Raw genomic sequence first — 56753 nt, 5'->3', positions numbered from 1 at the left:
CGGGCTTCACGAGTTACATGTCAAAGCCGGTTGAACCCACGGCGCTGGTGGCCGCAGTTGCCAGCCTGAATCAAAGGATGGTTAGATCCGGCAAGTGAAGATAGGCAAATATGCAGCCGGCAAACAAATTGAGCCACGCAGCAGCCTGCAACTTGACCTGCTGCAACGGGTATTGAGACCTGACAACTTCGAACGTATTACTGCCACGATCTATCGAACTCGCTGACCTGATGGCAAGTCGAATCTGACTTGAAATATAACGCATGCGTGCTTTTTAGATGGAATCCATACAAGCGTTTGATGTCAGCATAGCCGAACATGCCGCCGATTCCGTCTTCATTACGGATACGTCGGCGCGCGTCATTTACCAGAATCCCGAGGCAAGAAGGGTATTCCTTTTTTCCGATGAGGAAGTATTCGGACATACCCTTCTTGACACCCTGCATCAACGCTATCCCGACGGCCGCCCAGTGACGCTTGAACAATGCAAGGTATACCGCGCCGCAGTCCTGGGCGAGTCCGCGCGCGATTTCGTCTGGCAATTCACCGGCAAGGATGGCCGTTGCGTGTATGCCTCCTGCACCGTTTCCCCCTTCTTTCACAGGGGGGAGCGCATCGGAGCCATCCTCTTTGCAGCCGATATCACCGCACGCCGCAAAGCCGAGCAGGAAGCTGCGCGCAGTGCCGAGAAGCTGCAGCTGGCGATGGAAGCGGCGGAGATCGGCATGTTCGATCATTTCGTCGGCGAGCGGCGGCTCGCCTGGTCACCGAAACTCAAGGAAATGTTCGGCTTGCGGGCTGATGCCGACATGACGCTCGACATGTTCTACGAATGCGTTCACCCGGAAGATCTGGAGGAAGTACGGCGGGTTGTCCTCGAATCGTCGAAGCCCGGCACTGATGGGCGCTTCCACTACGAGTTTCGCGCCCTCGACCGGAACGACGGCAAGGAACGGTGGATTTCCACGCGCGGAAGAACGCATTTCGACGAGCATGGACAAGCTGTGCGACGCGTCGGCGTGGCTGTCGACATCACCGAGCGCCGCGAGGCGGAGCGGCGTGTACAGGAAGCTGCGCAGCACGACAGCCTCACCGGCCTGCCAAACCGTGCATTGCTCTATGAATACTGCATGCACCTGTTCGCTCAGGCCGACCGCCTGCACGCCGACTGTGCCGTGCTGTTCATCGATCTCGATCGCTTCAAACCCATCAACGATCTCTACGGCCATGACGTAGGCGACAAGGTGCTGCAGGAAGTGGCGCGTCGCCTGCTGCAATGCACGCGCAAGGAGGATATCGTCAGCCGGCTGGGAGGTGACGAATTCATCGTCATTCTGCCGCGGGTGCTGGGCAAGGAAGACTCGGAAACCGTGGCGCAGCACATTCTCGAAAGCATTCGCAAGACCATTCAGCTCAACGGGCTGCAGATCAGCGTCTCCCCTTCGATCGGCATCAGCCTCTACCGCAAGGATGGCTCGTCGATCTCGGAACTGATCCGCTACGCGGACTTGGCGATGTATGCCGCCAAGCGCGCCGGGCGGGATACTTTCAGGCATTTCATTCCGGAATATCTGCATCTGGCGGAAGACCGCGTCGAACTAGAGCAGCGCCTCAAGGAAGCACTGCGTTCCGGCACCCTGCAGCTGCTCTACCAGCCCGTCATCGACATCAGCACCGGCAAGCCGGTCGGCGCCGAAGCCTTCATCCGGCTGCCGGATAACAACGGCAGCCTGCTGAGTCCGGACCGGTTCATTCCCATCGCGGAATCGGCCGGGCTCATCGACGAGGTCGGCTTCTGGGTGGTGCGCGAAGCCTGCCGGCAGCAGCAGCGATGGCAGGACAGCGGGCTCGGTGTGCCGAGCATGTCGATCAATGTCTCCGCCTCGCAGTTCAGGCACCCCGAATTTGCGCCGCGGTTCATCGCCGCCATCGACGAGTACGGCATCGAACCCGGCAGACTGGAAATCGAACTCACGGAAAGCGCGCTCATGGAAAACATCCCGGACGCGGTCAGCAAGCTCGACCAATTGAAATCACGCGGCGTGCGCATCGCGCTCGACGATTTCGGCACCGGCTATTCGAATTTGGGGCATCTGACCAGCCTTCCTCTGGACAAGCTCAAGATCGACCGTTCCTTCACCGACAATCTCGAATCCAATGAAAACGGCAAATCGATCGCCGACACCATCCTCGGCATAGGACGCGCGCTGAACCTGGAAGTCGTCGGTGAAGGCATCGAATCCGAGGAAGTCATGCGCTATCTGCGCGACCATGGATGCGACCAGGTGCAGGGACATCTGTTCAGCAAGCCGCTAGCGGCGCCGGAGTTCGAATCCTGGTATCGCTCCCAGCTCGGCCTTTACCATTGACGGCAGGCATCGCCCCGCGAACGCCGCATTTTTCTGAACAGATTCCTATTGCATGAAGTGAAGAGACAGCGCCACCAATCGAAACGGCCCATTTCAAATCGCCATCGACATACTGGCGCGGCAAGCAAGGAACAGCACACATACCAACAGTTGGTCGACATCTCGACCGATGTTCTCATCGCCGCCGATGCGCAGGGAAAGATTCGCCGCATCGGCAAGGCTTGCCTGCAGAGCTGGGGCTATTCCCCTGAAGATCTGCATCATCGGCGGCTTGCGGACCTGGTGCACGAGCACGACCGCGAGGACCTCGATCAGTCGCTGACGAAGCAGCGCGGCGCGGAGCGGGAGCTCACCCTGCAGACGCGATTTTTACACAAGGACGGCCGCGCCGTTCCGACCGCGCTGCGGGCAAAATGGTCCGCCGCCGACAACGCGTATTACTGCGTTGCTCAGGTGTTGCCGCATGCGGCACCGCACTTGGCGGAATCAGGCAGCACCGATGCGAGCCGGCGGCTTCAGTCCCTGTTTGAACATCATCCTGACGGCGTGTTCGCCTTCGATCTCGATGGCGCCCTGATCGAAGCCAATCCCGCATTCTCCGGCTTGACCGGATATGCGCATGAGGATCTGCTGTCCATGCGCTACCAGACCCTGATCGCTCCCGAGCACCGCAGAATGGTCACGGAGCGCTTCGTCGCCGCCAGCCGGGGCATCGCTTCGTGTTTCGAAAGCGTGGGCGTGCGCAAGGACGGCACGCGGTTCGAGGCCGCGGTGACAGCCATACCGATGACGGCGGACCACCGCATCGTGGGCGTGCACGGCATCGCGCGCGACATCACGCAGCTGAAAAACCGTGAACGCCACATCGAACGCCTTGCCACCCACGACAGCCTGACCGGCCTGCCCAACCGGAACCTGCTCGATGACCGGCTCAGGCATGCGGTGGTGCAGGCGGAGCGGTCGGGGCGGCGGGTGGCCGTTCTCTTCATCGACCTGAACCGATTCAAGGTCGTCAATGACAGCCTCGGCCATGACAAGGGCGACATCCTGTTATGCATCATCGCCGATCGTCTCAGGCAGTGCATGCGGGAGGCCGACACCGTGGCGCGCATCGGCGGTGACGAATTTGCCATCGTGCTGGAGGAAGTCTCCATGCCGGAAAGCGTCATCACGGTCGCAAGGAACGTCCTCTCCGCCATTGAACGCCCGGTCAGGCTGGAAGGGCATCAGCTGGCCGTTTCGGGCAGCGTAGGCTGCAGCCTTTTCCCGAAGGACGGCACGGAAGCGGCAACCCTGCTGCGCAATGCCGACCTCGCCATGTACGAGGCCAAGGCGGCCGGAGGCGGCGCCCTGCGCCTCTACAAGGCTGACATGGACGAACGGGCGAAGGCCCGGCTGACGCATGAGCATGACCTGCGCCGCGCGCTGGAGCGCGATGAACTCGTCGTGTACTACCAGCCCCGCGTCGACATCAACAGCCAGGCCATTGTCGGCGCGGAGGCGCTGGTCCGCTGGAATCATCCGGAACGCGGCCTTGTGCCGCCCAATGAATTCATTCCGCTGGCCGAAGAAATCGGCCTGATCAGCCAGCTGGGCGAATGGGTGCTGATGCAGGCCTGCATGCAAAACCGCATCTGGCAGAATGCGGGGCTGCCTCCCCTCAAGGTGTCGGTGAACCTGTCGCCGATGCAGCTGGACCCGGACTCCGCCATCATTGATGCGGTGAAGCATGCGCTTCGCAGCACCGGGCTGGAGCCGAGATGGCTGGAACTGGAAATCACGGAATCGAGCCTGATGCAGAACGTGGAATCCACGCTGATCAAGCTCGAGGAAATACGCAATGCCGGCGTGTCGATCTCCATCGACGATTTCGGGACCGGTTATTCATCCCTCAGCTATCTGAGGCGGCTGCCGGTCAGCGGTCTGAAGATCGATCAATCCTTCATCCGGGATATCACCGCCAGCCGCGACGACGAAGCCATCGTCGCGGCCACCATCGCACTGGCGCATACCATGAACCTGACGGTGGTGGCGGAGGGCGTCACGACGGAAGAGCAGATCCGCTTTCTGCACGCAAATGAATGTGATGAAGTGCAGGGCTTTCTTTTCGGCGCCGCCGTTCCGCCGGAAGAGCTGGCGCAGCTGCTGCGGCATGCGCCGCGAAGCCGGCGCATAGCAATCCATTAGAGCGCTTTCTCGGAAGGGGCTTCTCAGGCTTTCCCGTTTCCCTCCTTCGGCGTGTCATCCGCTTTCCTCAGGACCAGTACGTAATCATCGAGCAGGTCCATGCCCTGAGCTTGTTCAGCCGGTTCGGGTTCGGCGACTTTCTTCTGAACGGAGAAGGAAAGGTCGGCCATGTCGTATTTGCCGGTAAGGCCGGGTCCGAGTATCTGCTTGAGTTCTTTATTCGATCTCACGTTCATTCACCTTGTGTGGGCAGACGGGAGCTGTCTATGCATCAGTATCTGCCTCGGCCGATGAGAGCCCAAGCGATATCACGCGTTTGATTGACGGAAGTAAATGGTTGTCGGCAATTCGCCAATGAGGTTGAGAAACGTCAAGAATTTCCGTGGAGTCATCTTGAAAGTGAACGTGAATGCCGGAATACGCAAGCGTGCCCTGAATTACCCTTGAAGCTAAAATAGCAAGCATGCCAGCCACCTACATTCCGGCCGCCGCATCGCAGCTGCGGCGGTATTTCAACGTAACGCCACCCGATTTCGACATCGGCAACGAAGTCGCGCCCGGCGACATGGCGCCGATGATCCGCATGCCGCAGCCCGGCGACCGTGCCTGCGAGCAGGCGATATTCGGCATCGTGCCCCATTGGGCCGAAATGAAGATCACCAGCCAGACCTTCAGCCTGCGCAGCGAGGTACCGGAAGGCAAGCCGGTATTTCGCAATGCCTACAAGCGGGGCCGCTTCTGCCTCATACCGGCGGAATGCTTCTTCGAAGCGTCGTATGAACACGGCACGCGCAAGGTGCGTTACGAAATCGCCCATGCGGACGGCAGTCCGCTGGCAATGGCCGGGCTCTGGGAATTCCGGCCGGCTACGGATGTAGCCGGCGCACTGCTGTCCATGTCCATGTTCACCATCAATGCCGACGAGCATCCGCTGATGCGGCGTTTCGGGCGCCCGGAGGACGAGAAGCGCATGCCGGTGCTGGTGGACGCTTCCCGTTACGACGACTGGCTGCAATGCCCGGCAGAAGAGGCGCCGGCATTCTTCCGCCAGTATCCGGCGGACCGCCTGATCGCGCGGCCAAGTCCGAAGGCGAAACGCAAGCAGGGACAACCTTCGCTTCCGTTCATCTAAACCGAAGGAAAAGGACCGTTTCGCTCCTGGACCTTCAACCCGGCATGCGCGGTTTCAATAGCCGGCCCGGGCAACTTGTCTCGGCGATAACAAACTGCCATGTTATCTGCCTCTTTTTGTGCATGCGCTATGCCGTGCCGGGTCAATACCTGCTACCCTGAGAGCCTCTGTTACCCGATTTCTCAACCCCGATCCCCGCAGTATGTCTTATCTTCCGCTGATTCTTCCGCTGCTCTTTATCATCGCGCTTGCCCTGATGCTGAAACATTTCCTTGCCTCGCTGGCATGGGCGGCTCTGCTTGCGGTGATCACCTGGCCGCTGCATGAAGCGCTGCAGCGCCGCGGCTGGACGCGCGCGGCCAGCGCCAGCGCGCTGCTGGGGGGCCTCATCCTGCTGTTCGCCGGTCCCTCGCTGTTCGTTCTCAATGCGCTCAGCGGAGAACTGGCGGCGGTCGAACGCTTCATCGGAAGGCAGAACATCGCGGGCATTCCCGTGCCGGGATGGATCTCGCAACTGCCGGTCATCGGCGGGCATGCGGTGGAATGGTGGAGCAAGCATCTCGAAGCGCCGGGCAGCCTGGAAGCACTGATCCGTTCCACCGTAGGCGGCATGGTGCCGCAGCTGTCGGCGGCGGCAAGCGCGGTCGGCTCGACCCTGCTGGCCAATGCGCTCTACATGTTCCTGGCCCTGCTGACCCTGTTCATCCTTTATCTGCACGGCAATGCGGTGCGCCACTATGTCGACAGTGCCGGCATGCGCCTGCTGCCGGCGCATTACCCGGTACTGGCAAGACTGTTTCCGCTATCGGTGCGCGGTACGGCGCTCGGTCTGTGCTCGGTAGCCTTGCTTGAAGGCGTGGTGCTCGGCGTGGCCTATTACATTGCGGGGGCGCCGTTTCCGGCCCTGCTGGGCGTCATTACCGGCTATATGGCGCTGATTCCCGGCGGCGCGCCGCTGTCGTTCACGCTGGTGTCGCTGCTCCTGCTCGGCAAGGGGCAGGCAACGGCTGCGCTCGGCCTGTTCTGCTGGGGCGCGTTCGAACTCTTCCTGGTGGATAAATTCGTACGGCCGAAACTGATCGGCAGCCGTGTGGAGCTGCCCTTCCTCGCCGTACTGTTCGGCCTTCTCGGCGGCGTTTCCACGCTCGGCGTGCTCGGCCTGTTCATCGGCCCCTTCATGATGGCCGTACTATTCTGGTGGCTGCGCAATCTGCCCAGCACGCCGGTGCTCAAGCATTCCGCCGGCGAACAGGGCAAGACGGACGATCACCGCGAAGCGGCATAGGAAAGCCGCTTCGCAATCCCATAGGCATCAAGGCAGCAGAGGCTCGTTCCTCGCGCGCTTCTGCTCGATGGTGGAGACCAGGCGCGGAATCGCCTGCTGCCGTTCACGGAAGCCGGGATGCAGCACCGCATAGCTGTTGACCGGCAGTTCCGCGACAGGCACGGTAGAAGCAGCCTGCGCCACCCGCTCCCAGAACGGCGCGTAGGCGCGGATGTCGTAGCCGCTGCGGGCGAGCATGTACAGCGCCAGGCGGTCGGCCTGGATATCGGCTGCAGCAGCATAAGGCCTGATCTGAACCGGAGCGGCACTAGAAGGCGTGCCGGTTTTCAGGAAGCGGTACTGGTCGATCAGTGCGGCGGCGGCAGTGCGGTCGCCTGCGGCCAGCAGGTTGCGTGCAAATTCCCCGGCCATCACATAGGCGAGTTCGGTTTCCGACCTGACGAAGCCCAGCATGCCGCGGGTCACCATGACCCGATAGCCGTCGGCATAGCTGCCGATCTCTTCCGAATCACCGAGTTCGATGCCGAACGCGCAAGCGTCGGTCAGCGGCACGTCGAGCGTCACCGGCTGGCCCTGGCGGTCGACCGTGAGTTTCACCTGCTGCTTGCCGCGGGTTTCCGAAATGATCAGCACGGACGCCTCGCGCTCGGCCTGAGGACCGGAAGGCACGGGCTGGCCGTTGAAATCGAGAAGAATGTCGCCGCGCCGAAGGCCTGTATTCTGCGCGCCGCTGCCGGGCAGCACGTGGATCACCTGCAGGCGCTCATCCAGGCCGAGCGCCGCGGCTGCCGTATCGGCGAACTGGCTGGTATAGGAGAACCGGTTCTTGGCGGTAAATCCGAGGATGCGGCGCGCATTGTTTGGGCAAAGTTCGACGTTGCGGATCATCAGCGTGCCGGCCACGTCGTACAAACGGTTATGATCCGCAACCCAGGCGCGCAGCCGGTCGATGTCCTGCTGGGATACCACCGGCGCATCGGGCAGCGGCCTGACGCCGTCATCGCGCGCGCCGCCGAGGTCGACCGAATACGTTACCGGTTCTTCCTTCTGCACCGGCGCCGGCGCGGGCAGTGGTGCCGGCGCAGTCACGGTCCTGACCGGCGGCACCGGCGTATCCAGCGGTACGCGGGTTGCGCATCCGGCAAGCCCTGCTCCAAGGCAAAGGGCCAGTGCCAAATTACCGGTGCGACGCGAAGCTTGCATGCCGGTTTGATTCGCAGGTTTCATCGATATCGCCTTTCATTTCTTATTTGTTTGATTGCCGACGAAGGTCGGGGTCGCCATTGCGGATCTTGCAATTTGTCGCAATGATAGCCCGAGTTTGCAAATACTTATCTGATGCAACCGGGTAGGAAACGCCCTGCGCTACGTGATATCACTTAAAAACTATTCCGCAGGCGCCGGAGTCTACAGGTTGACCATGGACCGCCCCGGCGATGCCGCCTGGGCAAATCTCACGCGCGGCGAGCCGCATAGGCACAATTACAACGAGACATGAAGCGTTCATCCCAGCCTGAAACCCTGCCGGGCAGCTCGCCCCAACCGTCCTTCCTTCGTTTTCCTTCGCTTGCGAGAATCAGACCGCGGGCAAGATGGGCGATCGCCTTTGTTCTGGTTCTCATGCTGCTGCCGACGCTGCGCTCCCTGCCCTTTTACCTGCAGGCAGCCGTCGGGCATCTGAGCATTCTTGCGGCGGCCAAGCCGATCGATGCATTGCTGCTCGACCCGCGCACCCCGGACGACCTGAAACAGAAACTGGTGAAAGTGACGCAGATACGGGAATTCGCCGTGCGCGAGCTTGGCTTGCCGGACAACGGCAGCTATCGGGAGTATGTCGACATCGGCAGGCCTGCCGTCGCGTGGAACGTCGTCGCCACCTCCGAGTTTTCACTGGAACCGGTCGAGTGGTGCTTCCCGGTCGCCGGCTGCGTCAACTACCGCGGTTACTTCAACAAGGATGATGCAATCGCCTATGCGAAGGTCCTGCAAAACGAGGGATACGACGTGCATGTGTCCGAAGTATCGGCCTATTCGACCTTGGGCTGGTTCGGCGATCCGGTGCTGTCGAGTTTCATCCATACCTCCGAACTCAACCTGGTACGCCTGATTTCTCATGAACTCGCACATCAAGCTGTCTATGCCAGGGGCGACACCCAGTTCAACGAGTCCTTCGCCGTCGCCGTGGAGACCGAAGGTGTTGCGCGCTGGCTGGCGCGCCATGGAAGCGAAACCATGCGCAAAACCTATTTCGCCTATCAGTCGAGGAAAAAAGACTATCTCGACCTGCTCACGCGCTACCGGAACCGGCTCGAAGCCTTGTACGCCAGCGGCGAAAACGCAACCGCCATGCGCAGCGACAAGGCGAGGATATTCCGCGAACTGAAGAATGAGTTCGGCATGATCAAGGTCGGCTGGGGCGGTTATACCGGCTACGACAACTGGTTCAACCAGCGCCTGACCAATGCGCACCTTGCCTCCATCGCCGCCTATCACAGCCTGGCGCCGGGATTCCGGGCATTGATGGATCAGCAGCCGGACATGCCGGCATTCTTCGCGGCGGCGAAGGAACTGGCAGCGCTGCCCAAGCTTCAGCGCGAACAAAGGCTGCTCGCACTGGAGGCCGGCACGGCAGGAGCAGCCCCGCTTCCCGTGAACAAGCCGCAGCCCGCTCGCCCGGTGCGGGCAGCCAGGCAGACGGTCGGCTGATGATCGGCTGGATAGCCTGATAACAGCCTGCGGCCGCTTCAGCCCGTCCTGGCGGAGTTGAGCAACGTCTGCAATTCGCCGCTGGCGATCAGCTTCTGCAGTTCGCCTGCCCCGCCGATCAGCATGCCCTTGACGAAGACCATCGGAAAGGTCGGCCAGCCGGTCCACATCTTGAGCGCATTGCGGCGGCGCCAGCCGCTCAGGTAGCTGCCGTATTCGAGATAGGCATGCTGCAGGCCGGCGCTTTTCAGCAGGGCGCGTGCCTTGCGCGGAAACGGATTCTGCGCCATGCCGACTACCACGATATCGTTGCGGGCGATGGCGGCTTTGACTTCGCCAACGATATCGGCGTGATTGGCGGCGATGACTGTGCGGATGGATGGATGAATATGCGTTTCGTCAAGGATGCTGCGGCTCATGCTGGCTCCCCAAGGGCTGGAAATGCGTAGGATGATAGCCCGCTTTGCCGTACGTTGAACGGTGTCCTGCCTTGTCTCATGCGGCATTGCACCGCATGGAAGGCCCTCCGGCTGCATTCTTGCCGATCCTCACTATCAGGCCATCCTTATAACCGGTATTGGCTGTTGGCTAAATCGCCATGCCGGCAGCGGGCTACCATCCTCCAAAAAAATCTGCAGCGAATCCACACTGGCCCTCAAGGGCACCGATCAACAAGCAGCAATGCGGGCATTTGACCCATGCATTGGAGGAGATATTCATGTCAGCAAAACCCGCGGCCGACCACAACCAGGTCGGCCAGCTCGATCTCGTCGAGCAGAAATTCCCCCTGTTCCAGCTCGGAACGCTGGGCTTCCAGCACGTGCTGGTCATGTATGCCGGCACCGTCGCCGTGCCGCTCATCGTCGGCGGCGCGCTCGGCCTGTCCAAGGCGGACATCGCCTTCCTCATCAATGCCGACCTGCTCGCAGCCGGCATCGCAACGCTGATCCAGGCGCTGGGCAGCCGCTACTTCGGCATCCGCATGCCGGTGATGATGGGCGTGACCTTCGCCTCCGTCGGTCCGATGATCGCCATCGGCACCGATCCGACCATGGGCTTGCAAGCCATCTTTGGAGCCACCATCGCGGCGGGGCTCTTCGGCATCCTGGTCGCGCCGCTGATGGGCAGGCTGCTCGGCGTGTTTCCGCCGCTGGTGACCGGCACCGTCATCCTGCTGATCGGCGTGTCGCTGATGGGCGTGGCCATCAACTGGGCCGCCAACGGCCAGCCTTTCGTCAGTCAAACGATAGACGGCGTGGCGATGCAGGCGCCCAATCCGGCCTATGCCGATCCTGCCGCTCTGGCCATCGCCGCGCTGGTGCTCGGCGTGGTGCTGTGCCTGAGCCGCTTCGGCAAGGGGCTGATCGCCAACATCGCCGTCCTGCTCGGTATCGTGGTCGGCGCCCTGGTTTCGCTGGCGCTGGGCAAGATGCATTTCGACGGCGTCGAGGAAGCCGGCTGGTTCGCCGTCAGCACGCCCTTCCATTTCGGCATGCCGACCTTCCACCTCGGCGCCATTGCGACCATGTGCATCGTCATGCTGATCACGCTGGTGGAATCGACAGGCATGTTCCTCGCGCTGGCCAACATCACCGGCAAGAAGATCACACCGGAAAACCTGAGCGCGGGCCTGCGCGCCGACGGTCTCGGCACGGTGATCGGCGGCGTATTCAACGTCTTCCCCTATACCTCGTTCTCCCAGAACGTCGGCCTGGTCAACATCACCGGCGTGCGCTCGCGTTACGTGGCGGTGGCCGGCGGCGTCATCCTGATCGTGCTGGCCCTCTTCCCGAAGATTGCGCATGTAGTGGCCTCGGTGCCGCAGTTCGTGCTCGGCGGCGCCGGCATCGTGATGTTCGGCATGGTGGCCGCTGCCGGCATCCGCATCCTCGGCACCATCGATTTCGAGAAGAACCGGCATGCCCTGTTCGTGATCGCGGTATCGGTCGGCATGGGCCTGATCCCGACGCTGTCACCCTCATTCTTCCAACACCTGCCGGCCTGGGCCCATGCGGTGACCGACAGCGGCATCGTGCTCGGCACGTTGACGGCAGTGGTGCTCAACCTGTTCTACCACGGCGTGGTGTCCGCCGACCGTGCTTTCGAACTGGCTGCCGCGACGACCCATGGGACGGAATGACTTTATCGACTACATGTAGACAATGTAGAAATTTCTCAAAAATGTTGACGTAAGTCATCTATCGGTCATCAGGGGCCGGTATGATGCCGTCATCTGCTTCACATGCAACCGATATGCATGGCGGCAGGCGCAACGCCCTATCGAGCGGATCAGGTCGGCAGTCCGGAGGCACAAGCCTCGGACGGACCGGGATCACGGATGGGGCGTTACTTTTTTGGGCGGTACATTTGTGAGTATGCCGCCTAGAGCGGTTTCGTCTTGACGGCTTATACCAATCCCAAGTCATGACATGCCGATTGAGATCGATGGATTTTTTCGATTGGCAAGGCGCGGGAGGAGTCCATAGCGGGGCTATGGATGACGAGCGCAACGCGGCCAGGTGGAAAAAGACGCGCTCTCATGGCATGGAATGATTTGGGATTGGTATTAGTCGAGGCCGAGACGGATCGGCTTTGAGACAAGGCGTGGCGCCGCGACATGGCGGTGCCATGGCAAGGAGCCACAACGCGGTACCAGAGCTAATCGGTCCGGGATCGACCGTACAGACAAGTCGAAAGCGCTCTGCTACCACTTGAAAGGCATGCCATGGCATGAGATCGCATCTTTTTCCGTCTGGCCGCGTTGCGCTCATCGTCCATAGCCCTGCTATCTATTCCGGATCTGCAGTCTCGGCCTTGCAAGTTGAATGATTCCATCGATCTCATTCGGTACGGCATGACTTGAGATTGGCATAAGTGGTGCATCAATCACATGTCAGGCGCCGCCGCACGCCTACAGCAGCGTATCAGCCCAGATGTTCCGCGCCCAGACACCTGCATACACACCCTCCAGTTCGCTGGCCGCGCCTGACACCCCGCCCGCTCCCTGCACGGCGATCAGGGTCTTCTTGTCCGTGTCATAGGCGTGCACCGAGGTCACGTGAATCACGTCCTTGTCGGAGACGTAGCTGTAGCAGGTATTGGTCAGCATCGGCTTCTGCTCGGGCGCGCGGCCGGCGAAGATGTCGATGATGGCGGCGGCGCAGATCTTTGCATGCTGGTTCGCCATGTGTGCCGATTTCGGCATCAGCGGTGCGGTCTGGATCGCGTCCCCAAGCACGTGAATGTTCTTTTCCTGCGTCGATTCGAAGCTGAGGAAGTCGACCGCGCACCAGCGCCGGTTGCTGTTGGCCAGACCGGTCTGCACCGCAATGGTTGCTGCCGACTGCGGCGGAATCACGTTCAATACCGCGCCCTGCACTTCGTCGCCGAGTTCCGAGATGACGGTATTGGTCTTTGCATCCACATCCGCGGCGCGGAAGCTCGGACGGTAATCGATGATGTCCTTGTAGCGCTCGGCCCAGATGCGCTTGAACAGTGCGCCCTTGGACACCACATCCTCGTTCCCGTCAAGTACGATGACCTTCGATTTCGGCTTGGCGCGGCTGAAATAATGGGCGACCTGGCAGGCGCGCTCGTAGGGCCCGGGCGGGCAGCGGTAAGGCGCCGGCGGAATCGACATCACGAAGCTGCCGCCATCTTCCATCGCCTCCAGCCGGCGGCGCAATGCCACGGTCTGCGGACCGGCTTTCCATGCATGCAGCACCGTGTCCTGCGCATCGGGCGCGTTCAAACCCGGCAAGCTGTCGAGCAGAAAATCGACGCCGGGCGACAGCACCAGCCTGTCGTAGGCGAGCTGCCTGCCGCCTGCCAGCCTGACGATGCGCCTGGCGGCATCGATGCGCTCGGCCCGGTCGCGCACCAGCTGGATGCCATGGCGCCGGGTCAGTGCGTCATAGCCGAGCGTAAGATCGTCCAGCCGCTTCGATCCGCCGAGCACGAGATTGGACAAGGGACAGGAGATGAAGGCGGCATTCGGCTCGACCAGGGTGACGTCGATGCCGCCATTGCTCCACAACCGGAGATAGCGGGCTGCCGTCGCGCCGCCGTAGCCTGCGCCGACGACCACGACCTTCGGCCTCGATGGAGCAGCGGACACGGAAATGGACGGAAGCGTCGCAGCGGCCCCGGTGAGACTCGCGGCACCAATCGTCTTGATGAATTCACGCCGCTTCATCGTGCCTCCTGTTTTTTCTGGTTCGCGAGAAATCCTGCGATGAGCGCGATCTGTTCGTCTGTGTAGCCCTTGGCGATCTGGTGCATGATCGTCGCCTGGCGCTCGCCGGCCTTGAATGCCTGCATGCTTGCGATCAGCTGCTGTTTGGGTTGTCCCGCCAGCGGCGGCAGGCTGCCTTCGCCGGCATTGCCCGCAGGCCTGCCGTCGGTGCCGTGGCAGGCAGCGCAGTTGGCATACAGCCTGCGCCCCGCCAAGTCCTGATCCGCCGCCATGGCGGTCAACGCAAGCGTGGCGGCACCTCCCATCCAGATCGATACAGCAAGCATCCGCAAGCTCAGCATGTTCCGCTTCTCCTTGTTCAAGTTCACGGCCTCACGCCCGGCGCTTCCAGCGGCATGCCCCTGGCGCGCTCGGCGAGATACAGTTCCAGCTCCACCATTTCCTGCGCGCCGAATGCATAAGGCTGTGCCCTGACGCCGTTCATGCAGTTGCGCAACCGCCGCTGCAGCGAGCCCATCGCCTGCCATTCCAGGCGGTAGATCGGATAGCCGCCGGGATGGGCTTGCGGAATCGGGCTGCTGCCAAGGCGCTTGCCCCAGTTGTCGTCGTGGCACTGGGCGCAAGACATGTTGAGCTGGCCGATGCGCTGCAGCCACCGCTGCCGGCCCTGCTCGACATGCGGTCGCAGGGCCGCATCCTGCGGCGGCGAAATCGGCATGCCGCGCGACTGCAATGCGATATAGCTTTCCAGGCTCAGCAGGGGTTCGCTCTCTGCGGCGAAGGGTTCAGCCTGCTGGTGCTGGTGGCGGCACTGGTTGATGCGCTGACCGAGATTAATTGGCCGCCGCGTTTGTGCATCCATTGCCGGATAGCGCGCCGCCACGCCCCGCATCGCAGACTTTGCCTCGCCATGGCAGCTTGCGCAGGAGCGCTCGCTGCGGCCTGCATTGCGGTTCCACAGCGCCTCGCCTTCCTGCACCCACAGCATCGCGGGATTCTGGCTGTCGTCACGCTGCATTTCCTGCGTGGAGGGGCTCATGAAGGCCGAGCCGGGCAGGCGCCCTTCGGCACCTTGCTGTCCCCTGGTCTGCCCCTGCGCCGAGGCTTCAACAAAAGTGCCGATCATGCAGGCCAGCAGCAGTAGCAGTCGCAGCGGCGCGCCTTGCATGCTATGCGGTAACCGTGATGCCGACCGATTCGGTCTGGTTGAAACCCTGGTCGCCTTCCCAAGTGAAGGACAACGTGCCGCTTTCGGTAGCGACCGTATGGAACACGATATTGGGATTGGCGGCGATCGCCGGATGAAGTTCGGCGCTGAATACGACCTCGCCGTTGTAGCGGCAGAAAAAGCGCCGGATGATATTGCGCGGCACGACCTTGCCGTCCGCGCCGGGACGATAGCCGGTTTCCATCGGATGGCTGATCAGCGTGCGGATCTCGATGACTTCACCGCGCTTTGCCGTCGGCGGGACCTTGATCAGTGCGCGCGCCATCTCAGCTCTCCCCTTCGATGCAGGCCGCCAATGTGACCACCACATCGACGGTGTGCGACCAGTAGCTGCCGTCGCTGAGTTTCGCCACCGCCATCAGCTTCTGCGACGTCGCCAGCCGCATCCGCGTAGAGACTGACGCCTTGCCGGCGCGCGGCCCGAGCGTGAAGCGCGCGACATCCGGCAGCGGGTTGCGCTCGTTGAAGATGGCGATCGCGGCCACATGCTCCGCGGCCGTCATCGGGCTGTCGACACTGACCGTGACCGGCACGGCGTTGCCGTTGTCGACCAGCGTGGCAACATCCAGCCTGACCTTCCCGGGACTGATCTTCGCGCCGCCGGTGAAGGAACGGACTGCCGCTTCCATTTCCGCCGGCGTAGCAGCGGCAGGACGAACGGCCAGCCACAGCATCATGCCGGCGCCTGCGGCCAGCATGCGTCGGCGCGAGGCGTCAGGCAATCCATGCAGGCCTGGTTCGGAATCGGCATTATCTTGTTCAGCCATCACTTCGCCTTGTCTTTTCCTTCCGCTGCTTCGTTGCGCAGCGTAAGCAGATACGCCACCACATCCTCGATCTGCTGCGCGTCCAGTATCGGTTTGCCCTGCAAGGCCGGGCTGACGCGAACCAGTCCATCCTTGCGATAGTAAGACGGCATGATAGTCTCAGGATTCAGACGACCCGCATCCACGATGCGCAGCCGCAGCTGCCCTTCGCTCCAGCGCGAGCCCGCGCCGGACAGATCCGGCGCGAGGTTGCCTTGGAAGCGCTCCTCCGGAACCGGCCCGGTATGGCACAGCAGGCACAATCCCACCTGCCGGTTGGCGACGATGGCGCGGCCTTGGGCCGCGTCACCGCGCTTGCCTTCCAGCGGCGAGCGGATTTCATCGCCCTCGATGCTCACTGCAGGCAAGGCGCCGGCCGCATCTGCGGTTGCGATGCATACCAGCAGCATCAGTGCCCTTGCCCGCACGCCGCCTCAGGCCCGCTTCAGGCTGTGGTTCTTCAGCGGCAGGTCGCGGATGCGCTTGCCTGTGGCGGCGAACACCGCATTGAGCACCGCCGGCGCGGCCACCGCAATCGTCGGTTCGCCGACACCGCCCCAGAAGCCGCCGGAAGGCACGATCACAGTCTCCACCGCAGGCATCTCATCCATCTTCAGCACCGGATAGGTGCTGAAGTTGTCCTGCTCGATGCGGCCGTCCTTGAGCGTGCATTCGCCATACAGCGCCGCCGACAGGCCGTACACGAAGGAGCCTTCGACCTGCGCCTCGATCTGCTGCGGATTCAATGCATAACCCGGGTCGGTGGCGGCCACGATGCGATGGATCTTCAGCACGCCGTCGTCGCTGACCGAGACTTCCGCCACCGCCGCCACATAGCTGCCGAAGCCCATGGTCTGCGCGATGCCGCGATAGACGCCCTTCTTCAGCGGCTTGCCCCACCCTGCGCGCTCGGCAGCGGCATTCAATACCGCCAGATGCTTGGGATGATTGGCCATCAGCTTGCGGCGCAGGGCCAGCGGATCCTGTTTCGTCGCATGCGCGACTTCGTCGAGGAAGCATTCGAGGTAGATCGTATTCTGGTTCAGATTGACGCCGCGCCAGAAGCCCGGCGGCACCGGCGGGTTGCGCATCGCATGGTCGACCAGCAGGTTGGGAAAGCCGTAGCCGATCGAGGCTTCCGGCCCCGGCGCATTGAGTCCCTGGAACACCACCGGATCCTTGCCGTCCTTGATGTTCTGCGGGAACACGCCGGCAAGAATCGACTGCCCCGAAATCCGCATGTGCAGCGCGGTGACATTGCCGTTCTTGTCGAGACCGGCGCTCAGCTTGCACTGCGTGATCGGATGATAGCGGCCGTGCGTCATGTCTTCCTCGCGCGACCAGATCAGCTTGATCGGCGTGCCGGGCATTTCCCTGGCAATGGCGACCGCCTGGCGTACCCAATCATGCACTGCACCGCGCCGTCCGAAGCCGCCGCCCAGGTGCAGCTTGTAGACCTCGCACTTCGATGCCGGCAGTTCGGCGGCCTCGGAAGCGGCTGCGAGCGCGGCTTCGCCGTTCTGCGTCGGCGTCCAGACCTCGCAGCGCTCCGGTGTCCACTTCGCTGTGGCGTTCATGGTTTCCATGGTCGCATGGTTCTGGTGCGGATACGAATAGACCGCATCGATCCGCCGCGCCGCCGAGGCCAGCGCGGCGCGCACGTCGCCGTTCTGGTTGCCGACCACCGCGTCGTTCGCCTCGAGGCCGGCCTTGAGCATCTGCGCCACCTCGGCGCTGGACGCCTTGGCATTCGGGCCTTCATCCCATTCAATGGTGAGCGCATCGAGCGCGGTCTTCGCATGCCACCAGGTGTCGGCCACCACGGCCACCGCGCTGTCGCCCACCTGCACCACCTTTTTGACACCCGGCTTGTTCTGGATCTGGGCGGCGTCGAAGCGCCTGACCTTGCCGCCGAACACCGGGCAATCCTTGATCGCCGCATTCAGCATGCCGGGCAGCTTCAGGTCCATGCCGTAGATCTGCGCGCCGGTGGTCTTGTCGACCGTGTCCAGGCGTGCAAGCCGCTTGCCGGCGATCTTCCAGTCCTTCGGGTCCTTGAGCGCAACATCCGTCGGGGGCGTGAGCTTCGCCGCAGCCTCGGCCACCTTGCCATAGGTGGTGCTGCGGTTCGAGGGGCCATGGGTAATGACGCTGTTGGCAGCGCGGCATTCGGCCGCCGGCACCTGCCATTCATTGGCCGCCGCCTGCACCAGCATCATGCGCGCCGCCGCGCCGCCCTTGCGGACGTAATCATGCGATTCGCGGATGCCTCGGCTGCCGCCGGTGGAGAAATTGCCCCAGGCCCGGTTGCGCGCCAGGTTCTGGCCGGGCGTCGGATATTCGGTCGTGACCTTGGCCCAGTTGCAGTCCAACTCTTCAGCGACCAGCTGGGCCAGACCGGTCAGCGAGCCCTGGCCCATCTCGGATCGGGCGATGCGGATCACCACGGTATCATCCGGCTTGACCACCACCCAGGCATTGATCTCGGGAGGCGTGCTGCCCTGCGCCGCGGCGGTGCCGGCAAACGGAATGTGGAAGCCCACCATCAGGCCGCCGAATGCGGCGGCGGAAGTGCCGAGGAAACGGCGGCGGGAAGGATTGACCACGTCCCTGGCCGGCTTGGCGGGCGTATCGATGTCGGCGCGGTTCATGTCGTGCTCCCGTCGGCATGCTGGATGGCGAGGCCGGCGCTGCGGGTGTTGCCGCCCTGGGCTACGACCTTGATTGCGGCACGCACCCGGTTATAGGTGCCGCAGCGGCAGATATTGGTGATCGACTGGTTGATGTCGGCATCGGTGGGATTGGGCTTTTCCTTGAGCAGCGCAGCGACCGCCATGATCATGCCGCTCTGGCAGAAGCCGCACTGCGGCACGTCGAGTGCGGCCCAGGCTTTCTGCACCGGGTGCGAACCGTCTTTCGACAGGCCTTCGATGGTGACGATCTTCTGCTCGGCGGTCACGGTGGACACCGGGCGCACGCAGCTGCGCGTGGGTTCGCCGTCGATATGCACGGTGCAGGCGCCGCACTGGGCGATACCGCAGCCGTACTTGGTGCCGGTCAGTCCCAGTTGCTCCCGCAGCACCCAGAGCAGCGGCGTATCCTCCTCCGCCTCGAACTCTCGTACCGCGCCATTGACGTTCAGTTTTGCCATGTCTCAACTCCTTGTTGTTATCGGGCGAATCAGCAAATCAGGAGGGTGCTGCGAGCCGACGCGCCTGGCGGCGCTTTGATGCGGCCCGGATATATTACGATGTCTTTTTCCTCTTTGCTTGCCCTGGCTTCGGAACGAGGTTTCCGCTCGCTCCAACGGTTCGCTGATGAAGACGGCAAGGAATTCACTCCGATAGGCTTCCAAAAAAGCGGACCGACAAGATTGAATCTTCATGCACCGCCATGGTCTGGACTCACGAATGCACACCCGTTAATCCCTTCCTTGCAAAGAACCATGGACGCTTCTCCCGACTTTGATTTCTTTCCTCCCATCGAACCGCGCCGCACCGGCATGCTGCCTATCGATGACCTTCATACGATGTACTGGGAAGAATGCGGCAATCCCGACGGCATCCCGGTGGTGTATGTGCACGGCGGCCCGGGCGGCGGCTCGTCGCCGGAAAAGCGCTGCTGGTACGACCCCGATACCTACCGCATCATCCTGTTCGACCAGCGCGGCGCCTTCCGCTCCACTCCGCTTGCCGAAGTCGAGCGCAACACCACCCAGCTTCTGGTGGAAGACATGGAAGCGCTGCGCAAGATGCTGGGCATCGACAAGTGGCTGGTGACCGGCGGTTCATGGGGCACCACGCTGTCGCTGGCGTATGGACAGACCTATCCGGATGCCTGTCTCGGCTTCGTTTTGCGCGGCATCTTCCTCGGCAGTCCCGACGAGATCGACTGGTTCCTGCACGGCATGCGGCGCTTCTTTCCGAAGGCGCATGACGACTTCATCAGCTGGATTCCGCAGCAGGAAAAGCACGACATTCTCACTGCCTACGAGAAACGCCTGTTTGGAAAGGACGCGGATGCGCGCATGGACGCCGCGCGCCGCTGGTTCAAGTACACCGAAGCCTGCTCGCTGCTGCGCCAGGATCCGGCGTTGATAGAGGAAGCGGTAAAGAACGACCCTGTAGTCTACGGCACCGGCAGGCTCGATGCCTTCTACTTCAGGAACAGCATGTTTCTGGAACCGGGAAGCCTGCTCAGGGATATCGGCCGCATCTCGCACCTGCCTGTGATGATCATCCAAGGCGGTCATGACGTGATTGCGCCGCCGGCCGCCGCTTACAGCATTCATCGCGCCTGGCCGGGGTCGGTGCTGCATATCGCGCCAGATGCCGGGCATTCACCGGCGGAACCCGGCATCCGCAGCAAGGTCATTCAGGCAATCGAGTATTTCAAGCGAAACAAGCGTTTCGATGCAGCCGCGCTGCAGGCATCGGGCCCGGTTTGACTCCAATTTCCATTCCTTCATTTTTATTTTTTCTTTGAAAAGGGTAATCCATGGCAACTATTCGCCTCAACACCAAGGAAGTCCAGGTCGACGACACTGTCTACGTGTTTGATGTCGTTCAGGTCGCAGACAAATTCGAAGCTTGCGTGGCCGCCGCAGACGCCGCTCATTGCGAAGTCGACTTCCCCCCCGTGGCCAAGCGTTCCAGCGCTGCGGTCCCATCCTCCCAGAAAGAATGATTTTCTGAAAAATTGCCGAAAAGTCCCGGTATCAAAGCCCGGGACAGGTAAAAGTGTCTGTTCGATAACAGACACAAAATTATCGTAAATTCGTGTTTTTCCGCTTTTTTCCATCTTCATCAAGGACGGCGCAGCAAGATTGAACGAAGTGACAACATCTGCCTCGAAAAGATATTAGCTTCTTACCAACGCTTATTTCTTCGAGGTTACATGGATTCGATCATAGTCTTCTGCCATCTGCGCTGGAATTTCGTGTATCAGCGCCCTCAGCATCTGCTCTCCCGGCTCTCCCGCCACTACAACATCATCCTTGTCGAAGAACCCGAATACCGCGACGGCGAACCGGAGCTGCAGATTTCCAATCCGCTTCCCAACCTGACTGTCTGCAAGCCCCTGACCCCGGTGCGGGAATTCGGCTTCGACGACAAGCAGATGCCGTACCTGCGCAAGATGGTACGTGCCCTGGGCAAGCAGCATCCCGATCCCATCGTCTGGTTCTATACCCCGATGGCCCTGCCGCTGCTCGACGAGCTCAAGCCGCGACAGGTGGTCTATGACTGCATGGACGAACTCAGCGCCTTCAAGAATCCGCCTCCGGCGCTGCTGCCGCGCGAAGATGAACTGCTGCGCCGGGCCGACATCGTTTTCACCGGCGGCCCGAGCCTGTATGAAGCCAAGAAAGACCGTCATCCCAACGTGCACTGCTTTCCGAGCAGCGTCGACGTCAATCATTTCCGCCAGGCGCTCGACCGCAACATCGCGCATTCCGACCTGAAAGACCTTCCGCGGCCGGTGCTGGGCTTTTACGGCGTGATCGACGAGCGCTTCGACACCGAACTGGCCGGCCAGCTTGCCGATGCGCATCCGGAATGGCAGGTCGTGCTGGTCGGACCGGTGGTCAAGATCGATGCGGCAAGCCTGCCGCAGCGGCCCAACATTCACTACATGGGCCAGCAGCCCTATACCGCGCTGCCGCAGTTCCTTGCGGCCTGGGATGTCTGCCTGATGCCGTTTGCCATGAATGAATCGACGCGCTTCATCAGTCCGACCAAGTCGCTCGAATACATGGCGGCGGAACTGCCAATCGTCAGCACGCCGGTCAAGGATGTGGTGGATCTGCACAGCGATGTGGTGGAGATCGCGGTGACCGCCCCGGAATTCATTGCCGCCTGCGAGCGCGTGCTGGCTATGGACAGCGACGAAAAGCTCAGGCGCATACGCCAGATGCGCGACAAGCTCTCGCGCACTTCATGGGACGTAACCGCCATGAGCATGCACAAGCTGCTGGAGCAAGGCGCACAACAGCCCGGCAGACTGAGACAGACTGCACAGGCTGCCAATGAAGTGCCCGACGAGGCCGCCGCCGGCTATCGTCTGCAAGGTGCTGCAGGAGCCAACCGCGCCGCACTGCGCGACTGACCTTCATTAAACGTTCTTGAGACGGCAGCCATGCGCTGCCTTACCGGGCTCCGCTCATTCGGACCATCCGGCGCCTGCGTTCGCGCATTCGCCGGCTTCAAAAGCCTGACACATTCCATGGAACAGCCAACAACGCAACCAATCGAGCTATGGGGAGGACTTGAATGCACCGTCAATCGAGTCCGCGACGATTACTTCAGCCAGATGGAAAGAAACGGTCATGCCACCCGCAACGACGACCTGGAGCGCTTTGCATCGCTCGGCATCCGCGCTATCCGCTACCCGGTCTTGTGGGAACGCACGGCGCCGGACGGCATCGCATCCGCCGACTGGTCCTGGCCGGATGAAAGGCTTCCTGGCTTGCAAAAGCTCGGAGTAACGCCCATCGTCGGCTTGGTGCACCATGGCAGCGGTCCGCGCCATACCAGCCTGGTCGATCCCGGCTTTGCCGAACAGCTCGCCGAGTTTGCGGGCGCGGTGGCCCGGCGCTATCCCTGGGTGGAGTATTACACCCCGGTCAACGAGCCGTTGACGACGGCACGATTTTCCGGCCTGTACGGCGTCTGGTATCCGCACGGCCGCGACGAACGCAGCTTCATCCAGGCGCTGCTGAACCAGTGCCGCGCAGTGGTGCTATCGATGCGGGCGATCCGCGAGGTCAATCCCGCAGCCAAACTGGTGCAGACCGACGACCTCGGCAAGACCTACAGCACCCCGGAGCTTGAAGAACTCGCCGGCTTCTACAACGAGCGCCGCTGGCTCTCCTGGGATCTGCTGTGCGGCAAAGTGGGGCCGGAACACGCGCTTTGGGAGTACCTCACCGCGACCGGCATCGACGCAGCGCAATTCCTGTGGTTCCGCGACAACCCCTGCCCGCCCGAGGTCATCGGCATCAATTACTACATCACCAGCGAACGCTGGCTGGATCACCGGGTCGACCGCTATCCGCCGGAATTCGTGGGCACCTATCGCGACCATCACCACGCCGACATCCATGCCGCGCGCGCCCTTGCCACGCCGACGCCCGGCATCGGACCGCTGCTGCAGGAAGCGTGGGAGCGCTACGGCCTGCCGATCGCGATTACCGAAGCGCATATCGATGCCAACCGCGAAGACCAGATGCGCTGGCTGCTGGAAATCTGGGACGCGGCGCAGGAGGCGCAGCGCAACGGCGCCGATGTCAGAGCGGTCACGGTCTGGGCCCTGCTCGGTTCCTACGACTGGAACTGCCTGGTCACTGCCTGCAAGGGCTATTACGAACCCGGTCCCTTCGACGTGCGCACGCCGCGTCCGCGTCCGACCGCCGTCGCCGGCCTGATGCGGGAGCTGTCGGCCAGCCGTCCGTTGTCGCATCCGGTGCTGCAGGGACAGGGATGGTGGCGCAGGCCCGGTCGCTTCCTCTGTCCGCCGGTGGCGACCAGCGCCGCTATCGCCTCGCTGACCGTCGAGCGGCAGCATGGAAGAAAGCAGTTCGTCCAGCCCATCCTCATCACCGGCGCCACCGGCACGCTGGGGCAGGCCTATGCCCGCATCTGCGAAGCCCGCAACCTGTCCTACCGCCTGGTCAGCCGGCAGGACATGGATATCGCCGATCCTGCTTCCGTAGAGCGTGCGCTGCAACGCTACCGGCCTTGGGCCGTCATCAATGCCGGCGGCTATGTGCGCGTGGACGAGGCAGAACGGGACAGCGAACGCTGCTTCCGTGAAAACACGCTCGGTCCGTCGGTGCTGGCGATCGCCTGTATCCGCCACAATGTGCAGCTGATGACTTTTTCCAGCGACCTTGTGTTCGACGGACGGCAGCAGGCACCGTATGTGGAGAGCGACAGCGTGTCGCCGCTCAACATCTATGGCAGGAGCAAAGTGGAAGCGGAACGCCGGGTGCTCGACACCCATCCCCAAGCGCTGGTCATCCGCACCAGCGCCTTCTTCGGTCCGTGGGACAGCCACAATTTCCTGACGCAGGCATTAAAGTCGCTCGCCGCCGGCTCGCCGTTCTTGGCGGCCAACGACGTCACCGTCACGCCGACCTACGTGCCCGACCTGGTGCATGCCAGCCTCGATCTGCTGATCGACAGGGAAAAAGGCGTCTGGCACCTGACCAATGCTCAGCCGATCACCTGGGCCGATCTTGCGCTGAAGGCCTGCGCGATGGCCAATGTCGATCCGGGCAGGCTGGAAGCGCGGCCGGGCAGCAGCCTCGACCATGTCGCCGCCCGTCCATCCTACAGCGCGCTGGGTACCGAAAAAGCGGTGCTGCTGCCTACCCTCGACGATGCGCTGACGCGTTATACCTGCGTCTCCAGGAGCAGGCGGCCGAAGAAGACGCTTCCGGAGCGGCGGCGCAGGCCGGCAACGTCTGACACCAAGCCGGGCTTTGCGTCGGCCGCACCTGCTGTTGGGGTGTCGAGCCGCGCCCTGTTCGCTACCGTTTCACGGGAGGCGCAGCCTTGCTGATACAGCATAAGACGTGTTGCATCAGCAAGGCTGCGCTTTGCCGCAACGCATAAACCCGGTGAAAAGACAAAACCAATCTCCCTGTACCACTCTCTAGGTCTATAGAAGCGAAAGGCTTACCGCATATCAACAGGACAGTCACTTCATTCCAGGAGCGCCATGAACATTCCCGGACTTCGCGGCTTGAGCATCGGCAAGCTGTTCGTCACTTCGTTCAAGGAATTCATCGGCGACGACATGCCGACCCAGGCAGCGGCGCTGGCTTACCACATCCTGTTCTCCCTGTTTCCCTTCTTCATTTTCCTGATCGCCCTGATCAGTACGCTTCATCTGCCGGACTTCATTGACTGGCTGCGCCAGCAGGCCGAGTTCCTGCTGCCCGGACAGGCGATGGACCAGGTCAACGTGGTGCTCAATGAACTGCGCGAGCCGCAGGGCGGTCTGCTCTCCGTCGGCGCGGTGGTTGCGCTCTGGACCGCCTCGGCGGCGGCGCGCGCCACGATGAATGCCTTCAATGCCGCCTACGGCATTCGCGAAAACCGGCCGATCTGGCTCCTGTATCCGCTCTCCATTCTCTACACCATGGCCATCGCCGCCCTCCTGATCCTGTCCGCCGCGCTGCTGCTGATCGGTCCGCAGGCCATGCAATGGCTGTCCGACCAGATCGGCTTCGAGCAGTTCTTCGTCACGCTGTGGACCTGGCTGCGCTGGCCGGTGATTCTTCTTCTCTTGAGCCTGAGCGCGGCGCTGGTGTATTACTCCGCGCCGGCGGCCCAGCCGCGATTTCCCTTCATTACGCCGGGCGCCGTACTGGCGGTGCTGATCTGGATTCTCGCCTCCCTGGGCTTTGATTATTACGTGCGCAATTTCGCCGACTACAGTGCCACCTACGGCAGCGTCGGCTCGGTCATCGTGCTGCTTCTGTACTTCTATATTTCGGCGGCGGTGCTGCTGTTCGGTGCGGAGATCAACGCCTGCATCGAAAGACATGCGCCGACGGGCAATATCACCGGCAACAAGCAGGACTTGCGCGACGCCGCCGTTGCAAGAAAGCAGCCGAAATGACTGCGGCGAACTCGAGCGTGACGGTGAGCGACAATGCCGGCGACATTCCTTCCCGGCTGGACCGCCTGCCGTGGTCGCGCTGGCACTGGCGCGTGGTCATGGCGCTGGGCATCGCCTGGGTGCTGGACGGGCTGGAAGTCACACTGATCGGCTCGCTAGGAAGCGTGCTGGAACGGCAGGACACGCTGGCGCTGACCGCAGCGCAAGTCGGCTGGACCGGCTCGCTGTACATCGCCGGCGCGGTCCTGGGGGCGCTGGTGTTCGGCCGCCTGACCGACAGGCTCGGCCGCAAGAAGCTGTTCATGATCACGCTCGCGGTCTACATGGCGGCGACGCTGGCGACCGCATTCTCTACCGGCTTCGTGTTTCTCTCCATCTGCCGCTTCATCACCGGCCTCGGGATCGGCGGCGAATATGCGGCCATCAATTCCGCAATCGACGAACTCATACCGGCGCGCGTGCGCGGCCGGGTCAATCTCGCAATCAATGCCAGCTTCTGGGTCGGCGCAGCCCTGGGCGCCGGCCTGAGCCTGGTGCTGCTCGACCCGAACGTGCTCGGCCCGGCGCTAGGCTGGCGGGCTTGTTTCCTCCTTGGCGCGGTGCTGGCGGTGGCGATCGTGCTGGTGCGGCGCCATGTGCCGGAAAGCCCGCGCTGGCTGCTGATGCATGGCCGCGCGGACGAGGCCAGACGCATCATCGAAGACATCGAGGCACAGGTTGCACGGCAGCACGGTTCCCTGCCTTCTCTTGCATCCCATGCAGCCGCCGCACATGCTTCCGCTTCGGCAGGAACGCCGCCGCTGCGCCAGGTGCTGAACGTACTTCTGCACCGCTACCGCAGGCGCAGCATCGTAGTGCTGGCAATGATGGTGGCCCAGGCCTTCGTCTACAACGCCATCTTCTTTACCTATGCGCTGGTGCTGACCCGCTTCTACCAGGTGCCGGACAACCGGGTGGCGCTCTACATCTTTCCCTTCGCCCTCGGCAATGTGCTCGGTCCCTTCCTGCTGGGGCCGCTGTTCGACAGCATAGGCCGGCGCAGGATGATTTCGCTGACCTACCTTCTCAGCGGCATCGGACTGGCGCTGACCGGCTTTGCCTTCATGCAGGGCTGGCTGACCGCGTTCAGCCAGACGCTGTGCTGGAGCGTACTGTTCTTCATTGCGTCCACCGCCGCCAGTTCGGCCTACCTGACGGTCAGCGAAGTCTTTCCGCTGGAAATGCGCGCAATGGCCATTTCGATCTTCTATGCGATCGGCACCGGTACCGGCGGCTTCATTGCGCCGGTCCTGTTCGGCTGGCTGATCGAGAGCGGCAACCGCGGCTCGGTCGCCCTCGGCTATGCGGTCGGCGCAGTTCTCGCCATGCTGGCAGGATTGCTGGCAAGGTCACATGCGGTCGATGCGGAGAGAAAGGCGCTGGAAGAAGTGGCGAGCCTGTCGGGCTGAGTTCCGCCAGGCAGCATATTGGGGGTTGATGGGTGCTCCATGATCATTATTGCCGCCGCACGGTTGAGCGCCGGCAATAATGACCATGGAGCACCCGACGATTCCCATGCATGGCATGCACGACAGCATGCCATGCGCGTCGAATCGATTATTGCGGCTCGTCGATTGCCGGTGTTTCCGCTTTGGGAATACGCGACACGAGCAGACGGTCGATCCGCTGGCGGTCCATGTCCATCACTTCAAAGCGGAATTCGTCCCATTCGAAGTGTTCGGCAGCCTCCGGAATATGGCCAAGCTGCGTCAGAATGAAGCCAGCGAGCGTGTGGTAAGTGCCATTGGCTTCTTCAGGGAAGCGCACACCGGATTCCATGATGTCACGGAAACGGTCGAGCGACACACCGCCGTCGATCAGCCAGGAACCGTCTTCACGTTGCACGGCATCGGCCTCGTGTTCATCATCGTCAACGACCGATACATCACCGACCAGCGCACCCATCACGTCGCTCAGGGTGACCATGCCTTCGATTTCCCCATACTCGGAGACGACCAGCGCCAGTTCGGTGCGATGTTTCTTCAGCGCTTCCAGCAGGCCCATCGCGCTGACCGATTCGGGCACGTAGAGCGGAGGCTTGACGGCGCGTTCAATATCGACACCCGAAACCGCTTGGCCGCGGATCGCCTGCTCGAACAGGTCGCCGGCATGAACGATGCCGAGCACCTCCGAGCGATTGCCCCTGCAGACCGGGAAACGGCTGAACGGGCTGTCCGCAATCTTGTTCAGGTTGTTTTCGATCGTATCGTTGAGATCGATGAATTCCAGGTCGGTGCGCGGCGTCATCAAGGCACCAAGGTGCTGGTCATCCAGTCGCAGCGCGCGCGTGACGATGTCATGCTCGGTTTTCTCGAAAACACCCGCGTGCGTGCCTTCCTTGATGAGACCGGCGATTTCCTCTTCCGTGACGGCCGCTTCCTTGTGCTTGTGCAGGCCGAGCAGGCGCATGATCGCCTCGGTGGTGACCGACAGGATCTTGACGAACGGCGACACGATGCGGGACAGCCATTGCATCGGCGTGGCGATCACCGTCGCGACGGCTTCCGGGTACAGCATCGCGACGCGTTTAGGCACCAGTTCACCAAGCACGATGGAGGCAAAGGTGATGCCGATGACCACGATGCCGAGCGCGATTTCGCGCGCGTATTCCGCCACGACCGGGATGCCGGCAATGTGCGGAGTCAGGCGTTCGACGAGCGATGCTTCACCGAAAGCACCGTTGAAGATGCCGATGAGCGTGATACCGACTTGGACAGTGGAAAGAAAGCGGTTTGGACTGTCAGCGAGCTGCAAGGCTGCACGAGCGCCGCGGCTGCCGTTTTCGGAGAGTTTCTCAAGCCGGATGCGCTTGGAAGATACGACGGCCAGTTCGGACATGGCAAAAATGCCATTGAGCAGAATAAGTCCAAGAATAATAACTATGTCCACCGAGGCAGGACTACGCGGTTTTCCCGCTGGTCCCGGTTGTTAAGGAAGCGATATTTTACTGGCAAAGCCGCATGGATATCAGCTCGGTGCGGAAAAATGAGATTGGCATGGAAAAGCAATACCAATCCTAAGCCAGGGCATGATTGACAAATGAATTCGCCGGATTGTCCAGGCAAGGTCTTGAACACATATCGACACAACATTGTGCCCCAAGCGCGCCGCATGCTTTGACGCGCTATCGAGTGCGCAAGCGTCTTGCGAACAACCGATCGGGGGCATGCCGTCGCCAGGCCATTCAATGCATTGCATGTACGCTGCACGCACATCGATTGCGATCATGCTGGCTGTAGTTTTCTAGTTTGCCGGATGTCCTTCAAGTACACCTCAATTTGTTTGAGCTTGCGCAGTCCCTTTGCCGTATCGGCTCCTAGACTGAAAATCCATGCATGGCATGTTCAGCAACGGACGAAGACCGAGACCTTACAGGAGGACTCATGGCACTCAAGAATTACGGCGTATTGAAAGGCAGGCCGATCGCGCGCCGCCTCGGCTCGGGCTCTTCGCCGCACTACCAGATTCATGTCGTGGACGAAGCCGGCACGAACTATCGCATCGCGGTGAACGTGAAGTCGCAGCTGGCGCCGTCGGAGCTGATGTACCACATCAAGAGCCACTTCACGCATCCGCTGACGGATATCGTCGCTGTGCTTCCCGGCGGCTTTACAGCGCTGGAACGCAGGCCGGACAGCGGCGCGCTCGATCTCATTCGAGGCAATCTGCTGCAGCCGGGACTGATGACGCCCCTGCCGCCCGAACTGCCGGGGCCGGACAACGATCTGAATGAAAAACTCGATCAGATCGTTCAGCGCGCGATGGCGGACGAAGACGCCATCGTGTATGCCTTCGGCGAGCGCTGGGGCCCGGAAGACCGCAACGCGGACAAGTACTTCGGCTTCATGCCGGGTAACGGCATCCACGACATTCATATGAACCAGGGGAACACCGGCCGCTTCGTACAGGACGACGGCGTATGGCAGGACGGCGGCCTGCTGTTTCAATTTCCTCGCCAGCAGCAATGGACTGCGGTCTTTCTCAAGTTCCAGTCGCAAAGCTGGCATACCGATGACCGTACCGGACACACGCTGCGTGCACCCGATGAAGAGCAGCCGATCAATCCCGACCCCGTCGTGCCGCAGCCGACGGAAGACCTGCCTGACGGCCTGGTGCGCATCGTCGCTGCCCTGGTAAATTCAGTGCAGTCCCCCGAAAACGAATCGGTCACGCTGCTCAATCCGAGCGACCGCACCATCGCTTTGGCGGGATGGCAGCTGGCGGACAAGCAGAAGGCGAAAATGCCGCTGGACGGCACGCTCGAAGCAGGCGCGGTCCGGCGGGTGGAAGTGCGCGCGCCGATGGCCTTGTCGAACAAGGGCGGCATCATTACCCTGCTCAATGCCGACGGCTTGAAGGTGCATGGCGTGTCTTACACCAAGGCACAGGCCTCGCATCCCGGATGGACGATCGTGTTCTAGGAAGAGCAGCAAAAGTTCTCTGAAGCGTTCTGCGCTTCTCCCTCTCCCTTCTCCCGCTTGCGTAAGAAGGGTCGGGGATCAGGGGGCGTGTCAAGACCGCTCTTCGCTACAGTCACCCTCACCCCAGCCCTCTCCCGCCTGCGGGAGAGGGAGCGGAATCAGATCGGATTGCCGGTTCGCATCGCTCCTTCCATCATTCATCGGCGAACACCAACAGGCCATGGTCCATCAGGAATTGCACGAATGCGACTTTCACGGCATCCGATACACTGCATTCCATTTCGCACACCCTGAATTTTCTCTGTTCGCAAACAAACCGTCCCACGTCACGCATGTCTTCCGACAATGGGACTTGTCCCCCGATGAACTTGAGCGTGCAAGTATCGGGCAACAACGATATCAGGCAGATCTGGTCGTCGGCAATCTTCACCTTCGATTCGACAGTGACAGGCTGTCTCTGCCGATCGCCTTGCAGTTGGTCATCGGGCAGCCTGACGGACGCGTGGAGAAGCCGATCCTGAAAATCCGAGTACGCACGTTGAAGGTCTGCAGCGGTAATCTGATTGAAAACCCGCAGGAGACCGATGCCATCCTGATCGTCGTCCTGATCGCTCAGTCTGCGCAATCTGGAAAAAGGCATCGCCCTGCGCAAGTCCGCATTGCCTTCCGCGAGGCGATGGATCAGTTGCCTGAGAAAGGTCGCCTGCCTCACCACCGATACCGACAGGGTCAGGTGCAGGGAGCGGTAGTCTTCGGTGAACGCGTCATGGATATGCCCCCGCGGCATATACAGGACATCACCGGGTCTAAGCGCGAGCTCCGTGAACGCCAGGGCAGCAGGATCAGGACAATCATAGTCCTGATCCTCCATGGGCAGCAGCGGGCCGCCTTCGTAGATGCGCCAGATTTTCACGCCGTCGAGCTGCATTACAAAAACGTCCTGGTCGTCGTAATGCGCGTTCAGTCCCTTGCACCGAGGTCCGGTCAGATAAAGATTGGCGTTGCAGCGAAAGCAGAAAAACTTCTCCACTTCGCGGCAGAAGGCTGCGATGCGACTGCTCTTTTGCTGGTAATTGTTGACCACGACCGTATAGCCGTTGCGGTAGGCATCGGCCACCGCGTCGACCGTCGGCAGCCCATCGGCATAGGGATTGTCCGCCGGGTGCGTGCCGGCCCTGGCCAGGCTGACATCGCCCCATTGCGAAGAATGCCGCCAGATCTGCCGCTCCAGGTCGAGATCGTCCAGCAGGCTGCGGAAGCAGGCAGGATCGTTGCGCTCGACGTGCAGCCAGGCCTTCTCGAAGTATTCGGCAAGGAAGGCGTCAACGCTGTACGGGGCAATCAGCGCCTGCAGGCTCATGGGACACCACGGAAACGATGAATCCGGGCATCAGCATGGATGAATGCATGTGCAATGCTTTTCCAGGTATTCATATCGTCATCTGCTTTTCGCGCTCAAGCTCGATCATCGTGAGATCGTTGAACTCGCGAACGCGCTTCTCGAACATATCCGCCAGCTGATCGGCGCGACCTTCGTTGGCAAGGGCTTCGAAGATTCTAGCCGTATAGTCGATATGCCTGGCTTCGTCTCGAATGAGAGACGCGCAAAACATGCCGATGCGCTTTTCCGACGGCGCCGGCGCATACACCCTGATCACCGACCGAAGCAGGTATTGCAGGACCAGTGCGCGTATCTCCGTCAGGTGAACGCCGACCAGTTCGCTGATGCTATCGTCGGACGACATGCGGCACTCCGGCGCAGCCCGCCTGGCTCCTGGGAGATTGTCCCGGGAATACCGGGGCTGCTGCATGCGGATGCGCTCTTCGGTGCCGGCATCCATGCTCAGGCCCGGGAAGGTCAGGTGAAGCATGCTGACGAACATGGTCGAATGCCTGGATTCATCCATCGCATGCTGCCGCACGGCGTCGATGTATTCATCCTGCTGCATTCTCGTGGAAAAATTCCAGATCTGGGTGGAGCCGTAACCTTCAAGCGCCGAATTGGCGACCAAAGAATTGGCAAACCATTCGGGGTCGCGCGCCAGTTCGAAGTAGCGGCGGCCGAACCAGTTCATCGAGAACGGCGGCGGCGCGGTGCAGAAGCTGTGATCGAGGATTCGCGCGTAACCGGGATATTCGCAAGCGGTAATGTCGCGCAGATTTTCCATTACCAGGCTTGCCAGGTTGTTCATCATGGAACGCTCCTTGTCATGAATGACTGTTCCATCGACGTGCGCAAAACGGAGATCTCACACCGCTGCATCAGCGCGCACTCATAAACCGCGTGAGCCGCGTGAACGGCCCAGTCTTGGCAGCGTGTGTATCGCCGGCCAGGCCGGCGATACGTTTTCCGTTCCTATCTCACGATGCGCTCGAGAACTGGTAATTGCGGATGGTGAAGGCGCCGGGCGCTTTCGCATCGAAACTGTAGTTGCGGATCGTGAAGGCACCGGGCTGATCGGTGCTGAACGAATGGTTCCTGATCATGAAGGCGCCGGGGCGGTCCGGATCGACGTCATGCGTCACCTGCAGCTTGCCGACCGCCTTGCCCATGATGGCCAGATCGGTCTTGTTCAGCTTGAAGGAGATGATTTCGCGCTGCGCGTCCTTGAGCATGTGTTCATTAACCATGATATTTCCTCGTTGATGAAAGATCGTGTCTCAATGCCTGCGGCATACCCGTCCCGAGATGCGCTCGACGACGTCGCCGCATCGAGACGAAGCCCATGCATTGACACCGCATTTCCCGTGCGGCGACAGCAGCTTGCTCCTTGTCCCTTGCCTCTTGTGTCTTGTGTCTTGTGTCTTGTGTCTTGTCTGTGCGGGATGACAGCGACTCGGTAACCAGCCACGATTAATTATTGGTAAACGCGCGCAAATTCATACCTTCCCGAGTTTGATCAAACGCATAAGAAGCTGCATGGTCTTTCATCACTCGCATTGTGAATGCGGTCGCTAGCGGTTTGCTTGCAGCGCAGGCGCAGGCATAGGCCCCGGCGTCAGGACGAAGGCATGGCTGACGCCGTTGATGAATCCGCTGCCTGTTATCTGCCCCTTGTTGTTGATGGCCGACGCCGTGTAGAGGCTCGTCCATCCGCGTGCGGCGACAACGGCCAGATCGTTCAGATCGCGTATCTTCCCGTTCTCCCAGATCACGGCATGCAAGGCGCCGTCGGCGGTTTCGCTGGCGCCTGCTATGGTGCCGGCGTTGTTGATTGCGCCGGCATGCGATGAAGGCCCGCCCAGCGTGCCGAGGTCGTGCATCCTGCCATTGGTGTAAAGGAATGCGTGCGGCGTGCGGTCGGTGATCATCGTCGTGCCGCTGCCGCCGACGATGTCGCCCCTGTCGTTGATGCCGGTTGCGGCGCTGTGTCTTCCGCCCAGGGTGCCCAGGTCTGTGACCGAGCCATCTCTGTTGAAAATCACCGCATGCGCCGATTCCATGCCGGCAGCATAACTCTCGCCGACTACCTGGCCGTTCCGTCCGATGGCCCTGGCAATGCTGTATGTGCCGCCCGGCGATCCCAGCAGCTTCAACTTGCCGCTCGAATAAAGGAATGCCCTGGCGCCGCCCTCTTTCGGCATCGTAACCATGCCGACGATATCGCCGCTGTCATTGATCGCCGTTGCCTCGCTGTTTGATAAAACCAGTCCCGGCAAGGCATGCAGCGAACCGGATTGATAGCAGAACGCATAAACGTCGAGCGGGCTTGCATGGGCGTGTCCGACTGCAGTCTTCCGGTTATTGATGCCGCTTGCCATGCTGTTCGGGCCGCCGAACGTTCCCATGTCCGTCATCTTGCCTTCGCTATAGAGGAAGGCGCGATTGGGAACGAAGGGGCCGGAGTACCAACCGACGACATCACCGCTGTCGTTGAGCGCTGTACCGCTGCTATGGCTTCCGCCGGGAAGATCGGGCAGTTCCACGATGCTCCAGCCGTCAATGAACGCGGTGTCCGGCCTTTGCCTTTCGGCTTCAGCCGGGATCGCAGAACGTGACTGGGATTGGGCTGCGGTTGCAAGAACAAACGGTAAGACAAGTGCCAGCCGGCGGTAACGAAGCATGGACGTCATTCCTCATACGGATTGCCGCACGCTTGCGTTATCTTCGCATTGGCCCGGCGGTCTCGCTGCCCCCCTTGTTCCGCCATCATCGCGTGATCCTGCATGAAATATTTGTGCGGGCTCAAACTGCAGCGGTGCGAATTGCGCGCCGCATTCACGCAACAGTTTTTTGTATCGATGCAGGCAGCCCAGCGTTGAATTCACCCACTACATCGATATCATGTAGTTGTTCAAAAATGCACCGCGAGGAATCGAGACCCCTGTCAGGAATCCGCTACCAGGTCCGCATATTCACTATGCTTGCCGATATAGTCGGCGATGAAGCCGCATGCGGGAATGACGCGCTTTCGTTCCTCGCGAATGCGGTCCAGCGCCTGTTTCGCCAGCGCCGAACCGTAGCCCTTGCCGCCATGCTCCGGTGCGATTTCAGTGTGGATGATCGCGACAGCATCGCCGGCCGGCCTGTACTGCGCGAAGCCGATCAGCTGGCCGTCTGCCATCAGTTCGTAGCGCTGCGCGCCGGAATTGTCCTTGAGTGTGGTGCCGTTCATGTTGCTCTTCTCCTTGGGTTCGGTTCGACATGCATGTTCCAATGCGGTGTCACTTCGATACGCGCAGCAACGAGAGGTTCTGCTGCAGGCGTGCATGCATCATTGCCCGCCACGATGCATCGAGCCGGCTGGCCGCCCGCTCGAATGCGCTTTCAATGCGCAGCAGCAGTGCATCGCAGAAGTGCCCGGCTTCCTCGCGGCTGTCGAATGCGACGCGATGCGCATCCGCCAGCGCTGCCGTCCGGCATATGTCGAAGCGTCCGGCAGACAGCTGCAATGTCAGGCTGCGCGGCGTTTCCGCCGGATTGGGCACGACATCGAAGGCCGGCGACAGGCGCCAGCGCCGCTGCTCCTGACGGTACACGACCGCATGGTTGCGCACATGATCATCGTCGTTTCCGCAGAGGGCATTGAAAATCATTCTGCCGAACAGTTCCCGCCTGTCCTCGGCCGGGGCGGGCATCGACTGCCGGACGCTGCTCGCCAAGAGCAGCCAGTTCCTGCACCAGGGATTCCAGCTAAGGCAGTTTCGGACTTGCAAGCATTGCCACCGACGGCTTGCGCTCCGTGCCTACGGCGAGCGCACCCCAGGGGTCGGCGTTGCTGGCCAACACCAGATAGCGGAACAGGGGCGTCCCGGCCGGCAGATTGTGTTCCCGGCGCAGCAGTGCCTGCCCCCATGCATCCGGGCAGGCATCGCGCAAGACATCATGCAGACCGCCGTAACGTGGCGCAGGGAGTTCGGCATCAGGGCGAAATGGCAGATTGACGGATCGATAGCCCAGGCCAGTCCGGCATCGGCATAGCTTGGGGCCTATCTGAACCGGCCCTGTCCCCGCCATCGGGAGACTCGGACTGGTAGCGCCCTGCCGTGACCCATTCTCCGGTATCGGGGCGCTGAAGATAGACGTACAGCGGCTTAGAAGTAATCGGCGTCATCCCCGGCTCCTCGCTCCTGCCGGGTCGGTTTTACACGGCGCTGCGTCATGTCGGACCAGAGCAGCGGCGGCAGTGGAGGTGTCGCCTCATCGGAAACGCCCAAAACCAGCAGCGCAGTAAGGTAAGCCCCGGCGCCGGCGCCGGAGTCGCCGCGTTCCAGGCGGCGCAATGTGGCTTCGGAGATACCCATGCGCGCGCATAAATCGGCTGCGGTAATGCGCTGGCGCAGACGCTGGGTGCGGATGCAGCGGCCCCAGGTGCTCAGGCGCTCCTGGACCAGCGTCGGCAGCGAATCGGTGTCCAGCAGCTTTTTCGGCATCGGTTATCCCCTCATAGATGATGCATTATGCCCTATAAAGCGTCATCTATGAAGGGAAATTTCACCTGACACTGGCTGCAATGCAAAACGGCCAGCGCAATTTGCGCCGGCCGTTTTGCTATCGGTACCAGAATGATGGGGTGTCAGAACTCTTCCCAGTCATCCTGAGCCGCGGGTCTTGCGGCAATTGCCGGCCTTTGCACAGGCTTGCCGGCCGGTTTTTCCGAAACGGCGCGCGTCACGGCCTTGCGCTGGGCCTGCGGAGCCGGTGCCGAAGCACGCGGCGCGACCGGCCTGCTGACGGGTACCTGCTGCTGTACCTGGTTGTGATCGAGCTTGAACAGGCCGACCGTCTGTGCCAGCTTGGCCGCCTGGTTCTGCAGGGCTTCGGAGGCGGCCGCAGCCTCTTCCACCAGCGCGGCATTCTGCTGGGTCACGCCATCCATCTGGGTGATGGCGGCATTGATCTGCTCGATGCCGGATGTCTGCTCCTGGCTGGCCGAAGTGATTTCACGCATGATGCCGGTGACCCGATGCACGCTCTCCACGATCTCCTGCATGGTCGCACCGGCCTGGTTCACCAGGCGGCTGCCGTTCTCGACTTTTTCGGTGGAATCACCGATCAGCCCCTTGATTTCCTTGGCCGCCTGCGCCGAACGCTGCGCCAGCGTACGGACCTCGGAGGCAACCACGGCAAATCCCCGGCCCTGTTCGCCGGCACGCGCTGCTTCAACGGCAGCGTTGAGCGCCAGGATATTGGTCTGGAAGGCAATGCCGTCGATCACGCTGATGATATCGACGATCTTGCGCGCCGATTCATTGATCTGCTCCATGGTGCCGACCACCTGGTGAATCACTTCGCCGCCCTTGGTAGCGACATCGGATGCCGCCGCCGCCAGCGCATCGGCCTGGCGCGCGTTCTCCGCATTCTGCTTGACGGTCGAGGTCAGTTCCTCCATCGATGACGCGGTTTCCTCGAGCGAGCCGGCCTGCTGCTCGGTGCGCGCCGACAATTCCAGATTGCCCGATGCGATCTGCGCGGACTCGCTGGCAATGGTATCGGCGCTGGCACGCATTTCGCCGACCATCCGCACGATGCTGTCGCGCATGGTCTTGATCGCATGCAGCAGGCTGGACTGGTCGCCCTCCTTGAGCTTGATCGGCACGGTCAGGTCGCCCGCGGCGATCTGCTGGGTGATATCGACCGCATAGGCGGGTTCGCTGCCGAGCTGGCGCAGCACGCTGCGGGAGATCGCAAAACCGACCGCCAGCAGCAGGATGCCGAACACCAGCGTGGCGCCCAGGAATTCGAACGCCTTCACCATCATGGCTTCATTGACGGAATCGACGTACACGCCCGAACCGATCACCCATCCCCAAGGCGCGAAACCTTTTACGTAGGAGACCTTTTCCACCGGTTCGCTGCTGCCCGGCTTCGGCCACATGTACGCGACCATGCCGCCTCCGCTCTGCTGCACCGTCTTGACGAACTCAACAAAGAGACGCTTGCCTGTCGGATCCTTGTTGTCGGACAGATCCTTGCCATCAAGCTCCGGCTTGACCGGATGCATGACCATGCGTGGATGCATGTCGTTGATCCAGAAATACTCGTTGCCGCCATAGCGAAGCCGCTTGATGGCTTCCATGGCGCTCTGCTTGGCCTCCTGCTCGCTGACCTTACCCTTCACCGACAAATCATGATGATGAACCAGAATGCCGTGCGCGGCCTCGACGATCTGCTGCACGGCCATTTGCCTTTCCTTCATCATCGACTGCCTTTCCGCATAGATGAAGACGGCGGTCAGGCAGACCAGGCCGATGAAGGCGCTTGCGACCAGCAAGCCAAGTTTACGGGTAATGCTCGTGGATGATGCTATGCGCTGCGCGGCCATGATTTTCCTTGTCTCTCTTATATCTATGGCTAATCGGCATGGCTGCGCTGCATGAACGTGTAGATTATCATTCCGTCATGCCCTTTCCATGCCGACAGCTGTCTCCCTATTGCCAACAAATAACATTTGCTGACAAACAAGTATATCCATGGCCTGCGGAAAAATGGAAGTCTTTTTCCTCGCAAGATGGCCCCATCGAATACCGAGAGAACAAGGCACAACGCCCGGCAAGACGGGAAAGTCTTGCCGGGCGCTGCGGATTGAGTGGCGAGTCTTTAAGCTTTGATCACTTGGCGAATCGGCTTCGCCGGATCACCGTGCCGGCTTCCAGATCGAAACCGCAGCAGCATTGATCTTCTTCGGCAGCAGGCCTTCCGAGAAGAAGGCATCCGCGATCGCCTGCTGTTCCTTCAGCGAATCCGGCTGCACCACCCTGACCTCGTAGCTGCGGCGGCTGTTCGCAAGTTCGACGGCAGGCGCATCGAGCCCCCACAGCGGCGCAAGGAAGGCGGCTGCTTCCTTGGGATTCTGCTTGACCCATTGGCCAGTCCTGCGCAATTCCTCGTAAAGGATATGGATGACATCCGGATGCGCCTCGGCGAACGGCGTCGACGCCAGGTAGTAACGCTGGTAATCGGCAACGCTGCGTCCGTCGGCAAGCACGCGTACCTGGGACTGGCGCTGCACGCCGGCGAGGAAAGGGTCCCAGGTCACCCAGGCATCCACGCTGCCGCGCTCGAAGGCGGCCCGGCCGTCGGAAGGTGTCAGGTAAGCAGGCGAGATGTCCTTGAACTTCAACCCGGCCTTTTCCAGCAGCGCAATCAGCAGGTAATGGCTGCCCGCCGCCTTGGTGACGGCAACTTTCTTGCCCTTGAGATCGGCCACGCTGCGCAGCGGCGAATCGGCGCGCACCACGATGGCTTGTGCCGACGGCGACGGCGCTTCCTGCGCAACATACGTCAGCTTCGCGCCCGCGGCCTGGGCGAATACCGGCACCGTATCGGCCACGTCCGCGCTCAGGTCCACGCCGCCGACATTGAGCGCCTCGAGCAGCGGCAGGCCGCTCGGAAACTCATGCCAGCTCAGCTTGATGCCGAGCGGCGCAAGCTGCTGTTCCAGTGTCCCGCGCGCCTTCACGATGGTCAGCAGCGTCGAGGATTTCTGGTAGCCGATACGCACGGCATCGGGCGCCTTCTGCGCAAGGACGGGCATCGAGAACGCCAGCGGAACGAGGGCGAGGGAAGATAGCAGTAGACGGCGCGAGCGAGCGATTGTTGATGACATGACGGTTTCGTTCTTATTGGTGGTTGTGGTGATTGGATGTGAGTCGGCGGCCGCAAGTGAAACGGCCGATGCACGGCATTGCATCTATCCATGTGCAACTCAACGGAGAAGCATGCAAGACGACAACGCGATTCTATGCATGCGCCTCAACGAGCAAAACGAAACTTTTCATTTTTGAATATCGGGTTCGCGCATAAGGCATTGCGCAAAAAATCCCGCATAACCTTAACCGTTTTAATTCGTTCAATCCCCAAATCCCCGATGGAATAATTCTTCATCAACTACACAGGACAAGAGTTTCAACATGACGCATCTGCCTCCTCATTTACGGTATCTGCGGCTACAGCCGGCGCCAGGCAGCACCGGCACGGACGCCGCTTCGGAAGCGGCGATCCGGAAAGCCGTTGTCGAGCTTGCTGCAAAATTGCGCGAGACGGCCGTCGAGCGGGACCGCGCCGGGGGCCATGCGGCAGCCGAACGCGAACTGATCCGTTCCAGCGGGCTGCTGCGTCTTTCCGTGCCCATTCGTTTCGGCGGCATCGGCGCCTCCTGGAGGCTGGTGCTGGAAGCCGTGCGCGAATTGGCAAAGGTCGACAGCGCACTTGCCCACATCTTCGGCTTCCACCATTTGCAACTGGCCGGCGTACAGCTTTACGGTAACGACGAACAGCAGGCGGCGCTTCTGACTGACACCGTACGCCGCGATCTCTTTTGGGGCAACGCGCTCAATCCGCTCGACAAGCGCGTCATTGCCACCGACACGCCGAACGGTTTCCGTCTCGACGGCATCAAGAGCTTTGCATCCGGATCGGTCGGCTCCGACGTGCTGACCATTTCGGCATGGCATGAAGCGACGCAGACCGCATTGATTGCCGCACTGCCGACGAACCGGGCAGGTATCGAAGTCCAGGCCGGCTGGGACGCATTCGGACAACGCCAGACCGACAGCGGCAATGTGCGCTTCGACGGTGTGGAATTGCTCCATGCCGAAGTGCTGCAGCCGCCGGGCATTGCGCCGACGCCGCAGGCAACGCTGCGCTCGCAGGTGGCCCAGCTGATCATGGCCAATCTCTACCTGGGCATCGGTCTGGGGGCATTCGAGGAAGCCAGCCGCTATACGCGCGAGCAGGCCCGGCCCTGGTTCGCCTCGGGTCAGACCTCGGCGGAAGACGACCCCTTCATCCAGCATCGCTACGGCAACCTTTGGCTGCTGCTGCGGCCCGCGATCGCCCTTGCCGACCAAGCCGGAGCGGCACTCGAGAGACTGCTGCACAAGGGCAACGCCGTCACCGCACAGGACCGCGGCGAGCTGGCGGTGACGGTGGCGGAAGCGAAATGCCTTGCGCATCACGCGGGCATCGAGACCTCGACGCAGATTTTCGATGTGACCGGCGCCAGGGCGACGTCGGAACGCTACGGTTTCGACCGCTTCTGGCGAAACGTGCGCGTCCACACCCTGCACGACCCGATCGACTACAAGCTGCGCGACATCGGCCGTTATGTGTTAAGCGGCAAGTTGCCCGAACCGACCGCCTACTCCTGATAGAACATCTGAGACCAATTCGAACTGCCATGACGCTCTCCCTGCTCGATGCTGTGCGTCCCGCCGTGATCCGGCTGGACTCGGTCAGCAAATCCTTCACACTCCCTGACGGCAGCCAGTTCCATGCCGTCAGGCCGACATCGCTGCAGGTTCGCAGCGGCGACATCTTCGGCCTGATCGGCAAGAGCGGTGCCGGCAAGTCGACGCTGCTGCGCCTAATCAACCTGCTTGAGCAGCCTGACAGCGGTGCGGTCTGGATCGACGGCCGCGAACTGACATCCCTGGTCAAGACCGCGCTGCGCAAGGCGCGCCAGTCGATCGGCATGATTTTCCAGCAGTTCAACCTGCTGCAGAATGCCTCGGTATTCGAAAACGTCGCTTTCCCGCTGAAAGTGCACGGCGAACTCAGGGGCGCCGCGTTGAAGGACCGTGTCTACCAGTGCCTCGAACTCGTGGGTCTGGAAGCGAAGGCGCAGAGCTATCCGTCGAAACTGTCCGGCGGGCAGAAGCAGCGCGTGGCCATTGCACGCGCGCTCGCAAGCCGGCCTTCGGTCCTGCTGTGCGACGAGCCGACTTCCGCGCTCGATGCGGAGACGACACGCTCGGTGCTGCAGACGCTGCGCGACATCAATGAACGGCTCGGCGTGACGATCGTCATCGTCACCCATGAATTGCCGGTGGTGCATGAATTGTGCAGGCAGGTCGCGGTCATTGAGGACGGGCGGATCGCGGAACAGTTCCAGCTGAGCGACCACGCGTATCTGCCCTCAACCAGCCTTGGTCAGGAACTGCGCCAGTACGGCACCTTCCTCAGCCTGGTCAATGCCGAGCGTCAACGGGAGGTCAAGCATGCCTGAGAATATCGTCAACATCCTGCCCGAGCTATGGACCGCGATCGGCCAGACTTTCCTGATGCTGGGCATCGGTCTTGCGTCGGCCATTTTCATCGGCGGGCCGCTCGGCATCCTGCTGTTCCTGCTGGGACCGAAGCAGTCGCTGGCCAACCGCCCGCTGTTTCTGGCAATGGGCTGGCTGGTCAATACGCTGCGCTCGTTCCCCTTCATCATTCTGCTGGTTGCACTGGTGCCGTTCACGCGCGTGCTAACCGGATCCTCGATCGGTCCGGTCGCTGCGGCGGTACCGCTGTCGGTCGCGGCCATTCCCTACTTTGCACGGCTGGTCGAGCAGACCCTGCGCGAGGTCCCGCACGGGGTGATCGAGGCCGCCCATGCAATCGGCGCAAGCGAATGGCAGATCGTGCTGCGCGTGCTGCTGGTCGAAGCCCGTTCCGGCCTGGTGCTCGCGCTGACGGTGTTGACCATCAGCTTCCTGTCTTACTCGGCGGTCGCCGGCGTGGTCGGCGGCGGCGGCATCGGCGACCTAGCCATCCGCTACGGCTACTACCGCTTCCAGACCGACGTCATGATCTTCACCGTTGCCATCCTGATCGTGCTGGTGCAGCTGATCCAGTTCGCGGGCAACGGCATCGCACGGCACATCGACAAGCGCTGAACGCAATTGAAGCGACAGACTGCAGCAACAGATTGCAGCAACACCATACCGACAACACATAAAGGAAAACACATGTCCATCTCCCGCCGCGCACTCATCGCCACTGCTCTTGCCATCGGCTCGGGCCTTGCTCTTTCGCCCGCTTCCTTTGCGCAGGACAAGAAGGAAATCGTCATCGGCGCCACTGCCGGTCCGTATGCCGACCAGGTCAAGGTCGGCATCAAGCCCATCCTCGAGAAGAAGGGCTATGCCGTCAAGGTGGTCGAATTCAATGACTATGTGCAGCCGAACTTCGCGCTGGCGCAGGGTGCGCTGGATGCCAATGCTTTCCAGCACATCGTCTACCTCACCAAGTTCGCCACCGAGAACAAGCTTGCTCTGAGCGAATTGCTCAAGGTGCCAACCGCGCCGATCGCGATCTACAGCAAGAAGTACAAGAACGTAAACGAGGTCAAGGAAGGTGCGAACGTTGCGCTGCCTAACGATCCGACCAACCAGGCGCGTGCGCTCGTGGTGCTGGAGCAGCTGGGCTGGATCAAGCTGCGTGAAGGCTACGACCCGATCCGCGCATCCGAAAAGGACGTGGCCGTCAACGTGAAGAAAATCAAGCTGATTCCTCTGGAGGCGGCGCAGCTGCCGCGCTCGCTGGACGATACCGACTTTTCCTTCATCAACGGCAATTTCGCACTGGCATCCGGCCTCAAGCTGACGCAGGCCCTCGCGCTGGAAAAGACTTCGCCGACCTATCAGAACCTGGTGGCGATTCGCACCGAGGACAAGGACAAGAAGTGGGTCAAGGATCTCGCCGACGCCTACCGCTCCAAGGAATTTCTTGACGTGACCAACAAGCACTTCGCGGGCTTCGTCAAGACCGACTATCAGCAGTCGCTGGTGGTAGGAGCCAAATGAGTTCCTTGGCGGACCGCGGCAGGGCCGGTGCCTTGCCCAGGTTGATTCGTTTCAATGCCTTCCAGATGAACACCGTGGGGCATCAGTCCCCTGGTCTCTGGACGCATCCGCGCGACACTTCGCATCGCTACACCGATCCGGAGCATTGGGTTGAATTGGCCCGGCTGCTGGAGCGCGGCGGCTTCGACGGCATCTTCCTTGCGGATGTGCTCGGTGTGTACGACGTCTATCAGGCCAGCGCCGATGCGGCGTTGCGGCATGGCATACAGGTACCGCTCAACGATCCCCTGGCGCTAGTGCCGCTGATGGCGCAGGCCACCACGCACCTCGGCTTCGGCGTGACCTGCGCGCTCACCTATGAGCATCCCTATTCCTTCGCCCGCCGCATCTCCACGCTGGACCATCTCACGCGCGGGCGAATCGGCTGGAACATCGTGACCGGCTACCTCGACAGCGCCGCACGCAACCTCGGCATGGACAGGCAGCTCGGGCATGACGAGCGCTACGATGTCGCGGAAGAGTACATGGAAGTGGTCTACAAGCTGTGGGAACACAGCTGGGAAGACGGCGCGGTGCTGCGCGACAAGGAACGCGGGGTCTTCACCGATCCGTCGAAGGTGCATTCGATCGCGCATCACGGCAGGCACTACCGCGTGCCGGGCTTTCATTTGTGCGAACCTTCGCCGCAGCGGACTCCGCTGCTCTACCAGGCCGGCACTTCCGGCCGCGGCAAAGCGTTCGCCGGCCGCCATGCGGAATGCATCTTCGTCAGCGCACCGGCGCGGCACATCGTCGCCCGCTACGTGCAGGAACTGCGTGCCGCTGCGGTCGCCGCAGGACGCACCGCATGCGACGTAAGGATCTATGCGCAGGCGCTGTTGATCACCGCGCCCACGGAAGCGGAAGCCGTCGAGAAGTACGAGGACTACAAGCGCCATATCGACATCGAAGCCGCCCTCGCCCTACTGTCGGGATGGACCGGCGTGGACTTCAGCCGCCATGCGCTCGACGACACCATCGAGTACATGGACACCGAAGCGGGCCGCACGGCACTCGCCTCCTTCAGCGCAGCCGATCCCGACCGCAAATGGACGGTGCGGGAAGCGGCGCAATTCATCGGCCTAGGCGGCCGGGGGCCGGTGATCGTCGGCAATCCGGCGCAGGTCGCGGATCAGCTTGAGGCCTGGCTGGATGAAACCGGTATCGATGGCTTCAACCTGGCTTTCGCGCTGGCGCATGAAAGCATGCGCGACGTGGTCGATCAAGTCGTGCCTGAACTGCAGCGGCGCGGACGTTATCAAAAGGAATATGCAGCCGGCAGCCTGCGCAACAAGCTGTTCGGCAAGGGCGACCGGCTAGATGTCGCGCACCCGGCGCGCGGCATCAGCCTGCGCGGTCAACGAAGCCGCATGAAGCAAGCCTGACACATCATAAAAACAGAAAACACCATGAAACGACAACTTGCCCGCACCCTCATGTCGATCTCCTTGTTTGCGGCCTCGGGCGCATGGGCCGCCGACGAGGCGATCAGGATTGCGGTGACCGCCGGCCCGCATGCGCAGATTGCGGAAGTGGCGAAGAAGGTGGCCGAACGCGACGGACTGCGTTTGCAGATCGTGGAATTCAATGACTATATCCGTCCCAATGCCGCACTCGACGCCGGCGACGTGCATGCCAACAGCTACCAGCATCTTCCCTTCCTGGAAACCCAGATCGAGGCGCGCGGATACAGGATCTCACCGGTGGGCTACACGGTGACATTCCCGATGGGATTCTATTCGCGCAAGTTCAAGTCGCTCTCCGATCTGACGAATGGTGCACGCGTCGGCATACAGAACGATCCGTCCAACAGCGGCCGGGCGCTCGCACTGCTGCAGAAATACGGCCTCATCAAGCTCAAGCCCGGCGCCGGCCTGACGGCAACGCCGATCGATATCGCGGACAATCCGAGGAACCTGCGCATCATTCAGGTGGAAGCGGCGCAGCTGCCCCGCTCTCTCGACGACCTCGATGCGGCCGCCATCAATACCAACTATGCGGTGAGCGCCGGGCTGGTGCCTACGCGCGACAGCATCGCCATTGAAGATGCCCGGGGAAAGTACGCCAATCTGCTCGCCGTGAGAACCGCCGACAAGGACAAGCCCTGGGTGCCGAAGCTGGTGCGGGCATTTCAATCCGAGGAAGTGCGCCGCTTCGTGGATACCCAGTTCAACGGTTCGGCTGTACCGGCGTTCTGAAGTCCCAAATCCTCCATGCCCATGCGATCTTCACTGATCGCATGGGCCGCCGGAGCCGCCGATTCAGTTGTACAGCGTCGGCGAAGGCGTCTCGCCAAGCAATGCCCATTTGCCAAGCACCTGCAGCTTGTAGTCCAGCGGGTCATGCAGCGTGTGGGTGCGCACATTGCGCCAGAAGCGGTCGAAGCCAAGCGCGGCCTTCGCGCCGCGGGCGCCGACAACCTCGAACAATTCCTGACTTGCATACAGGCCGGCGCGATGCGCCAGCACCTTGGCCTCGGCAATGGCCACCGCCACCTCGCCGCGGGTTTGCGCATCCAGTTCGGGGCCGCGCACATAGGCCTTTTCCAGCAGGTCGCCGGCCCGGTCTGCCAGGGCGGTGGCCGCGGCAACCTGCACATGCATTTCCGCAAATCGCTGGACGACAAGCGGATCGTCGGCAACCGAAGCTGCGCCGGCATGCACCCAGGGCCTCGCCTGGCTGAGTGCGTAGCGGCGCGCTTCGTCCAGCGCCCCGCTTGCGATGCCGACATAAAGATTGACCAGCACCAGCTGGGCGAAGCAGGTACGCAAGGTATGGAATGCAGTCTGCTCGGCATAGTGCGCGCGCAGGATGCTGTCCTCGGGCAGCGGCACATCGGTGAATTCAACGCTATTGCTGTCGGTCTGCCGCTGGCCGATGGGATCCCAGTCGTCCAGTATGCGGATGCCGTCCTGCACCGTCGGCACCACACCGAGCATTACCTTTCCGCTGTCCTGATGCAGTGCCGACAGCGTCATGAAGTAGGAACCCGTCGTGCCGGAGCAAAAGCCCTTCGCGCCGTTCAGCCGGAAACCGCCTGCGCCTTCACTCGCCACCAGCCGGGTGTCGAGCGGATTCATCGCATTGCCCCACCAGTAGCCATGGCGCACGGTATCACCGAGCCAGCGCCGCTTCTGCGCCGGATTGCCATAGATAAGCACGGTGGCGATTTGCAGATGATGAAAGGCAAGCACATGGCCCAGCGCGCTGTCGACGCCTGCGACGCGCCGCACGATGCGATAGATCTGCGGCCACGGCAGCTCTTCCCCGCCGAACTCGCGGGGTATCGAAAGGTTGAGCAGGCCGTGTTCGCGCAGCAATGCCTTCTCGCGGGCTGCATGTCCGCCGGCATGGTCACGCTCGACAGCGCTTTCGCGCAGGGACTCGAGCAATGGCTTCAAATGATCTTGATCGTTCATGATGTGACTCCGAAATTCTTTTCTGCGCGCCATGAGGCCATGGCAAGGCATTTCAATGCCGCGCCGAACGAGAATGGAAAACGGGCAATGCTACAAACCGCCTCCGTTCCATCCAACGAAGATTTTCACCCTTGCTAATGCGCTTTTCGCGCAAGCGGGCCCCGTCTTATTTTTATACGAAAACCGGCTATGGAAGCGCGAAACAATTCGTTTCTTCGTCAACCTCCTGTCTTTAAGCTTGATCTCTTCATAACAACGATAACTCATGCCACGCCATGGACCGTAGAACCTTCCTCAAGACCGCCAGCCTGCTGCCAGCCACGGGTGCCCTTGGCGCCGCATTTTTCCATGCTGGCGCCCATGCCGCTTCGCCTGCGGAAGTGCGGCTGGATTATGCCTACTATTCTCCGACCAGCCTGGTGCTCAAGCGCTTCGGATGGCTCGAGGAAGACCTGAAGAAAGACAATACCGGCGTCAAATGGGTGCTCAGCCAGGGCAGCAACCGGGCGCTTGAATATCTCAATGGCGGCAGCCTCGACATCGGCTCGACCGCCGGCCTTGCTGCCGTGCTGGCGCGCGCCAACGGCAATCCGATCAGGACGCCTTACATCTATTCCCGCCCGGAATGGACGGCGCTGGTGGTCGCGAAGAATTCGCCCATCACCGGTGTTGCGCAGCTCAAGGGCAAGAAGGTGGCCGCCACCAAGGGCACCGATCCCTATCTCTTCCTGCTGTGCGCGTTGCGCGGCGCCGGCCTGACCAAGTCCGACGTCGAGATCGTGCATCTGCAGCATCCGGACGGGCGCGTCGCGCTGGAAACGGGGAAGGTCGACGCCTGGGCGGGACTCGATCCGCACATGGCGGCAAGCGAACTCGAAGCCGGTTCGCGCCTCATCTATCGCAACGTCAACTTCAACACCTACGGCTTCCTCAATGTGCGCGAGGAATTCCTGGCACGCCATCAGGAGACCGTACAGCGGGTGATCGCGGCTTACGAACGCGCACGCCAATGGACGGTGGCCAATCCGGCGGAAGCGGCGAAGATCCTGGCGGAAGAAGCCAAGGTGCCGCTCCAGGTGGCGCTGCTGCAAGTGAAGCTTCGCACCGATTTCTCGAATCCCCGCCCGTCGGAACAGCACATCGCCGCACTCAGGGAAGCGGCCCCCATCCTGCAGACGGAGGCGCTGGTTCGCCCCGGCACCGATGTCCATCGCGTGATTGCAGAACTCATCGATACGAAGACGGCCGCGCCGGTCTTCGCGAAGGCCGGAACCGCTGGCAGCACGCTCGTTGCCGGCGCCAAATAAGAACAGCAGGAAAGAAATGAAAAACATGTTCATCGCCACCATCAAGCACGTCATGGCTGCGGCGGCTGCCGCTGCCATGACGTTCGCCGCAGTCGCCGCCGCACCCGCCCATGCCGCCGCGCCGAAGGAAATCCGTCTCGACTACGCCTACTATTCTCCCCTGAGCCTCATCATACGCAAGCATCAATGGCTGGAAGACGAGTTCGGCAAGGAAGGCGTGCAGATCAAGTGGGTGCTCAGCCTCGGCAGCAACAGGGCGCTGGAATACCTGAACAGCGGCAGCAGCGACTTCGGCTCCACCTCGGGCATCTCGGCGCTGGTCAGCCGCGCCAACGGCTATCCGGTAAAGACGGTCTACATCTTCAACACCCAGGAAGCCTCTGCCCTGCTGGTGCCGAAGGATTCTCCGGTCAAGAACATCGCCGACCTGAAAGGCAAGAAGGTTGCGGCGACCAAGGGAACCGATCCCTTCTTCTTCCTGCTGCGGACGCTGCACGCCAGCGGCTTGCGCAAGAACGACGTGGAAGTCGTGCATCTCCAGCATCCCGATGGACGCATTGCGTTGGAGCAGGGCCGGGTCCACGCCTGGGCGGGTCTCGATCCGCACATGGCGGCAAGCGAACTGGAAGCGGGCAGCCGCGTGCTGTACCGAAATCCGGCATTCAGCAGCTACGGCTTCCTGAATACCACGGACGATTTCATCGCCAGGTATCCGGAGCATCTCAAGCGCGTGCTCAAGGTCTATGAACGCGCCCGCCGCTGGGCAATCGCCAACCCGGAGGACACGGCGCGCATCGTCGCGGACGAATCCAAGCTGTCGGTGCCGGTCATCAGGCAGCAGCTCACGCGCGCCGATTTCAGCAAGCCGGTGCCCGAGAAATTCCATCTCGACTCGCTTTACGCAACCGTACCCATCCTGCTGGATGAAGAGATCGTCAAGAAAGGCACCGACCTGCGCAAGTTCATCGGCGAACTGGTCGACGACCGTTTTGCGAAGGCCGTGGTGCAGGCCGGCAACCAGTAGCTTCATCCATCGAGTACAGGTGACCATGTGACTACCGCGGTTGAAAACAGGCAAGTGCAAAACGTACTTACACCCCTTACCCGCTCGGCAAAGCGGCCGTCGATATCGATATCCTTCTGGGGCTGCATTGTGCCGCTGCTCGCCGTCGTGCTGATGGAGAGCGTGGTGCGGCTGGATATCGTGCCGGCGCGCCTGCTGCCGGCGCCGACCGATATCCTGCTCACGCTCAAGGAACTCGCCGAGCGCGACTTGCTGCAGCATATCGGCGCCAGTACCGTGCGCGTGCTCGCCGGTTTCGCCATCGGCGCCTCGCTGGCCATTGCCGTCGGCGCGCTGGTCGGCCTGCACCGGCGCGCCGAGGCGCTTCTCGATCCCAGCTTCCAGGCGCTGCGCGCGATTCCCGGCCTGGCCTGGGTGCCGCTTCTGCTGCTGTGGATGGGCATCGACGAATTGCCGAAAGTGACGATGATCGCCATCGGCGCCTTCTTCCCGGTCTATCTCGCCGTGCATGCCGGCATTCGCGATGTCGACCGCAAGCTGGTCGAGGTTGGCGAAATGTACGGCTTGAGCGGCGTGGAGCTGGTGCGGCGCATATTCCTGCCGGCCGCGCTGCCCAGCCTGTTTACCGGCCTGCGTACCGGCCTCTCCCTTGCCTGGATGTTCCTGGTGGCCGCCGAGCTGATCGCCGCGACCAGAGGGCTGGGCTACCTGCTGACCGACGGCCGCGAGACCAGCCGTCCGGATATCGTGATCGCAGCCATCATCCTGCTCGCCCTGCTGGGCAAGATATCCGACTCGGGCCTGAAACTGCTGGAGCAGCGCAGCCTCGCATGGCGCGATTCCTTCGGCGCCCGCGAATGACACATGACGGGAAAGACAAGATGAGCGGATTGAGCGAATTGTTGAAGGTGCAAGTCACCGCAAAGCGCTTCGGCGACAGGACGGTGCTGAGCAATGTGGAATTCGGCGTGGCCGCAGGCCAGGTGGCGGCGCTGGTCGGCCCGAGCGGCTGCGGCAAGAGCACGCTGCTGCGCATCATCGCCGGGCTGGAACAGGCCTATGAAGGCGAAGTCGTTCTGGACGGCAGGCGGCTTGCCGGCCTGTCACGCGATATCGGCTTCATCTTCCAGGAACCGCGCCTGTTCCCCTGGCTGAGCGTCGCGCAGAACGTCGCCTTCGGCAGCCAGCGCGACGACGCCGACCTCGCACAGGCTGCGGCGCTGCTGGCCGAGGTCGGCCTGGGCGGATATGAAGAAGCGCTGCCCAAGCAACTGTCGGGCGGCCAGGCGCAGCGGGTGGCCATTGCGCGCGGGCTGTTCACCCGTCCGCGGCTGTTGCTGCTGGACGAACCGTTCTCGGCGGTGGACGCCTTTACCCGGATGCGGCTGCAGGAACTGCTGCTCGGCATCGCCGCGCAGCATGGCATCACCGTGCTGCTGGTGACGCATGACGTGGACGAGGCGGCCTACCTGAGCAATCGCGTCCTCGTGCTGGGCAACGGCCGCATCGTCGACGATATCCTGACCGACCCTGCCGTCCCTCCGCCGCGCCAGCGCGACCGCCGCTCACCGTCCCTGCAGCAGGCGCGCAATGCCATTCTCGAATCGCTGGAAGGCCTGCATGTCATTTGAGCACCTTGTCGTGCTCGAACGGTATTGATTGCATTGCAATACCTTCTGCAAATTCCCATATATATGGCATGTTGACCCTGTCCGTTCCAAGGTTTAATTGCACCTAGTCAACTAAAGGCCGGGTATGGAACGCAGGGAAAAGATGCTTACGCAAGGCATGGGGGTGGTGTTGCTCGTTCTCTCCGCTCTGGCAGCGGCTCTGGACTCGCCGCTCTCGGCATTGATGGCAGGAATGGTCGGCGTGATGTGCCTGTTCTGGAGCTTCCTGGAGCGCTGGCTCGACCGTGATTGACAGCTCCGGCCTGGCCTGACGGCACTTGCTCAGCATGCGGCTGCAAGCAGTCAAGTCATGATGCCGTCAAATGCCTCAGACATCGTCATGCAGGTCTTCTCCAAATGTTCATCGCATGGATTCCACCGCACTCCTTGAAGAAGACTGCGGAGTTTCCATGTCTGCTGCATGCCTTGAATACAAAGCATGCACCAGTGAATCCATGCGACGGTGATCACCGAACCCGCTCAGGCTCTTGCGTCCATCTCTTTAGGCCCCATTGCAGGCGAGGGCTATCACCCAGCCATGCCGGCATGCTCATTCGCCGCTCAGGAACGGCAGCGCTTTTGCCAGCAATGCAGCCGGCGCTTCCTCGGGAATATAGTGGCCGCAGGGCAGCGCCTCGCCGCTGACATGATTAGCCAGCCTGCGCCATTCCTCGAGCGGCTCGAAGCAGCGATGCACCACTCCGTGTTCGCCCCACAGGACCATCAGCGGCATCTTCAGGCGATGGCCTGCATCCCGGTCGGCACGGTCATGTTCAAGATCGATCGAGGCCGCGGCACGGTAATCTTCGCAGATGCCGTGCGCCGTTCCGGGAAGCGCGAGGCAGCGCTTGTATTCATCCAGGGCGCGCGGATCGAAAGGCGCCAGGCCGGCGCTGCGGCGGCCCATCACGTCATGCACATAGGCGGCGGGGTCCGCTTCGATCAGCCGCTCCGGCAGTGGCGCCGGCTGGATCAGGAAGAACCAGTGCCAGTAGGCGCGTGCGAAGGCGTCGCTGGTCTGCTCGTACATTGCCAGCGTGGGTGCGATGTCAAGCAGCACCGCACGCTCGACGGCTTCGGGATGATCCGCCGCAAGCCGGTGCGCGACCCGCGCGCCGCGGTCATGGGCCATCACGCTGAAACGCTCGAAACCGAGCTGCTTCATGACTTGCAGCATGTCGCCGGCCATGACTCGCTTGCTGTAATTGAGATGATCATCAGTTCCGGCGGGCTTGGAAGAGTCACCGTAGCCGCGCAGGTCGCAGGCAACGACGGTGAAGCGCTCGCAGAGAGCCGGCGCCACCTTGTGCCAGATGGCATGTGTTTGAGGATGCCCATGCAGGAGAAGCAGCGGCGGGCCATTGCCGCCGACCACGGCACGAATGCCGATGTGCTTGTCAACGTCGAGCGTTAGCGTGCGAAAGCCGGTGAAAAGCGGTTCATTCATCATCAGTCATCCGTATGGCCATGTGAGTTGGGACTGCTTGCTGCAGGGCGCCTGCATCCTTGGCGGGTGAACGTATCAGAAACAAGCAGAGTTTATTATCAAACTCAAGGTTGATAAATTACCGGGACAGGAATTCAGTATTTCCCTAAAGTCATGAATGATTTCCTTGCCAAACGCCAGGGTCTCTGAACCTGAACAGGATGGAAGCTTGCAGCCATAAGGAAGGACTTTGAATGGCCCGTGTAGGCCTCTGGAACAAACTGACAGTGCTGCTGAGGACCGAACTGCAGCACCTGACTGCCGTCAACCCCAGCGACCGCGTCTGGCAGATGCCGTTCGCCGCCGCACTTGCCACGGGCTTGCCGCTGCTGATCGGCGCCTATTTCGGCCGCCTGGATTACGGTCTCGTTTCATCTATCGGCGGCCTCGTATTTCTTCATCTGCCTGATACTCCTCTGTATCACCGCATGGTCTGCGTGATGGCCTGCGCATTCGGAATGGCCGCCTGCTATGCGTTCGGCATCATGAGCCAGCTCTTTCCGCCTGCCATGGTGCCGGTACTGATGTTCACCTCTATCCTGGTGACGATGATCTGCCGCTTCTATGCGCTGGGTCCGCCGGGCAGCCTGTTCTTCATCATGGCGGCGTCGATCGGTGCCTTTTCGCCGGTGCCGTTCGCAGCGCTTCCGCTGATGGTGGGGCTCATGACCATGGGCAGCCTGCTGGCCTGCCTGATTGCATTCTTCTACAGCTTCTTCATATTGCGTCGACGGGAGCCGAAGCCGGTCGCGCCTCTGCCTGCGCCAAGCTTCGATTTCGTGGTATTCGACTCGATCGTGATCGGCGTGTTTGTCGGTGTCTCGCTGGCGCTGGCACAGGCCCTGCAGTTGCAGAAAGCCTACTGGGTACCGGTAAGCTGCCTCGCAGTGATACAGGGAGCCTCGCTGCGGGCGATATGGAACCGGCAACTGCATCGCGTGATCGGAACCAGCGGCGGCCTGCTGCTGGCCTGGGCGCTGCTGCTGCTTCCGCTGGACAAATGGAGCATTTCCCTGACGATGATGGCGCTCACCTTCATGATCGAACTGATGGTGGTGCGGCACTATGCATTCGCCGTCGTCTTCATCACGCCGCTGACCATACTTCTGGCGGAAGCCGCGACACTGGGGCACGGGTCCGCGGCCCCGCTGGTTGCGGCGCGGTTTCTGGATACGCTCTTGGGCTGCCTGGTCGGCCTTGTCGGAGGCATCTGCATACATACCCCGCGCTTTCGCGAAGCGGTGGGACGCCAGCTCATGCGTTTCATACCGCCGCGCTTCCGGCCCTGAGGGCTTCCATCTGCGGCAGCGACCCGCGTATCCGACCGCGCATTCTCAGTAGGTGACGAGCACGCCCAATCCGAACACGCGCTGATAGGCGTTGTAATCGATGAGGGAATGTCCATAGCCGGTGAAATACTGCAGGTAGCCCTTCAGGCGCGGAGCCAGCGGAAAAGCCCAGCCGACTTGCAGGGCTCCCTTGTCGGTACTGAAGTTGTAGCGGCTCAGTACCGATACTTCGTGGCCGTTGCTGCGCCAGGTGCCGACGAGATCGCCCCGGCCCATGTAATTGACGATGTCGGGATTGTCGTCTTCGGCAGCGCTCTCGTTGACGCGTTTCCATACGCGCGCCAGCAGGCTGAAGTTGCCGCGCTCGAATCCGGCCTGCAGGTAGCTGCGATTCCAGCTGCGCGAAAGCAGCGAGCCTTGCCCGTTCGATTCATGCACGAAGCCGGCATTGAGAAAGCGCAGCTTGAGGCCAAGCAGGTCGACATCGAGCGGCAGCACCGCCATGACTTCCGGCTGGTAATTGGTCTCCCGGAACGGACTCGATGCTTCGCGGTTCTCGGCCTGCCAGTAGCTGATCTGGGTATAGCCGAACCAGAGGTCGAAAGGCAGTGCGCCCGGATTCTCCAGCATCTTGAGCTTGAAGCCGAGCTGGAATTTGAGTTCGGCATTGGACAGGCCGCCGGCCGCGCCGGCAGCACGAAACGGCCGGTACGGACGCGTATTGGGCGAGTCGTTGTAGGTGGCGACCAGATAGTTTTCCCGGTGCGGCCGGAAATGGAAAGGGCCGCGCTTGTCGGCGGGATCGAGCTCCCAGTAGCGCGACAGATATGACGCGTCGGCGCTGCCGGAAGCGCTTGCCGGAGCGTTTGCCGCCAGCTGCTCCGGTTCGGGCTGAGGCGATGCCGCCGCGGCGGCACGCTCCTGTTCCGGAACCGGCGCGCCGCGCGCAATGCGGTCGTAGCAGGAGAGACGCTCCCGGTCATCGGCAAGTGCGGCGCAGGCTTCGAGGCGGGTCGGCACATCCTGCGCCATGGCTCGGCTCATCGCCAGCAGCGAAATCAGAGCGGTGGATGCCGCAATGGAGATCCTTGTGTTCGGTATTTTCATGTGTGGAAAGATGCCTGCCGGGATCGCACCTTTGTTTCCACATCTTCCGTGCGAAGCGGATCAGCTGAAATCTGGCAAGAGCCACACGGAACGACCCGTTTGAAACGGGCCGGTTCCGTCAATGGCGGCTGTCCGCGCAGGAAACATGATCTGCGCCAGATATTTGCTTCTTCGCAGGTCAGGCCGCGATGTTGCCGCCCAGTTCATCCTCGACATAGCTGCGGATGATGCTGTCGAAATCCGCATCGCGCTGGAAGCCCATCGCATCGCCGCGCTTCGTGATGAAATCGCCCGGCCAGGAATTGACGATCCTGATGATGGCCGGATCCTCTTCCCAGCGAATGCGGTCGACGACGCGGCGGCCGGCGACCCGCTCCAGCGCCGCCACCATTTCCTTCACGCTGGTAGCCAGCCCCGGCAGGCTGAGCGCGCGGCTGCTGCCGAACGCGCTGCCGTCGATGTCATGGCCGTGAATCAGGCTGTTGATCGCATACCGCGGCGACAGCAGCCACATCGGCGTGTCGGGCGACACCGGGCAGACCGCCTCGATGCCGTTGAGCGGCTCGCGGATGATGCCGCTGGCGAAGCTCGATGCCGCCTTGTTGGGCGCGCCCGGGCGTACGCAGACGGTCGGCATGCGCAAGGCGCGGCCGTCGATGAAGCCCTTGCGGCTGTAGTCGTTGACCAGCAGTTCGCCCATCACCTTCTGGGTGCCGTAGGAACTTTGCGGCGTGAGCACTTGATTGTCCGGTACCTGGGCCGGCAGTTCGCCGCCGAAGACTGCCACCGACGAGGTGAATACGACGCGCGGCTTGTTGCCGTTGCGGCGGGCGCGTTCCAGGATCACGCGGGTGGCGTCGAAGTTGATGCGCATGCCGAGATCGAATTCCGCCTCGGCCTGGCCGCTGACGATGGCTGCAAGATGGAAAACGGAGCCGGTTTGCGGCGTCAGTACCTGGTCTATCGTGGCGGCGTCGGCGATGTCGCCGGTGACGACATGGATGCGCTCATCGGTGAAACCCTTGGCCGGCACGACGTCGAGCAGCGTGATACGGGAAATCGGAGTCTGTGCGCCCTGGGCATTCGCCAGCGTCCCGCGCTCGAGCAATTGTTTCGCCAATCGCGCTCCCAGCAATCCTGCGCCACCAGTAATTAGAACTTCCATGCTTTCCTCAAAAAATGCGCAAGAGCCGCGGCAATGCCGCGTCGGTCTCGCGGTCTGGCCAGGGAACCGGTCACGGATCCGAGCAAAAGCCAGTTGTGGTTTAAGTTGTGAAGTTATATGATAAGCGCATATTATGCAATCATCAATCTTGATATCAAGCGCATGAGCGACGATCCCCTGTTCCAGGTGGCGCCCCTTGAAGCGTCGGCAAAAATGCCGGAGCGCATTACCAAGATCCTTCAGGATCTGATCCTCAAGGGCACCTACCCGCCGAAATCCCGCCTTCCTTCGGAAGGCGAGATGGCGCAGCATTTCGGGGTCAGCCGCACGGTCATGCGCGAGGCGGTATCACGCCTGAAAGCCGAAGGCCTGGTCGAATCACGCCAGGGCAGCGGCGTTTTCGTGCGCGAAGCGGGGCCGGACCGACCCTTCCGGATCAAGCCCAGCGTCATCGACTCGGTGCAGGAGGTACTGCAGGTCGCCGAACTCAGGCGCGGCATGGAAGCGGAAATCGCGGCCCTGGCGGCAGAACGCGCCAGCGACGAACAGATCGCCGAGATCGGAGACCGCCTTGCCGCGATTGACGGCGATGTGGCGGCAGGCGGAGACGGCGTGGCAGCCGACATCGAATTCCACCGCAGCATCGCCCGTGCCACCGGCAATCCGCACTTTCTCGCCCTGTGGGATTACCTCGGCCAATTTCTCAAGGGCACGATCAAGCTCACGCGCACCTGGGAAGCGCAGCGCGACGAAACCCGGCAGCAGGTGCTGGACGAACACCAGGCGGTCTATGAGGCCATCCTCCGCCGCGATGCGAATGCAGCACGGGAGGCTGCGCGCAAGCACATGGAAATGTCTTCGCACCGCATCCGCAACATCGATCCGGAATTCGTCGCCGACAAGACGAAGAAACCGGTGCGCCGCCGTACGGCCGGCGCCAAGCAGTGACTGCAGTGAATGAACATATAACGGAACAAGCCACATGAGCCTTTTACTCGGATGCATTGCGGACGACTTCACCGGCGCGACCGATCTGGCCGGCATGCTGGTGCGCGCGGGCATGCGGACCGTGCAGATGATCGGCGTGCCGCAAGACCCGCTGCCGCATGACGTCGATGCCGTCGTCATCGCGTTGAAGTCGCGCACCACGCCGCCGCAGGAAGCGGTCGAGGAATCGCTCGCCGCGCTTAACTGGCTGCGCGATGCCGGCTGCCGACAGTTCTATTTCAAATACTGCT

At 61.7% G+C, this 56753-nt stretch carries 54 protein-coding genes and 1 pseudogene (2 of these 55 cut by a window edge); 29 read left to right on the top strand and 26 right to left on the bottom strand.

Annotated features, from left to right (window positions below):
* From IGW03_RS11950 to IGW03_RS11940, 4 genes and pseudogenes are all read left to right on the top strand, one after another.
* Positions 1-98 carry the 3' end of an MHYT domain-containing protein gene (locus IGW03_RS11950; RefSeq protein ID WP_194722775.1) on the top strand. The gene continues 1885 nt to the left of window position 1, outside the view, so only the last 98 of its 1983 coding nucleotides appear in the window; its start codon lies beyond the left edge, outside the window; the stop codon is at positions 96-98.
* Between the two features lie 180 nt (positions 99-278).
* Positions 279-611: pseudogene (locus tag IGW03_RS39025) on the top strand (PAS domain-containing protein); the annotation flags it as partial.
* Positions 612-725: 114 nt separating this feature from the next.
* Positions 726-2369 (top strand): putative bifunctional diguanylate cyclase/phosphodiesterase, encoded by a 1644-nt coding sequence (locus IGW03_RS11945; protein ID WP_267253474.1) that lies wholly within the window; start codon positions 726-728, stop codon positions 2367-2369.
* Positions 2370-2426: 57 nt separating this feature from the next.
* The gene (locus IGW03_RS11940; protein WP_323744962.1) at positions 2427-4556 is read left to right on the top strand and encodes a putative bifunctional diguanylate cyclase/phosphodiesterase; all 2130 of its coding nucleotides are present in this window, start codon (positions 2427-2429) and stop codon (positions 4554-4556) included.
* Positions 4557-4579: 23 nt separating this feature from the next.
* Here IGW03_RS11940 and IGW03_RS11935 read toward each other — a convergent pair whose 3' ends face one another.
* Entirely contained in the window at positions 4580-4786 is a 207-nt protein-coding gene (locus tag IGW03_RS11935; protein WP_194722772.1) for a hypothetical protein, read from the bottom strand.
* A gap of 233 nt (positions 4787-5019) precedes the next feature.
* On the opposite strand from IGW03_RS11935, the gene IGW03_RS11930 reads away from it, so the two are divergent.
* Positions 5020-5688, top strand: a complete 669-nt coding sequence (locus IGW03_RS11930) for an SOS response-associated peptidase (protein ID WP_194722771.1) — start codon at positions 5020-5022, stop codon at positions 5686-5688.
* A gap of 202 nt (positions 5689-5890) precedes the next feature.
* Positions 5891-6973: an AI-2E family transporter gene (locus IGW03_RS11925; RefSeq protein WP_194722770.1), complete on the top strand. Its 1083-nt coding sequence runs from the start codon at positions 5891-5893 to the stop codon at positions 6971-6973.
* A gap of 27 nt (positions 6974-7000) precedes the next feature.
* On the opposite strand, the gene IGW03_RS11920 is transcribed toward IGW03_RS11925, so the two are convergent.
* Positions 7001-8176, bottom strand: a complete 1176-nt coding sequence (locus tag IGW03_RS11920) for a M48 family metallopeptidase (protein WP_194722769.1) — start codon at positions 8174-8176, stop codon at positions 7001-7003.
* 291 nt (positions 8177-8467) lie between these two features.
* Here IGW03_RS11920 and IGW03_RS11915 point away from each other — a divergent pair, with 291 nt between their 5' ends.
* On the top strand, positions 8468-9679 hold the full coding sequence (locus IGW03_RS11915) for an aminopeptidase (RefSeq protein ID WP_228535380.1): 1212 nt from the start codon (positions 8468-8470) through the stop codon (positions 9677-9679).
* Positions 9680-9717: 38 nt separating this feature from the next.
* Here the strand turns inward: IGW03_RS11915 and IGW03_RS11910 are convergent, their stop codons facing one another.
* A complete protein-coding gene (locus tag IGW03_RS11910; RefSeq protein WP_194722768.1) occupies positions 9718-10098 on the bottom strand; it encodes a glutaredoxin domain-containing protein in 381 nt (126 codons plus the stop codon).
* A gap of 299 nt (positions 10099-10397) precedes the next feature.
* Between IGW03_RS11910 and IGW03_RS11905 the strand changes: the two genes are divergently transcribed.
* Positions 10398-11819, top strand: coding sequence for a nucleobase:cation symporter-2 family protein (locus IGW03_RS11905; protein WP_194722767.1), 1422 nt, complete (start codon positions 10398-10400; stop codon positions 11817-11819).
* Between the two features lie 771 nt (positions 11820-12590).
* On the opposite strand, the gene IGW03_RS11900 is transcribed toward IGW03_RS11905, so the two are convergent.
* Genes IGW03_RS11900 through IGW03_RS11865 form a run of 8 tightly spaced genes read right to left on the bottom strand, consistent with a single transcriptional unit; the run spans position 12591 to position 19059 of the window.
* Positions 12591-13874 carry an NAD(P)/FAD-dependent oxidoreductase gene (locus IGW03_RS11900; protein WP_194722766.1) on the bottom strand — a complete coding sequence of 428 codons (1284 nt, stop codon included), beginning with the start codon at positions 13872-13874 and terminating at the stop codon, positions 12591-12593.
* Positions 13871-14215: a c-type cytochrome gene (locus IGW03_RS11895; RefSeq protein WP_194722765.1), complete on the bottom strand. Its 345-nt coding sequence runs from the start codon at positions 14213-14215 to the stop codon at positions 13871-13873. The genes IGW03_RS11900 and IGW03_RS11895 overlap by 4 nt, the downstream gene beginning before the upstream one ends.
* Before the next feature lie 23 nt (positions 14216-14238).
* Complete coding sequence (gene soxA, locus IGW03_RS11890) at positions 14239-15042, bottom strand: sulfur oxidation c-type cytochrome SoxA (RefSeq protein WP_194722764.1); 804 nt, start codon at positions 15040-15042, stop codon at positions 14239-14241.
* A 1-nt stretch (position 15043) separates the two neighbouring features.
* Positions 15044-15367, bottom strand: a complete 324-nt coding sequence (gene soxZ / locus IGW03_RS11885; RefSeq protein WP_194722763.1) for a thiosulfate oxidation carrier complex protein SoxZ — start codon at positions 15365-15367, stop codon at positions 15044-15046.
* A 1-nt stretch (position 15368) separates the two neighbouring features.
* Positions 15369-15869, bottom strand: a complete 501-nt coding sequence (locus IGW03_RS11880) for a SoxY-related AACIE arm protein (RefSeq protein ID WP_228535378.1) — start codon at positions 15867-15869, stop codon at positions 15369-15371.
* A complete protein-coding gene (gene soxX, locus IGW03_RS11875) occupies positions 15869-16336 on the bottom strand; it encodes a sulfur oxidation c-type cytochrome SoxX (RefSeq protein WP_323744961.1) in 468 nt (155 codons plus the stop codon). The genes IGW03_RS11880 and soxX overlap by 1 nt, the downstream gene beginning before the upstream one ends.
* A 6-nt stretch (positions 16337-16342) precedes the next feature.
* Positions 16343-18559 (bottom strand): xanthine dehydrogenase family protein molybdopterin-binding subunit, encoded by a 2217-nt coding sequence (locus IGW03_RS11870; RefSeq protein ID WP_194722762.1) that lies wholly within the window; start codon positions 18557-18559, stop codon positions 16343-16345.
* Positions 18556-19059, bottom strand: a complete 504-nt coding sequence (locus IGW03_RS11865; protein ID WP_194722761.1) for a (2Fe-2S)-binding protein — start codon at positions 19057-19059, stop codon at positions 18556-18558. The genes IGW03_RS11870 and IGW03_RS11865 overlap by 4 nt, the downstream gene beginning before the upstream one ends.
* Before the next feature lie 294 nt (positions 19060-19353).
* On the opposite strand from IGW03_RS11865, the gene pip reads away from it, so the two are divergent.
* A complete protein-coding gene (gene pip, locus IGW03_RS11860; protein WP_194722760.1) occupies positions 19354-20355 on the top strand; it encodes a prolyl aminopeptidase in 1002 nt (333 codons plus the stop codon).
* 23 nt (positions 20356-20378) lie between these two features.
* Here the strand turns inward: pip and IGW03_RS11855 are convergent, their stop codons facing one another.
* Positions 20379-20714: a hypothetical protein gene (locus IGW03_RS11855; protein ID WP_194722759.1), complete on the bottom strand. Its 336-nt coding sequence runs from the start codon at positions 20712-20714 to the stop codon at positions 20379-20381.
* 90 nt (positions 20715-20804) lie between these two features.
* On the opposite strand from IGW03_RS11855, the gene IGW03_RS11850 reads away from it, so the two are divergent.
* The 4 genes from IGW03_RS11850 to IGW03_RS11835 all read left to right on the top strand — a co-directional run bounded on the left by IGW03_RS11850 (position 20805) and on the right by IGW03_RS11835 (position 26983).
* Entirely contained in the window at positions 20805-22013 is a 1209-nt protein-coding gene (locus IGW03_RS11850; RefSeq protein WP_194722758.1) for a glycosyltransferase family 1 protein, read from the top strand.
* 117 nt (positions 22014-22130) lie between these two features.
* Complete coding sequence (locus IGW03_RS11845) at positions 22131-24470, top strand: family 1 glycosylhydrolase (protein WP_228535376.1); 2340 nt, start codon at positions 22131-22133, stop codon at positions 24468-24470.
* Between the two features lie 159 nt (positions 24471-24629).
* Positions 24630-25535: a YihY/virulence factor BrkB family protein gene (locus IGW03_RS11840; RefSeq protein WP_194722757.1), complete on the top strand. Its 906-nt coding sequence runs from the start codon at positions 24630-24632 to the stop codon at positions 25533-25535.
* On the top strand, positions 25532-26983 hold the full coding sequence (locus IGW03_RS11835; RefSeq protein WP_194722756.1) for an MFS transporter: 1452 nt from the start codon (positions 25532-25534) through the stop codon (positions 26981-26983). Before IGW03_RS11840 ends, IGW03_RS11835 begins: the two co-directional genes overlap by 4 nt.
* A gap of 148 nt (positions 26984-27131) precedes the next feature.
* Here IGW03_RS11835 and IGW03_RS11830 read toward each other — a convergent pair whose 3' ends face one another.
* The gene (locus IGW03_RS11830) at positions 27132-28463 is read right to left on the bottom strand and encodes a hemolysin family protein (protein WP_194722755.1); all 1332 of its coding nucleotides are present in this window, start codon (positions 28461-28463) and stop codon (positions 27132-27134) included.
* A 494-nt stretch (positions 28464-28957) separates the two neighbouring features.
* On the opposite strand from IGW03_RS11830, the gene IGW03_RS11825 reads away from it, so the two are divergent.
* Positions 28958-29995 carry a DUF2278 family protein gene (locus tag IGW03_RS11825; protein WP_194722754.1) on the top strand — a complete coding sequence of 346 codons (1038 nt, stop codon included), beginning with the start codon at positions 28958-28960 and terminating at the stop codon, positions 29993-29995.
* A 193-nt stretch (positions 29996-30188) separates the two neighbouring features.
* Here the strand turns inward: IGW03_RS11825 and IGW03_RS11820 are convergent, their stop codons facing one another.
* The 6 genes from IGW03_RS11820 to IGW03_RS37995 form a co-directional block, all read right to left on the bottom strand.
* Positions 30189-31355 (bottom strand): JmjC domain-containing protein, encoded by a 1167-nt coding sequence (locus tag IGW03_RS11820; protein WP_194722753.1) that lies wholly within the window; start codon positions 31353-31355, stop codon positions 30189-30191.
* A 70-nt stretch (positions 31356-31425) separates the two neighbouring features.
* Complete coding sequence (locus tag IGW03_RS11815; RefSeq protein WP_194722752.1) at positions 31426-32190, bottom strand: ferritin family protein; 765 nt, start codon at positions 32188-32190, stop codon at positions 31426-31428.
* Between the two features lie 166 nt (positions 32191-32356).
* On the bottom strand, positions 32357-32626 hold the full coding sequence (locus tag IGW03_RS11810) for an SH2 domain-containing protein (RefSeq protein WP_194722751.1): 270 nt from the start codon (positions 32624-32626) through the stop codon (positions 32357-32359).
* 324 nt (positions 32627-32950) lie between these two features.
* Entirely contained in the window at positions 32951-34060 is a 1110-nt protein-coding gene (locus IGW03_RS11805; RefSeq protein ID WP_194722750.1) for an HAF repeat-containing protein, read from the bottom strand.
* 263 nt (positions 34061-34323) lie between these two features.
* On the bottom strand, positions 34324-34611 hold the full coding sequence (locus IGW03_RS11800; RefSeq protein ID WP_194722749.1) for a GNAT family N-acetyltransferase: 288 nt from the start codon (positions 34609-34611) through the stop codon (positions 34324-34326).
* 49 nt (positions 34612-34660) lie between these two features.
* Positions 34661-35074 carry a HipA domain-containing protein gene (locus tag IGW03_RS37995; RefSeq protein ID WP_267253475.1) on the bottom strand — a complete coding sequence of 138 codons (414 nt, stop codon included), beginning with the start codon at positions 35072-35074 and terminating at the stop codon, positions 34661-34663.
* On the opposite strand from IGW03_RS37995, the gene IGW03_RS37990 reads away from it, so the two are divergent.
* Positions 35022-35417, top strand: a complete 396-nt coding sequence (locus IGW03_RS37990; RefSeq protein ID WP_228535414.1) for a hypothetical protein — start codon at positions 35022-35024, stop codon at positions 35415-35417. The two genes, IGW03_RS37995 and IGW03_RS37990, sit on opposite strands and share 53 nt — an antisense overlap.
* A gap of 113 nt (positions 35418-35530) precedes the next feature.
* On the opposite strand, the gene IGW03_RS11790 is transcribed toward IGW03_RS37990, so the two are convergent.
* The 3 genes from IGW03_RS11790 to IGW03_RS11780 form a co-directional block, all read right to left on the bottom strand.
* Positions 35531-35869 (bottom strand): helix-turn-helix domain-containing protein, encoded by a 339-nt coding sequence (locus IGW03_RS11790; RefSeq protein WP_194722748.1) that lies wholly within the window; start codon positions 35867-35869, stop codon positions 35531-35533.
* 143 nt (positions 35870-36012) lie between these two features.
* Positions 36013-37761, bottom strand: coding sequence for a methyl-accepting chemotaxis protein (locus IGW03_RS11785; protein WP_194722747.1), 1749 nt, complete (start codon positions 37759-37761; stop codon positions 36013-36015).
* 312 nt (positions 37762-38073) lie between these two features.
* Positions 38074-39045 (bottom strand): aliphatic sulfonate ABC transporter substrate-binding protein, encoded by a 972-nt coding sequence (locus tag IGW03_RS11780; protein WP_194722746.1) that lies wholly within the window; start codon positions 39043-39045, stop codon positions 38074-38076.
* 304 nt (positions 39046-39349) lie between these two features.
* Between IGW03_RS11780 and IGW03_RS11775 the strand changes: the two genes are divergently transcribed.
* From IGW03_RS11775 to IGW03_RS11750, 6 genes are all read left to right on the top strand, one after another.
* Positions 39350-40588 carry an acyl-CoA dehydrogenase family protein gene (locus IGW03_RS11775; protein ID WP_194722745.1) on the top strand — a complete coding sequence of 413 codons (1239 nt, stop codon included), beginning with the start codon at positions 39350-39352 and terminating at the stop codon, positions 40586-40588.
* Positions 40589-40617: 29 nt separating this feature from the next.
* Positions 40618-41445, top strand: a complete 828-nt coding sequence (locus IGW03_RS11770) for a methionine ABC transporter ATP-binding protein (protein WP_194722744.1) — start codon at positions 40618-40620, stop codon at positions 41443-41445.
* Complete coding sequence (locus IGW03_RS11765; protein ID WP_194722743.1) at positions 41438-42100, top strand: methionine ABC transporter permease; 663 nt, start codon at positions 41438-41440, stop codon at positions 42098-42100. Before IGW03_RS11770 ends, IGW03_RS11765 begins: the two co-directional genes overlap by 8 nt.
* Before the next feature lie 72 nt (positions 42101-42172).
* Positions 42173-43009, top strand: a complete 837-nt coding sequence (locus IGW03_RS11760; protein WP_194722742.1) for a MetQ/NlpA family ABC transporter substrate-binding protein — start codon at positions 42173-42175, stop codon at positions 43007-43009.
* 32 nt (positions 43010-43041) lie between these two features.
* Positions 43042-44433: an LLM class flavin-dependent oxidoreductase gene (locus IGW03_RS11755; protein WP_194722796.1), complete on the top strand. Its 1392-nt coding sequence runs from the start codon at positions 43042-43044 to the stop codon at positions 44431-44433.
* Positions 44434-44457: 24 nt separating this feature from the next.
* Positions 44458-45246, top strand: a complete 789-nt coding sequence (locus IGW03_RS11750) for a MetQ/NlpA family ABC transporter substrate-binding protein (RefSeq protein ID WP_194722741.1) — start codon at positions 44458-44460, stop codon at positions 45244-45246.
* A 63-nt stretch (positions 45247-45309) separates the two neighbouring features.
* On the opposite strand, the gene IGW03_RS11745 is transcribed toward IGW03_RS11750, so the two are convergent.
* The gene (locus tag IGW03_RS11745; protein ID WP_228535372.1) at positions 45310-46467 is read right to left on the bottom strand and encodes an acyl-CoA dehydrogenase family protein; all 1158 of its coding nucleotides are present in this window, start codon (positions 46465-46467) and stop codon (positions 45310-45312) included.
* A gap of 275 nt (positions 46468-46742) precedes the next feature.
* Here IGW03_RS11745 and IGW03_RS11740 point away from each other — a divergent pair, with 275 nt between their 5' ends.
* From IGW03_RS11740 to IGW03_RS11720, 5 genes are all read left to right on the top strand, one after another.
* On the top strand, positions 46743-47774 hold the full coding sequence (locus IGW03_RS11740; RefSeq protein ID WP_194722739.1) for an aliphatic sulfonate ABC transporter substrate-binding protein: 1032 nt from the start codon (positions 46743-46745) through the stop codon (positions 47772-47774).
* Between the two features lie 16 nt (positions 47775-47790).
* Complete coding sequence (locus tag IGW03_RS11735) at positions 47791-48798, top strand: aliphatic sulfonate ABC transporter substrate-binding protein (protein WP_228535370.1); 1008 nt, start codon at positions 47791-47793, stop codon at positions 48796-48798.
* Between the two features lie 54 nt (positions 48799-48852).
* Positions 48853-49659: an ABC transporter permease gene (locus IGW03_RS11730; RefSeq protein WP_438943637.1), complete on the top strand. Its 807-nt coding sequence runs from the start codon at positions 48853-48855 to the stop codon at positions 49657-49659.
* Positions 49660-49679: 20 nt separating this feature from the next.
* The gene (locus IGW03_RS11725; protein WP_194722738.1) at positions 49680-50429 is read left to right on the top strand and encodes an ABC transporter ATP-binding protein; all 750 of its coding nucleotides are present in this window, start codon (positions 49680-49682) and stop codon (positions 50427-50429) included.
* Positions 50430-50553: 124 nt separating this feature from the next.
* Entirely contained in the window at positions 50554-50721 is a 168-nt protein-coding gene (locus tag IGW03_RS11720; protein WP_194722737.1) for a hypothetical protein, read from the top strand.
* A 297-nt stretch (positions 50722-51018) separates the two neighbouring features.
* Here the strand turns inward: IGW03_RS11720 and IGW03_RS11715 are convergent, their stop codons facing one another.
* The gene (locus IGW03_RS11715) at positions 51019-51915 is read right to left on the bottom strand and encodes an alpha/beta fold hydrolase (protein WP_194722793.1); all 897 of its coding nucleotides are present in this window, start codon (positions 51913-51915) and stop codon (positions 51019-51021) included.
* 233 nt (positions 51916-52148) lie between these two features.
* On the opposite strand from IGW03_RS11715, the gene IGW03_RS11710 reads away from it, so the two are divergent.
* Complete coding sequence (locus IGW03_RS11710; protein ID WP_194722736.1) at positions 52149-53243, top strand: FUSC family protein; 1095 nt, start codon at positions 52149-52151, stop codon at positions 53241-53243.
* A gap of 45 nt (positions 53244-53288) precedes the next feature.
* Here the strand turns inward: IGW03_RS11710 and IGW03_RS11705 are convergent, their stop codons facing one another.
* Both IGW03_RS11705 and denD read right to left on the bottom strand, forming a co-directional pair.
* Complete coding sequence (locus IGW03_RS11705; RefSeq protein WP_228535366.1) at positions 53289-54350, bottom strand: phospholipase A; 1062 nt, start codon at positions 54348-54350, stop codon at positions 53289-53291.
* A gap of 178 nt (positions 54351-54528) precedes the next feature.
* Entirely contained in the window at positions 54529-55515 is a 987-nt protein-coding gene (denD, locus tag IGW03_RS11700) for a D-erythronate dehydrogenase (RefSeq protein ID WP_194722735.1), read from the bottom strand.
* Between the two features lie 117 nt (positions 55516-55632).
* On the opposite strand from denD, the gene IGW03_RS11695 reads away from it, so the two are divergent.
* Positions 55633-56463 carry a FadR/GntR family transcriptional regulator gene (locus tag IGW03_RS11695; RefSeq protein ID WP_228535364.1) on the top strand — a complete coding sequence of 277 codons (831 nt, stop codon included), beginning with the start codon at positions 55633-55635 and terminating at the stop codon, positions 56461-56463.
* Positions 56464-56497: 34 nt separating this feature from the next.
* Positions 56498-56753, top strand: the 5' portion of a protein-coding gene (otnK, locus tag IGW03_RS11690) for a 3-oxo-tetronate kinase (protein WP_194722734.1). It continues 1013 nt past the right edge of the window; the window shows 256 of its 1269 coding nt (coding positions 1-256); its start codon is at positions 56498-56500; its stop codon lies beyond the right edge, outside the window.

Origin of the sequence: Noviherbaspirillum malthae (genome assembly GCF_015352985.1) — a bacterium.
Taxonomy (GTDB): Bacteria; Pseudomonadota; Gammaproteobacteria; order Burkholderiales; family Burkholderiaceae_D; genus Noviherbaspirillum; species Noviherbaspirillum malthae.
The sequence above is the reverse complement of the archived record's forward strand: the minus strand, read 5'-3'. Positions and strand labels throughout refer to the sequence as shown.

Bases quoted from the DNA above. Each gene is read 5' to 3' on its own strand.
- IGW03_RS11790 (WP_194722748.1), bottom strand. From the start codon at position 35,869: ATGCCGAAAAAGCTGCTGGACACCGATTCGCTGCCGACGCTGGTCCAG.
- IGW03_RS11775 (WP_194722745.1), top strand. From the start codon at position 39,350: ATGACGCATCTGCCTCCTCATTTACGGTATCTGCGGCTACAGCCGGCG.
- IGW03_RS11895 (WP_194722765.1), bottom strand. From the start codon at position 14,215: ATGCTGAGCTTGCGGATGCTTGCTGTATCGATCTGGATGGGAGGTGCC.
- IGW03_RS37995 (WP_267253475.1), bottom strand. From the start codon at position 35,074: ATGCCCGCCCCGGCCGAGGACAGGCGGGAACTGTTCGGCAGAATGATT.
- IGW03_RS11925 (WP_194722770.1), top strand. From the start codon at position 5,891: ATGTCTTATCTTCCGCTGATTCTTCCGCTGCTCTTTATCATCGCGCTT.
- IGW03_RS11880 (WP_228535378.1), bottom strand. From the start codon at position 15,869: ATGGCTGAACAAGATAATGCCGATTCCGAACCAGGCCTGCATGGATTG.
- IGW03_RS11720 (WP_194722737.1), top strand. From the start codon at position 50,554: ATGGAACGCAGGGAAAAGATGCTTACGCAAGGCATGGGGGTGGTGTTG.
- IGW03_RS11780 (WP_194722746.1), bottom strand. From the start codon at position 39,045: ATGTCATCAACAATCGCTCGCTCGCGCCGTCTACTGCTATCTTCCCTC.
- IGW03_RS11820 (WP_194722753.1), bottom strand. From the start codon at position 31,355: ATGAGCCTGCAGGCGCTGATTGCCCCGTACAGCGTTGACGCCTTCCTT.
- IGW03_RS11695 (WP_228535364.1), top strand. From the start codon at position 55,633: ATGATAAGCGCATATTATGCAATCATCAATCTTGATATCAAGCGCATG.
- IGW03_RS11705 (WP_228535366.1), bottom strand. From the start codon at position 54,350: ATGAAAATACCGAACACAAGGATCTCCATTGCGGCATCCACCGCTCTG.
- IGW03_RS11760 (WP_194722742.1), top strand. From the start codon at position 42,173: ATGTCCATCTCCCGCCGCGCACTCATCGCCACTGCTCTTGCCATCGGC.
- IGW03_RS11905 (WP_194722767.1), top strand. From the start codon at position 10,398: ATGTCAGCAAAACCCGCGGCCGACCACAACCAGGTCGGCCAGCTCGAT.
- IGW03_RS11915 (WP_228535380.1), top strand. From the start codon at position 8,468: ATGAAGCGTTCATCCCAGCCTGAAACCCTGCCGGGCAGCTCGCCCCAA.
- IGW03_RS11745 (WP_228535372.1), bottom strand. From the start codon at position 46,467: ATGAACGATCAAGATCATTTGAAGCCATTGCTCGAGTCCCTGCGCGAA.
- soxA (WP_194722764.1), bottom strand. From the start codon at position 15,042: ATGCAAGGCGCGCCGCTGCGACTGCTACTGCTGCTGGCCTGCATGATC.
- IGW03_RS11810 (WP_194722751.1), bottom strand. From the start codon at position 32,626: ATGGTTAATGAACACATGCTCAAGGACGCGCAGCGCGAAATCATCTCC.
- IGW03_RS11825 (WP_194722754.1), top strand. From the start codon at position 28,958: ATGGCACTCAAGAATTACGGCGTATTGAAAGGCAGGCCGATCGCGCGC.
- IGW03_RS11785 (WP_194722747.1), bottom strand. From the start codon at position 37,761: ATGGCCGCGCAGCGCATAGCATCATCCACGAGCATTACCCGTAAACTT.
- IGW03_RS11850 (WP_194722758.1), top strand. From the start codon at position 20,805: ATGGATTCGATCATAGTCTTCTGCCATCTGCGCTGGAATTTCGTGTAT.
- IGW03_RS11715 (WP_194722793.1), bottom strand. From the start codon at position 51,915: ATGAATGAACCGCTTTTCACCGGCTTTCGCACGCTAACGCTCGACGTT.
- IGW03_RS11840 (WP_194722757.1), top strand. From the start codon at position 24,630: ATGAACATTCCCGGACTTCGCGGCTTGAGCATCGGCAAGCTGTTCGTC.
- IGW03_RS11770 (WP_194722744.1), top strand. From the start codon at position 40,618: ATGACGCTCTCCCTGCTCGATGCTGTGCGTCCCGCCGTGATCCGGCTG.
- IGW03_RS11910 (WP_194722768.1), bottom strand. From the start codon at position 10,098: ATGAGCCGCAGCATCCTTGACGAAACGCATATTCATCCATCCATCCGC.
- IGW03_RS11945 (WP_267253474.1), top strand. From the start codon at position 726: ATGTTCGATCATTTCGTCGGCGAGCGGCGGCTCGCCTGGTCACCGAAA.
- IGW03_RS11870 (WP_194722762.1), bottom strand. From the start codon at position 18,559: ATGAACCGCGCCGACATCGATACGCCCGCCAAGCCGGCCAGGGACGTG.
- IGW03_RS11865 (WP_194722761.1), bottom strand. From the start codon at position 19,059: ATGGCAAAACTGAACGTCAATGGCGCGGTACGAGAGTTCGAGGCGGAG.
- soxZ (WP_194722763.1), bottom strand. From the start codon at position 15,367: ATGGCGCGCGCACTGATCAAGGTCCCGCCGACGGCAAAGCGCGGTGAA.
- IGW03_RS11735 (WP_228535370.1), top strand. From the start codon at position 47,791: ATGAAAAACATGTTCATCGCCACCATCAAGCACGTCATGGCTGCGGCG.
- IGW03_RS11710 (WP_194722736.1), top strand. From the start codon at position 52,149: ATGGCCCGTGTAGGCCTCTGGAACAAACTGACAGTGCTGCTGAGGACC.
- IGW03_RS11765 (WP_194722743.1), top strand. From the start codon at position 41,438: ATGCCTGAGAATATCGTCAACATCCTGCCCGAGCTATGGACCGCGATC.
- IGW03_RS11800 (WP_194722749.1), bottom strand. From the start codon at position 34,611: ATGAACGGCACCACACTCAAGGACAATTCCGGCGCGCAGCGCTACGAA.
- IGW03_RS11725 (WP_194722738.1), top strand. From the start codon at position 49,680: ATGAGCGGATTGAGCGAATTGTTGAAGGTGCAAGTCACCGCAAAGCGC.
- IGW03_RS11740 (WP_194722739.1), top strand. From the start codon at position 46,743: ATGGACCGTAGAACCTTCCTCAAGACCGCCAGCCTGCTGCCAGCCACG.
- IGW03_RS11845 (WP_228535376.1), top strand. From the start codon at position 22,131: ATGGAACAGCCAACAACGCAACCAATCGAGCTATGGGGAGGACTTGAA.
- IGW03_RS11900 (WP_194722766.1), bottom strand. From the start codon at position 13,874: ATGAAGCGGCGTGAATTCATCAAGACGATTGGTGCCGCGAGTCTCACC.
- IGW03_RS11815 (WP_194722752.1), bottom strand. From the start codon at position 32,190: ATGATGAACAACCTGGCAAGCCTGGTAATGGAAAATCTGCGCGACATT.
- IGW03_RS11835 (WP_194722756.1), top strand. From the start codon at position 25,532: ATGACTGCGGCGAACTCGAGCGTGACGGTGAGCGACAATGCCGGCGAC.
- IGW03_RS11750 (WP_194722741.1), top strand. From the start codon at position 44,458: ATGAAACGACAACTTGCCCGCACCCTCATGTCGATCTCCTTGTTTGCG.
- denD (WP_194722735.1), bottom strand. From the start codon at position 55,515: ATGGAAGTTCTAATTACTGGTGGCGCAGGATTGCTGGGAGCGCGATTG.
- IGW03_RS11805 (WP_194722750.1), bottom strand. From the start codon at position 34,060: ATGCTTCGTTACCGCCGGCTGGCACTTGTCTTACCGTTTGTTCTTGCA.
- IGW03_RS11855 (WP_194722759.1), bottom strand. From the start codon at position 20,714: ATGAAGATGGAAAAAAGCGGAAAAACACGAATTTACGATAATTTTGTG.
- IGW03_RS11930 (WP_194722771.1), top strand. From the start codon at position 5,020: ATGCCAGCCACCTACATTCCGGCCGCCGCATCGCAGCTGCGGCGGTAT.
- IGW03_RS11920 (WP_194722769.1), bottom strand. From the start codon at position 8,176: ATGCAAGCTTCGCGTCGCACCGGTAATTTGGCACTGGCCCTTTGCCTT.
- pip (WP_194722760.1), top strand. From the start codon at position 19,354: ATGGACGCTTCTCCCGACTTTGATTTCTTTCCTCCCATCGAACCGCGC.